Below are 53633 nucleotides of genomic sequence, written 5' to 3'. Positions count from 1 at the left end.
AAGCGACAAGACAAGACAAGCGACAAGCCACACGACAAGCAACGCGACAAGCCACCACGCGGGCAGCACCCAGTCGCAGGGTGCTGCCCGCCTCGCTTTCCGGGAGGCCGCTCGTGATCGTTTCCCTGTCCGCCGTCGCACTCTTCGGGGTGCTGGCCTTCGTCCTGCTACGCGGCCGCTACCTCGGACCGTTCAGCGCACTCGTGCTCTTCCTCTTCGGGTTCTTCACCGCCGGCACCGGCGCCGCCGGACCCGTCCGCGCCATGTGCCTCGCGCTCGCCGACGCAGCCCGCCACCTCACCTGACCCCCGCCAGGAGCCACCGCCATGCCCGAGTACGACCACAGCGCGGCCTGGCAGCCGCGGATGACCGACGACGAAGCCACCGCCGAAGCCCGCCGCATCATCGCCGACGCCTACCAACCCGCCCACCAGATGCCGACCGCCTACCGCGACACCAGCCCGCTGCCCGCCTACGGCACCACCCCACCCGTCCCACAACCGGACCACCGGATCGTCCCGGCATGGGCCGCGGGCACCGCCGTGGCCGGCATCGGCGTCGGCGCCACCTGCGTCGGACTCGGCTGCGGAATCTGGCTCGCCTGCCAGGGCTTCGCCGCCGTCACCCTCACCAGCGTCCTGTTCGTCACCCTTCCCATTGCCGCCGTGGCCGCGGTCGCCACCGCCATCGGATCCGCCCTGCGCGCCCTCAAGGGCGTCCACACCGAAACCCACCACCACTACACCGGACCCGTCCGGCAGGAGACCAACCAGATCACCGCACCCGCGTACGGGCTGATCGCCTGCAACCGCAACGAACTCAACACCTGACCAGAAGCGTGGACCGCCGGCCGCACGGCGTCGTGCGGGCCCCGGGCCGTCAGACGCCCTGAGTCTCCGCACCGAGGGCTCTGTCATCCTCGCCGCACGTGCGAGGGGACTGCCAGGGCCCCCCGGATCGCTGACGGCGCGGTAGCGGTGGCTGTCGCCGGGTCTGTGGGGTGTTCCCGTGGGCCCGGCGCCGTCTCAAGGGCCGGGGTCAGATCTCCAGGCCGAACTCGCGCCGCCGGTCCGAGATGGTGGTGAGGAAGCTCTGTGACGCGGCCAGGGAGTCCGCCCGAAGGGCCTCCTCTAGCGTCGTCCACCGGACCTCGTGGATCTCTTCCTCCTGTACGTCGGGACGCGCGGGAAAGTCTCCGACGCAGACCCATGCGTGGATCTTCCCGGGCCCTTCGTCCCTGGGGAGGCACCCGAGCGAGATCATCTCCCTCGCGTCCAGGTCGATGCCCAGCTCTTCCTGCACCTCGCGGCGGGCGGTGTCCAAGGGCGTGTCGTCGCACGACTCCATCTGGCCCCCGACGGGATGCCAGTACGCGGGATAGCGGCGAGTCCGAGCGAGCAGGATCCTTCCCGAGTCGATCAGGAAGACGAAGGACGTCCACCGATTGGATCCATTGGCCCGCTGCTCGTACGCGTGGTCGACGGCGGAGAGCGGAACACCGGGATCCGTGATCGCGGCTCGTTCGTTGACCACGGCACTGCCTTTCGAGGGGCCGAGCACCCTTGAGTCGTTGCCGCCCACGTGCTCGGTGGCGACCAGGGTCACGGACCAGGAATCCCATACGGCTTCAGGCGGGCTTGTCGTGGTGTGGAACCTCCCGGCAGGAATGTGGAGCGGGCTCTCCTGCGGTGTGGCGTCCCATTCCGAGACTATGCGGACACCCGTGGACCTTCCTTCCGGCGAGAGAACGCTGACTCCGGCGCTGGGCGAGCTCTCGACGGTGAACGAGTCGTACCACACAGCCGTCGCGCCGTCGTCCACGTCGTACATCGCGTGCCGGACACAGCCCACGACGGAACGTGTCAGCAGGTCCCAGCCGTGGCTGTGCACGATGAAGGGGTCGGAGTCCGTTCTCCGTTTTCCGGCGGGCGGCCACAAATGCACGCGGATGCCCCACTCCGGGAACGTGTCCAAGGGCAGGCGGAACACGAGGAATCCGTAGGGGTGCAGGTAGGAGGGCGAGTCGTCCATGAACGTCCTCAGGTCCGGCCACCCTTGACGGGTCATCCACGAGCCGATCGCCTCACGCGTTGGCATAGGGGTTCACCGGCCTCCGGTACGCGTCCAGCGTCATGCTCAGGAGTTCGTCGTCCGCCCCTTGGAGTATGTCCAGCAGGGAGAGGACTTCTCTGACGTCCGCGACGGAACCAGGATCCAGCTCGGTGGCGGACCGGTGGAGAGGCAGCTCCGTACTCTGGCGGTTGCTCAGCCGCATGTCCTCTTTGGTCGAGTCGTAGAAGGACGAACCGACCGGGTATTTCAACGCGGCCGTGCCGGCCTTCTCGCGGGTCACGATCACACAGGTGTCGGACAGGTCGATCGTGAACGGTGAAACTGTGGACGCCAGGTACACCCGGCAGTTGAGCCGGGAGAACTGGTAACTCAGGAGCTGGAGCCTGATGATGGTCGCGGCGATCTCCGCCTGCGCGCGCCGCCGGGTCCAGTAGTCCCGCCGGTCGGGGTTCGCGATCCTCCGGTACTCGGCGAAGAAGTCCATGAGTTCGACGTTGTCCGGATCGAGCACCTGCACGTTCACCGAGAGATAGTGCCCCTGTCTCTCGGCGCGCTGGAGAAGGGTCGGCAGGACCGCCGATCTGAAATACCGAGCCGTATGACCCCGGTAGTCCCAGGAGTTGGTGGCGCCTGCTGCCTTGTCCAGCTCTGCGGAGATTGATCCGGGGTCGGTGACCTGAACCTCCGTCGGTCCCTGCCGCTTCAGGCCGTAGAAGAACACCACGAGTAGGGAGACGCACAAGGAGGCCACCGCGGCCCCGGTGAGCGAGTCGACGATCGAGATGATCGTGTCGCTGAGACTCACCTTCGTCGCCCCGCCCAGGTGCGGCAACGCGAACAGCCTAATGACGATCAGCAGCGCGGCGGCCAGACCGAGCGAGGAGAGATACAGCTTCGTGTTCACGCCCGCCGGGCCGTCACTTCTCCCGGTGTCGTCCATGGGCCATCCCCCGATCGTTCGACCGCCAACCCGGTCCGCTCCACCCGCGTGGATCCAGTGGATTCAACAGGAGCCGCGGGTGGTCCATCAAGAGACCGTGAACGCCGGTGACACCGCCGAGACGCTGATGCGGCGCGGCTTACCCGTGCCGTCCGAGCCGGGAGCCGTTCCCCAGCCGGACCACCGAATCGTCCCGGCATGGGCCGCGGGCACCGTCGTGGCCGGCATCGGCGTTGGGGCCACCTGCGTCGGACTCGGCTGCGGAATCTGGCTCGCCTGCCAGGGCTTCGCCGCCGTCACGTTGACCAGCGTCCCGTTCGTCACCCTCCCGATCGCTGGCGTGGCCGGGACCGTCGCTGCAGTCGGATCCGCGCTGCGCGCCCTCAAGAACGTCCACACCGAAACCCACCACCACTACGCCGGGCTCGTCCGGCAGGAGACCAACCAGATCACCGCGCCCGCGTACGAGCTGATCGCCCGCAACCGCAACGAACTCAACACCTGACCAGGAGCCCTGTGTTCGAGATCCGCGTCATCTGCGAGTCGACTGAGGCCGACCGCATCGCCCAGACCCTGACCGACGTGTTCGACGCCGGCCCGGCGCGCCAGTACCCCGCCCGCGACCACCAGCGGGTGCGCCTGTACTTCACCGCCGACCACAAGCCCGCCAGCCCTGAGAGCGAGTGACCATGTCGTTCGGAGAGACCCCGATCACCCTCGTCGGCAACCTGACCGACGACCCCGAGCTGAAGTTCACCGAAGGCGGCGCCGCACTGGCGAAGTTCACCATCGCCGTCACCCCGCGCAGCTTCGACCGCACCGCCAACCAGTGGAAGGACGGCACCACCGCCTTCTACCGCTGCGCCGCCTGGCGCACCCTCGCCGAACACGTCGCCGACAGCATCAAAAAGGGCTCGCGGGTCGTGGCCACCGGCCGGATGCGGCAGCACGACTGGACCACCGACCAGGGCGAGAAGCGCTCCATGCTCGCCGTGGAAGTCGACGACATCGGCGCGTCCGTCCGCTTCACCACTGTCCAGATCAACGCCAAGCGCGCCGGTCAGTCCGGCCCGGCCGGCGACGACCCGTGGGCCTCCACCGGTACGACCGCGGGTGACGCGGACGCCGAACCGCCGTTCTAGCCGTGCCCGGGGCGGCCGTCCGATCTCGCCAAAGACACACGGCCGCCCCGGCCAACCAGTCCACAACAGACCTGTTGGAGGAATCCAGCATGACCCCTCGGCAACTCCTGCGCGAGGCCGCGCTCAACGCGGCCGCACGCGGATGGCACGTCTTCCCCCTGCGTCCCTGCAGCAAGCACCCCGCCCTGCACGGCGCCGACCGGTGCCAGAGCACCGGGGACTGCGCCGGCGGACACCTCAAGTGGGAGCAGCGCGCCACCACCGACCCGCGGCGCATCGTGCAGTGCTGGGAGACCAGCACCGCCAACATCGCCATCGCGACCGGCCCTTCCCATCTGGTCGTCGTCGACCTGGACGTCCCGAAGGACAAGAGCAGTGCGGACACGCCTGACGGCGCGACCTTCTTTCTGGCGCTCTGCGAGCGCGCCGGACAGTCCTGGCCCACCACCTTCACGGTGCGGACGCCGAGCGGCGGCATGCACCTGTACTTCACCGCCCCGCCCGGCATGCGGCTGACCAACACCGCGGGCAAGCTCGCGCCGCTGGTCGACACCCGCGCCTGGGGCGGCTACGTCGTCGCCGCCGGCAGCACCGTCAACGGCGCCGTCTACGAGGTCACCGCTCCGTGGCGCGTCGCGGAACTCCCCGCATGGCTGCGTGAGGCGCTCACGGAGACACCGAAGACCGGCGTGCCGTCGTCGATCGCCCCGCCCCGCGACGCCTCCCGCCGCGCGCAGGTGGCGCTGGAGCGCGAGCGGGCTGCCATCGCGGCGGCGCCGGAGGGGCAGCGGGAAGAGACCCTGTTCAGGGCCGCACGGTCCATGGGGCGCTTCGTGGCCTGGGGCGACATCGCCCGCCACGTGGTCGAGGAGGCTTTTCAGTTGGCGGGGGAGGCGGCCGGACTCAAAGGGTACGAGTGCCGCTCCACCCTGCGCAGCGCCCTGGACTGGTCGATCCGTAACGCCCGGCCCCGGGAGGCGCAGTGACCCGGACGGTCCGCCCCCCATCCCTCACTGAAAAGCCGCTCCCGCCCGCTGTACCGGCCCGTCCGTGCCCGATAGTGGCGGGCCCCGACGGGAGCTGTGGCACGAAGGACGACGGCCGCCAGGCCGTCCTTTCAGTCCTTCCTCCTGCCCAGAACTCCAGCGCGGCGCCTGCCGGTGACGGGCGGTTCCCGGTGGCCTGGCTCCAGATCCGCGCGCCCCGCGGTGCCATCCCGACGGCCACGTCGACGTGCCTGTGTGGCATGGACCGCAGCGCCGTCGGCCACCGCATGGTGCTCGCCCTGATCGCCGACCACGAAACCCACCGGCAGCTCTGCCAGCTCCGCACCACCCAGGAAGGGAGGAACGCCGCATGACCAGGCCGAATGCCCCCATCGACGGCGCCGCACTGCTGGATGAGGTGGAGGCCTTCCACCGCCGCTTCAACGTCTTCCCCACCGAGCACGCCTACGTCGCCGTCGCCCTGTGGGACGCACACGCGCACCTGATGGACGCCCTCGACGGCACCGCCCGCATCGCCTTCCTCAGCCCCGAACCGGGCTCGGGAAAGTCCCGGGCCTTGGAGATCATCGAAACCCTCACCCCGCGCTCCGCGACCACCGTCAACGCCTCCGCCAACGCCCTGTTCCGACTCGTCTCGGCAGACGAAGGCACCCCGACCCTGCTGTTCGACGAGATCGACACCGTCTTCGGGCCGAAAGCGGGCGGGAACGAGGAAGTCCGCGGGTTCCTCAACTCCGGCTACCGGCGCGGCGCCAAGTCCCTGCGCTGCATCGGGGACGGATCCGACCAGAAAGCCGCCTTCCTCCCGTCGTTCTGCGCGGTCGCCATGGCCGGACTCGGCTCACTGCCGGACACGATCCTGACCCGCTCCGTCATCATCCGCATGCGCAAGAAGGCGCCCAACGAGAAGTGCGAGCCCTACCGGCGCCGCGTCCACGAGAAGCAGGGCCACGCCCTGCGGGACCGGCTCGCCGACTGGGCAGCACCCCTGCACGACCAGATCGCGGGCGCCTGGCCGGACATGCCCGAAGGCGTCACCGACCGGCCGGCCGACGTGTGGGAACCCCTGCTTGCGGTCGCGGACGCGGCCGGCGGGCACTGGCCCGAACGGGCCCGCGCCGCCTGCGTCGCGCTCATCAAGGCCGCGAGGGAAGGCGACGAAGCCTCCCTCGGGGTGCGGCTGCTGACCGATCTGCGCGACCGCGTGTTCTGCGGAGTCGACAAGCTGCCCACCGCCGCCATCCTCGAAGTCCTCCTCGGCATCGATGACGCGCCCTGGGCCGACATGAGCGAGGACGGACAGCACATCAAGCCGCTCACCGCCCGCGCCCTGGCCAAGCTCCTGAGCCAGTACGTCCGCCCCGACAACACCCCGATCAAGCCCAAGGGAATCCGCGTCGGCAGCGCCACCCCGAAGGGCTACTACGCGGAGGACCTCAGCGACGCGTGGGCCCGCTACTGCCCCCCTCCCCCCGGAGAATCCGCAACAGCCGCAACAGCCGCAACACCGCAGGTCAACGCGGGTGAATCTGTGGCGGATACCCCTTCCGAGGCCCGCCACATGTTCGCGGAATCCGACACACGCACCCTCCGCAGCGTCGGCTGACCAGCCACACCCCCACGGTGCCGCCGCGCTCCCGCGTGGCGGCACCTATCCGCAACACAAACGGCATCCGCCACAGATTCAAGCCGCTGACCAGCAATGTTGCGGCGTGGCGGATGTTGCGGATCCCCAGAGACCCCCAGAGCACCCGAGGAGTACGCCCCGATGAGTACCCCCGCGCTGGTTCCTGCCCAGTTGCTCTACACCCCAGAGGAAGCCGCCAAGGTTCTCCGCTTCGGACGCTCCACCGTGTACGAGCTGATGGCCGCTGGCGAGCTGAAGTACGTCAAGCGCGGCCGGTCCCGCCGCATCCGCTGGGACGTGCTTGAGGCCTACGCGAACAGCCTCGAACTGCTCCCCAACTGAACCCCGTTCCCGCTCAACCGAAGCCGCCCCGGACACCCTCCGGGGCGGCTTCCTGCATGGAGGAGTGCATTGAGCCCGCGCAACGCGAACATGGAGTCGTCCATCTACGAGGGCAGCGACGGCTGGTGGCACGGCCGCGTGACCATGGGCGTCAAGGACGACGGCAGCCCCGACCGCCGCCACCGCCGCGCCCGGACGGAAGCCGAGGTCAAGCGCAAGGTCCGCGAACTGGAAGATCTGCGCGACAAGGGACGGGCGCCCAAGGCCGGCCGCAAGCCGACCGTCGAACAGTGGATGACCACCTACCTCACCGACATCGCGTCCCTGAAACTCAAACCGCGGTCCCTGGACGACTACTGGTCCAAGACCAGGAACGACATCGTCCCCGGCGTCGGAAAGCACCGAATCGACAAGCTCCAGCCCGAACACCTGGAGCAGATGTACCGCGTCATGCTCAACGAAGGGCACGCCCCCTCGCACGTGCTCAAGGTGCACCGCATCCTGTCGCGCGCCCTGAAAATCGCCCACCGCCGCCGTCTGATCGTGGAAAACGTGGCAACTCTCGTGGACCCTCCCACTGTCGATGAGACTGAGGCGAATCCCTTCACGAAGGAAGAGGCCAAGGCCTTCCTGGAGGCTGCAGCCAAGCGGCCCTCCTTCATGCGCTGGTGCGTCGGTGTGGGAATGGGTTTCCGGCAGGGCGAGACCCTGGGACTGCGCTGGCCGTACGTGGACTTCGAAAACGAGCTGTTCAATCCGAAGTGGCAGCTTCAGCGGCTCACCTGGCGCCATGGCTGCGCGGACCCGCACACGTGCGGCGACCGGCTGCACCGGTTCGACCCCTGCCCGGCAGACTGCACGACGCACAAGGACTACAAGCGCGGGTGCCCGAAGCCATGTCGAAAGGACTGCACGGGGCACGCCCGCACGTGCCCCGACCGGAAAGACGGCGGTCTGGTCTTTACCCGCCCCAAGACAAAGAAGAGCCAGAACCCCGTCCCCATCCCTCCCCCGTTCATCCCGTACCTGATCGAGCACAAAGCCCAGCAAGAGCAGATGCGCGCGGCGGCTGGAGAACTGTGGGAGGAGCATCGCGTCGTCTTTTCCCGCCCCGACGGACGCCCCATCGACCCGCATCAGGACTGGGAGGAGTTCAAGGAACTCCTGGAGGAAGCGGGAATCGATGACCGGCGTCTGTACGACGGCAGCCGGCACACCGCCGGCACGATTCTGAACGAACTCGGGGTCGACATGCCCACGATCATGGAGATCCTGCGACACACCCAGATCAGCCAGACCCGGCGTTACGTGAAGGGGCGGTCTCACCTGTCGAAGGACGCCATGCGTCGCATGGGAGACGCCTTCATGCCTGGCCCGGAACCTGTGACTGAGACCACAACTGAGACCGCTGACAGCCGCACGGCTCTTCGTCGGCGACGACGCCGAGTGCTCTAAATGAGGAAATCCCAGGTCAGACACAGCCTGACCTGGGAACTCAGGAGAGCCCCCTGTCGGATTCGAACCGACGACCTACGCATTACAAGTGCCAGGGTTTCCCGCTGGGAGACTCTGGCGCACTCTGGCTACTCCGAAAGTGCCTGGTGAATCGAGCCTCGCGCTCTGGCCGACTCCGGCATTTTCGGCCCCCGACGGGACCTCCGCTCACGCACCGCTCACGCAGGCGCCCTACCCGCAAGGCGCTCTGAGCTGGGCCTCTTCTATTGTCTCGCACTCCCCCGCGCACCACAACGAGCAGACACGAAGAGGCCCCGGCCGGACGTGCTCGGGCGGGGCTCTGGTTCAGGCTCGCGCGGAGACGATCAGCGTTCCGACGATGCGTCGGCCGGGTGGCGCGGCCAGCACTTCGGCGCGCACGTCGCCGAAGCCGTGCTCGGCGAGCAGCCGCTCCCACGCATCGCGCTCGTAATCCCAGCGCTTCACGACGAGCGGGTCCTCGTCGCTGCCGCGCGGGATGTACGAGGCCTGGCAGCCGTAGCAGCCCTCGACCGGGGGCCGCTGAGAGAACACCAGACGGCCGCCCGGCCGCAGCCGCGTGCGGATCGCGGGCAGCAGCCGGGCCGGATCGGTGAACCACAGGGCGCCGTACACCGAGTAGACGGCGTCGTAGTCCGGGGCCTGTTGCAGGAACTGGACGGCTTCCGCCTGGTGCAGCTCGAGGCCTGGCATGTCGCCCCAGCGGGCGCGCGCCGCGGCGAGCTGCTTGGGTGAGACGTCGACGCCGACGGCGTGCATGCCGAGGGCGGCGAGGTGTGCAGCGTTTCCGCCCTTGCCGCAGCCCAGGTCCAGGACGTAGTCCCCTGGGGTGACGTCGAGGAGTTCGACGCCCGGCCCGTGGTCTGGATATTGGGTCCAGTTGAACCAGGTGGTTTCGCCGCGCGAGTTCACCGGCCGGCGTTCGGGGCGCTGCCCGGAGTAGGTGTCCCAGGCGATCGCCGTGTCAGTCACGTGATGCTCCGCTCATAGGGCCAGCCGCCCGGCTGGAGATTCGGGCGGCTGGAGTCTTGCACAGGACGGGTCAGCGCTTGCCGCCGTTCGGACTGTCGGTGCACCCGGCGTGGCATTGGGTGCAGTCCGCCATGTCCGGCCACAGTTCCTCGTCGATGGCGTACCCGGCGGCCGTGATGGCTGCGAGGGTGCGGTCTCGGGCGGCCTGCGGCCCGCCGGGGATCAGCTCGTCCTCGGCGGTCGGGACGTGGTGGACGAAGCGGCCGACGACGCGCTGGCAGAACTCGGCGTAGTCGACGGTGTGCAGGATGAACGCGTGCCACCCGTAGTCGACCAGCATGCTCGGGGCGAGGGCATGGCCGGGCTGTCGGCCGGACGCGGCGATGAACGCGGCGGCCTGGCCGACGATGCGGCGCGCGGTGTCGGCGCCGATCTCCGGGTGGTCGGTGACGATCCGACGGGTGAGCCGGTCGGCCACCTCGGGGTTGACCAGGGTCAGCGGGTCAGCTGTACCCACAGGACGTTCTAACGCGATGGTCACGTCTTCCTCCTGTTGTGGATGGGCGCCCTCGGTCGGGGCGCCGAGCCTCCCGCACCGTGGTGCGGGAGGTGACTCAGGCCCGCCCCGACTGCTCGACCTGTCCAGGGGTGGGGAGCCGGGGCGGGAGCTTGTGGCGCCTACTGAGGCGGGGCAGCCTGCTGGCCGCCGAGGTTCTCGTAGTGATCGCACAGGGCCATCACAGAGCGGGCGAGTTTCATCGCCACCGTCATCTGGCCGGGGCTGTTGAAGCCGGGGCGCAGGCCGAGCCGCATCCGGGCTTCACCGACGCCGGCCAACGCGCAGCGGCTCGGGACGTCACCGGCCGGGAACCGGAGGGTCATCGCCTCGATGGTGGGGATGAGCTCCTCGAGCTGCCCGCGCATGGTGGCCCGCAGCATCACCAGGTCACCGGTGGGGATCGGACGGGCATCCGGAGCCAGGAATCGGACGGCTGTTCTCCGCATCGTCTCGATGTCCGGCGGCAACCGGTCGATGCCTGCCGCATCGGCAGGAGGGGCGGTACGTTGCACCATGTCGGCTCCAGGAAGTCGGCCACGCCCGGGGCCGTGCCTGCGGCCGCCGGGGTCTTCGACCACCTTTCGCTTCCGCACCGCCATCGCCATCCCGCCGATGGGGATACCCATGATGGGTAGGGCCCACAGCGGAGGCGTTCGCCAGGATTGGGGGACCACATGTCGGTGATCCAGCCGCCCACGGCGTTGCCGCCCGACGTCCTCGAACTACCTCAGATGGTCGAGGCGTTGGCCACGCACGACTTCGGGACGGTCTTCCAGATCGCCCGTAAGGAGGCTGGCATCAGCTACCAGAAGCTCGCCGCCGAGTGCGGCATCAAGCCGGAGCGAGTCGGTGCACTCGCCCGCGGCCGGGGCCGTGTCGAGAGCTACGACAAGATCGCCGCCATCGCGGACGCCCTCCGGGTCCCGGGGCACATGGTCGGGCTCGCGCCTCGCCCATGGGAGACGGTGCCCGTGGGACGTCGGAGCGTGCTCCAGGCGGTCGGCGTGGCCGGGCTCGCCGCGGCCCTGCCTGACGTCCTGCCGCCCTCTGTACCGCAGCGGGTCGGTGGCAGTGCGGTCGCCCGGTTACGGGAGCGCACGGCCCGGCTGCGACACCTTGACGACGTCCTCGGGGGCGGCGACACGTACCGGCTGTACACCGCGGAGTACCAGCGGACGAAGAGCATGCTGCGCGACAGCAGCTACAGCGACAGCGTCGGCCGCCAGCTCCTGGCGCTGGCTGCCGAGCAGGCGCAGCAGGCCGGTTGGGCGGCTTTCGACGGAGGCCGGGAGCGGGAGGCGGTCAGTCTGTACCGGGAAAGCCGGTCGGCCGCCGAGGAGGCCGGTGCTGAGGATCTCGCCCGGAACGCGTTGGCGTATCTCGCCTACCAGGCCGTGGCCGCTGACCCGCGTGCGGCGGCCGCCATAGCGGCTCATTCGTGTGAGGCGATCACCACCGCCACTCCGGCGACCGTGCGTGCTCTGCTGTGGGAGCGGTGTGCGTGGGCGCGGGCCGTTTCCGGTGACGCTGCCGGTACGGAGGAGGCCCTCGGCGAGGCGCGGGCTGCGCTCGGTGCGGACGACGCCAGCGATCCGCAGCCCGCATGGTCGGCGTGGGTGGACCTGGTGGAGCTCGACATCATGGCCGGCCGCTGCTGGACACAGCTCCGACGGCCGCTGCGTGCGGTGCCTCACCTGGTGCGCGGGCTCGGCGCCTTCGACGACACACACGCCCGGGACGCGTCCCTGTACTCGACGTGGCTTGCCGAGGCGTACACGACGGCCGGGGAGGTCGAGGAGGCTGCGCGGGTCGTAGGGCGCGCGTTGGAGCTGGCGGACGGGGTGGCGTCGGCCCGGCCACGCCAGCGCATCGAGCAGGTGGTGTCCGCGCTCGTTCTCGACCACGCTGCGGTGCCAGCGGTGGCCGAACTCGTCGAGCGGACGGCCTAGTCGGTGGTGGTGCGGTCGATCCACTCCAGGTACGGGGCGGCGCCCTGGACGATCGGCACAGCGACCACCTCGGGGTTCTTCCACGGGTGATGCTCGATTAGGTGAGCTTCCAGCTCTGGGTATCGGGCGGTGGTGGTCTTCAGGAGGAGTTGGTATTCCTCGCTGGTGCCGAACTCTCCGGCGTGCCAGAAGACGGACACCACCGGCCCGATGATCTGGGCGCCTGCGGCGAGGTGGTTGCGGACCGCGGACTGGGCGAGGGCGACGGCCTGCTCGCGGGTCTCGGTGGCGGTGGAGACGTTCAGGTAGTCAGCCATGGCGCGAGGCTACCGACCCCGGACATGACGAAAGCGGCCCCCCTCCCGGAGGAGGGGGGCCGCGTGTTGTCACAGCTTCCGGTAGGAGGCGGTCGTGGCGAGTGTGGCGAGGCCGAGCAGGCCGGTGGGGGTGGGGCTCGGATCCGGTGCGCCGTCCCGCCGGCAGACGAGGGCGTCCGGGTCCCAGCTGGGCGTCTGGAGGCTGTAGCCGTCCGGGCAGCTAGGTCCGGCTGGCCCCTGTTCGCCTCGCTCGCCCTGAGGTCCCTGGGGTCCTTGGGGTCCGGGGACAGTGGAGTCCGCGCCCGGTTCACCCTGCGGGCCCTGGGGTCCGGTCGCGCCGGCGGCGCCGCTGGCACCGGCCGCCCCGGATGCGCCGGGCGACGGGGTGATCGCGGGTGCGGCCCTGCCCGGGTCGCCCTTGTCGCCCTTCGGCCCGGGCGGGCCGGGAATCGGTACCGGCACCTCGGCCCGGTCGGGCAAATTTTTGACCGCCTTGGCCGGGTCGGGGGCGGCCGGGGTGCCGCCCCGCGCCCTGATCTGCGCGCGCAGCACGCGGACGTCTCCGGCGAGCGTGCTGACGGCGTTGCCGCGCAGATCGGCCTCGTCGGCGAGCTGGTTGGCGCGCGTGGCCTCGGTCTGGACGCGCACGTACACGAGGAGGACCGCGCCAGTGAGGGCCAGCAGAGCGGCCACGAGGGCGATGGGCTTCCACCGTCTGGCGAGCACGCGTTGGGTGCGCGTCATGGCGTGCCCCCCAGCTGCTGCACGAGCAGCCGGAGCCGCGCCGTCTCCGTCTTCTCAGCGGCCAGCTCCAGGCGCAGGGCGGCTACGTCGGAGCGCAGTTCCTTGCGTTCCTCCTGGAGCTGGTCCGTGAGGTTGTCGTAGCCGGTCAATGCGCTGCCCTCCCTCTGGGCCCGCCCGGCGACCTTGGAGCCGTACATGGCTGCCGCCCCGGCCACGATGGCGCTCACGATCACGCCGATAGCTGTGACGAGGGCGGCGTCCATGCCACCTCCAAGACGCTCGCACGGGGCAGGTCAGACGCCCTTGACCAGGGAGGCGCTGTTCTTCGTGCCGAAGGCTCTGGCGGCCATGCCCTTCAGGAGGGAGGCCGCGGCCGCGATGCCGGCCGCGCCCATGGTCTGCCAGAACGAGGCGTGGAACATGTCGGCGGGCCCGGCGGCGATGCCGACGCCGGCGGCCGCGACGACGGCGGTGGACAGGACGCGTTCGGCGAGGTCCTTGCCGTAGGTGGTGGCCGTCTTCAGGACGGTGTCGACGCCGCTGGGCAGGTTGATGTCGGTCATGGTGGATCGGTTCCTCTCGGGTCAGTCGGTGACGGTGAAGCCGTACTGGGAGGCGAGCAGCTTGAGGGAGGTCTTGCCGGGGATGCCGTCGGCGGCGGTACCGGTGAAGCCGCCGCCGGCTGCCGAGCGCTGCCAGCGGGCGTATGCGGTGAGGGTCTTGGTGCCCCAGCTGCCGTCGACGTGCTGGGCGGCGAGCAGCCCTTCGCCCTTCAGCGCCTTCTCGACGAGGAGGACTTCGGCCTTGTGGGTGGTGTGGCCCTGGGCGGCCTGCGGGTCGTGCTGGGCGGCGTACACCACGTGCGCGAGGGACACCGTGGGCTTCTGGCCGAGGCCCAGGATCGCCTCGGCCCGCGCGATGATCGCACCGCGCTGCGCCTTGATGGGGTCGCCGGGGCATCCGGTGTGGCCGCCCCACGCGGCCCCACCCATGCCGTGCCAGCCCAGGCCCTTCCCGTTCGGGTTGTCCGTCGACTCCAGGGGGACGCTGTAGGTCTTGTGGAGCCACGCGAGCAGCTGCGCGGCGTTCTCCAGCTGGGTGGCGGTCAGCTTGTCGCCGGCGTAGCCCTCGTTCTCGATGCTGACCCAGTGGGCATTCCCGTCGGCCTCGGCCCAGGCACGGTCCTTGGTGTCGACCATCTGCCTCAGGCCGCCCTGCCTGGGGTTGAGGAAGTGGCTGGAGGCCTGCGAGGCAGGGTTCTTGAACCAGGCCTCCGAGCCCTGCTCGGTGCCCTGCTGGATGTGGAGGACGAGGCCACGGACCTCGACCATGCCGTCCACGCGCTTGTTCGGGGTGGGGCCGATGTAGGTGGCCCCGGGCATGAGTGCCATGGTCAGGCTCCCGTCACGTCGTTGTCGGGCCGGAAGCTGATGTTGCGGGTCACGTGTGCTCCTTGAGGGCGTGAAAAACGCCCCGAGCCGGTCGGCTGGGGCGTCGTGAGGGCGGGGACGAAGAGGGCCGTCTACGGGTAGTCGGTCGTGGCGATGTCGTAGCGGGTGAGCGACGTGATGACGGGGCTGTCGTCGCCCTGCAGCGCGGTACGGAGGTTTTCGAGGACGCCCTCGCTGGTCTGGCCCTTGAGGGGGCCGCCGGCGCCGTCTTCGATGTGGACGAGCATCGCGAAGCCGGTCTCGTCGGGGCCCTCGGCCTGGAGGCGGTGGTACGGGTACGGGAGGTCGGGCACGGTGGCTCCTTCAGGAGATCAGGCGGACGCGCATGAACGAACCGGCCGCGATCTTGGATGCGGTGGCGTTTGAGGTGGCCTGCGCAGCCTGGATGGCGAGGGTGCCGCCGCTCGCGCCGGTGGTGACGGTGCCCTCCTCGATGGCGACGCACTGGCTGGAGGCGGAATCCCGGGTGCCGTAGGTGACCGCAGTCGTGAAGGTGTGGACGCCGAAACGGCCGGTGCCGCCCGACGAGGTGCTGGACAGAATCTGCCCCAGGTCGGGGCCGAGGGCCGAGCGGTTGCCGCTGGCGCTCGCGGGTACGAGCCACTGGGTTTTCAGCCGGGCCGCGTCCAGGGCGGCGTAGTGCAGGTAGAACTCGACGCGGTAGGTGCTGTTCGCAGCGAGCGTCATCTGGAGCTCGGGGTCGGACGCGAACGTCGTCGTCGAGGTCATCGTGAAGTCGTTCTGCTTGTAGATCTCGGTGGGCAGCTGCCCGTACAGGTAGGCGATGGGGTTGTAGACCTGGGCGAGCCACCAGGCGTCGGAGGCGGGGAACCCGGCGGTGGCCTGGGTGATGGCGGGGCGGGTGGTCACGGGCGTCTCCGAGGGTCAGAATCCGAAGCCGAACAGCGGGCTCGTGCCGCCGAACTGTGCGGCGCCGTCGTAGCAACTGGGGTAGGTGCCGCCCGGGGGCAGCGTCGCGCTGCCGGGCAGCGCCGAGCAGATGACGTCTGCGCTGGCGTGGCTCTTCGTGGTGTTCGCGGCGAGGGTGAGCTGCACGGTGCTGTAGCCGGCCGACACGGTCTGCACCGACTGCACGGTGACCGTTTCGGCGTTGGCGGTGCCGTAGCCGAGGACCATCTGGAAGCCGGACGGGATGACGTACTGCGCGGCGATCGCGTTGTTCCCGGAGATCGGCCCGACGGTGACGACGTTGACGCCGGCCGCGATGCCCGCGGACAGGGCGGCCCAGGCGGCGGAGATCATCCAGTAGCGGTACTGGGAGGCCGGGGAGACCTGCAGCTTGAGCTGCAGCTGCCCGCTGTCGTCGCCGGACCATTCCATCTGTTCGATGAAGCCGTCCAGCTGCTTGGCCGGGGCCAGGGCGGGCCGCTTCATGACGCGCACGAGGTCGGCGAAGTTCAGACCCATGACCTTCTTCTGCAGGGTGGGGCTGTGGCCGAGGTCGACGGTCAGGCCCTGCAGGCGGGTGTGCGGGTCCTTGTAGAGGCTGAGCAGGTAGTTGGCCATGCTCGTGCCCGTCAAGGTCTTCTGCGGGTTGATGGTGCGGGTGAGGGTCTGCGGGAAGTACGCGGTCTGGCTGGTGGCGTCCTCGACCTCCTGCAGCTGGTTGGTGTCGGTGACGTCGGCGGCGCCGTCGACGGTGATCTGGATGTCGTTGTAGAGGTGCGCGGGGTCCTGCTCGAACCGGATGTCGTCCATGACGGGCACCTCGCCGCCCGCGAGGTTCTCGCCGAAGGTGACGACCGGGGTGTTCTGGATCCACCGCCACAGGTGCCCGTACAGGGTGGGATTGCCGAAGTTGTCGACGGTGAACTGGCCGTTTTCGGTATCGGCACTCTCTTGGATCGCGTCGAGGGCGCTGCGCCCGTTCAGGCCCATCGAGCCGAGGAAGCCCTGGGTGCCCACGGTCTGGAAGTTGACCGCGCTGCCCGGGTGGAACGAGGCGAGCGAGAGGAGGCGGCTGATGCGGCTGGTGGGCGTGTCACCGGCCCAGCCACTGGCAAAGCCGCGGCACATGTCGCCGGTGGTCGTCGCATCAAGCTCGGTGTTCCACTGGGCGAAGTAGGCGATGTCACCGTTGAAGGGGGTGGTGTTCTCGCCGGCGCCGTTGGTCGTCAGCAGGGCGCCGATCGCGTCGATGGTGTACGTGGACGATCCCACGGACGCACCGAGGGTGGTCGTGGTGAAGGTGCCGTCCACGGTGAGGCGGGGAGTCTTGCCGTCCGCGGACAGACTGAGCGTGGCGCAGTGCCAGTTCCCGTCGCAGACATAGGTGCTGTTCAGCAGGTACGTTCCCGAGGTGTTGCCGGCGTTCTGCAGCTTCATCGTGAGCTGGCCGGTGCTGAAGATTTCTACGCTGACGACGGACTGGTTGCCGGAGCCTGCGAGGTATCCGGGGCCGGTTGCCGCCCACAAGGTGGCCGTGCTGAACCGGCCGCCGGTCCCGGGCTGGACGCTGGTGCGAAAGCAGATGATGCGCGTCCACCCGCCGTTGGGCAGCATGAGCCGGTCGGTGCCGTCCCACGGGGCCAGGTAGGTCGCTCCGGCCGTGAGCCCGAGCGCTGAGGACTGGTTGCTGGCCAGCGTCGTCACGGGGCCGGGTACGCCCCACAAAGTGCCCAGGTCGCGCGTCGAGGTGATGGACGTGCCGTAGGTGATGTTCGCGCCGACGACGTCCAGGCAGCCGGTCGACAGCTGCGCTCCGGCGTAGGGCACGAACGCGGTGGCCGCGCCGTCGCGGCTGCTGCTGGTCGAGGCGAGGTCGTAGGCGCACTGCAGGCTGGCCGACTGGGTCTGGGACAGCAGGCTCGGCATGACGTTCTGGTAGGTCAGCTGGGACAGCGGGGCGAGTGAGTCGACACAGGTGACGTCGACCAGGCCGTACTTGCCGTTCTGGTCGTAGGACTGGGGCCAGCGCTCGACGAAGCCCTGCCACAGCTGCTCCCAGTCGCCCGGGTACGCCCAGGCCGTGGGACTGCTGCTCTGCTCGAGCTGCCAGCCGGTGATGCGCACTGTGGTGTCCGCAGTGGCAGCAACGTTGGTGGAGATACTGGCGATGGCGAACGCGGCGCCGGCCGGGGCGGTCCGGGCCATCGATAGCCGCACCCAGCTGGTGGTGATCGTGGTCACGGTTCCCAGGCTGCGAGAGAGCAAATTCCCGTTGAGGTCATACCAGCCGAGCCGGATCTTCATGTCCAGGCCGGTCATGCCACCAGGAGCGAGCTGGAGATCGACGCCGACCGAGTAGGAGGCGCCGGGGGTCACGGTGGTGCCCTCGCAGTCGTGGCTCGTCCACGGCAGCATGTCGCCCCACAGTCCCATGGCCGCCCCGGAGCCGGTCCCGTTGGGAATGGCCCACGTCTGCGCGGTGGTCAGCCCCGACGGGGAGGCCGCCAGGCCGGTGACGGTGCCCAGGGTGCCCGACGAGGCACCCATGGACAGAGTCTTGGTGCCGTTGCCGACCCAGGGGTACAGCAGGTTCTGCGACGGTCCGGTCATGGCGATCAGACGCGCGCGCCGGTAGGGCAGCACGTAGGGGTAGTACGGGCTGGCCGTGTTGTCCGGGTCGAAGGCGCCGTCGAGGTTGTCCAGCTTGAAGGTCATCTCGCCACTGGTGACGGTGTCGAGCTCGTACTGGCGGCCCGCCAGGGTGGCCTTCCAGGCACCGCGCAGCCGCTTGCTGACGGTGTACCAGTGGTTCGGGGCGGTGCTGTTGCCGCCGGCGTTCCAGGCGATCTGGATGAGGATGCGCGGCCACGTGCCGATCAGGGGCCCGTCGGTGAGAGGAAATCCGGTCGGGACGGTCACGAAGGGCCCCCTGTTCAGCGGGTCTTGGCCGAAAGGCCGTTGGAGGTGTTGCGGCGTTCGTGCTGCAGGGCTCGGCGCTGCATCTTCTTGAAGAGCACGTCGCCGTCGATGTTGACGACGGTGGTGAGCTCCAGGACGCCGCCCGCTGCGCCGCCGCCCGCGAACGCCAGTTGCCGCGCGGCCGCCAGCTTCGGGACGGTGGGCATGCCCGCGGTAGAGACGGCGCCGGCCATCGCGAGTGCCGCCGCCTCGGCGGTACGGCTGGTGGCGTGGATGCCGTTGGCCAGGCCCTGGGTGATGAAGCCGCCGATCTCGTGGAACACCTGCGAGGGGCTGCGGATCTTCAGCTCGTGCCGGATCGCGGCGGCCATGGCCTTGGCGATCTTCGACATGGCCTTGGCGATCTGCTTCTGCTGCGACTGCAGGCCCCGGATCAGGCCCTTCGCCGAGTCGATGCCCGCCTTGTACATGCTGTCCGCGGTGGCCGATCCGACCTTGCCCGCTGCGGACTTGGCCTGCTTCTGCAGCTTGTTGATCTCGGCGACCTGCGCGGGGCTCCCGCTAGCCAGAGCTGCCGCGGTCGCGCCGCCCTGGTCGACACCCGAGTCGGCGATCTGCTTGATCATGTCGGCGGACAGGTGCATCTTGCGGAGCTTGGTCAGGTCCGCGGCGAACTTCTTGGCCTTGGCGACCTGGTCCCGCATGTTCGCCACCACGTCCTGGCTGGTGAGCTGGACGGAGCCCTCCGGCAGCGCGGTCACCACGGACACGTTCTGCATGACCGAGGCGGCGACGTCGTCGCGGGTCTTCTTCCATGCCTTTTGCAGGTCGGCCAGCTTCTTGTTCGCGGTCTTGAGCCGGGTCGAGACCCGGTCGCGCTGGTTGGCCAGCTGGACCAGCTGGGCGCCGTCCCGCCGTACCAGGGACTGCAGGTGCTTGTGCCCGGAGCTGCCGAACTCCCGGTACAGCATCTGCGCGATCCGGTTGGACGCCGCCTTGACCCGGGAGGTCGTCCCGGTCAGGCCCTGGATGAGGCCGGCGCCGATGTAGGCGCCGATCTCGGCGAACCTCCGGGAGGGCGAGTGGATGCCCAGGACGTTCTTGGCCGCGCTCAGGGCGCTGCCCGCGAGGCTTTTCAGCGATCCGAACAGGGCGGACGCCTGGCCCTCGACGCCGTGGACGATGCCCATAACGATGTTCCGGCCGACGGTCAGGAACTTGCTGCCCCAGTTCTTCGCCGTGTTCCACGCGCTGGTGAGCTTGGAGTTGATGGCCGTGCCGACCTGGGTCATGTAGCCCCAGATCGCTTTGGCCGCGGACGAGATCGGGTTGATCATCGCGGCCTTGATCAGGGCCCACGCGTGGGATGCGATGCTTCGGATCCCCGACCAGGCGCCAGCGAGCCAGCCCTTGACCGTGTTCCACAGGGCCTTCAGGTCGGCCCAGAGCGCTTGCATGGGGGTGATGACCGCGAACTGGATTGCGGACCAGACTGCGGAGGCGACGGCCTTGATCGCGTTCCAGATGCTGGCGAAGAACGAGGCGATGGAGTTCCAGACCGCGCGCGCCACCGAGGCCATGGCGGTGTGCGTGCGGTTCCAGACGCCGATCAGGATGGCGATCGGTGTGGCGAAGATGACCAGCAGCAGCGGCCACCACTTCCTGAAGAACGCCGAGATCGCGTTCCACACCGACGTCGTGGTGCGCTGGAGCCACTGCCAGCCGTGCACGACCGGGTCGGTGACGGTGTGCCACGCCGAGCTGAACCAGGACGACATGGTGCGCCAGGCGCCCTTCACCCAGTCCGTGATCGCATGCCAGATGCTGGCCGTACCGTTGGCCACCCAGTCCCAGGCGGCGACCACGGCGTGGGCGACGTCGCCCGCGATCTGCTTGATGGCGCCCCAGACGGTCTTCCAGTGCATCGCCAGCAGGACAATCGCGGCGATCAGCGCGATGACCGCGAGGACGATCCAGGTGACCGGGTTGACGGCGGCCGCGGCCGCCATCTCGTACAGGGCGGCCGTCAGCGCGGCGATCGCCAGGACCAGGACGACGCCGATGGTGATGGCCAGGGCCTTGGCGATGTTGCGGTGCTCGGTCAGGAACGTGGTGCCCCTGCCCACCACCGTCATGATCTTCTGGAAGGTGGGCAGCAGGAACTGCCCGACCTGGATGCCGAGGGCGTGTGCGCTGGCCTTGGCCTCGTCCATCTGCTGGTTGAAGTTCTTCTGGACGTCCCCCCAGCCCTCGATCGACTTGCCGCCCTTGCGGACGTGCTCGTCGATGCCCTGGGTGTTCTTGATGAAGTCCTTCATGTGCGGGCCGGTCAGCTGCAGTGCGGCCTGCATGCTCTTGGTGCCGCCGACCATGGTGGCGAGCGCGCCCACATAGGTCTGCTGCTGCGGCGGCAGGTTGGCGAGGGCCCGCTGAAACTCGGTGGTGTTCTTCGCAGCGCCCTGCAGATGCCGGATCATCACGGTGCCGGCCGGGCCCATCTTCTTCTGGATGGCGTCCGTGAGCATCGTCAGCGTCGAGGCGAGGCCGTGCTTGCCGAGGTTCTGCCCGACCTGAACCGCGTCCAGGCCGAGGTTCTTCATCTCGGTCGCAGCCTTCTGGCTGGGGTTGGACAGCTGGCCGATGGTCTGGCGCAGGTAGGTCGCGGCTACCGCGGCCGGGGTGCCCTGCGCGGTCATCGTCGCCATCGCCCCGAGCACCTCGTGCAGGCCGACGTGCGCGGCGGCCGCCACCGGCAGGATCGTCGACATGCTGCCCGCGAGGGCCTCGAGGTTGGTCTTCCCCTCCGCCTCCGTGGCGATCAGAGAGTTCATGACGTCGGTGACACTGCCCGCGCCGGTCTTGTACGCGTTCATCGCGGTCGTGGCCGCGTCCGTGGTCGTGTTCAGGTCCGCCGCGCCGACCTTGGCACCCATCGCCGCGGTCTTGAGGACCTTCAGGGCGTCCGCGCCGTGGTAACCGGCGGACTCCGTCATGTAGAGGCCCTTGGTCAGCTCGTCCGTGGACTGGCCGACCTGCCCGGCCATGGCGAGAACGCCCTGACCGACCATGTTCATGTTCTTCGCCGACTCGCCCGCGCCGGTGCGCACCCGGGTCATCTGCTGCTGGAAGTCACCGGCCATCTTGGCGGTCTTGATGGCGACGCCGGCGGCCGCGATGCCGATGCCGACAACGGCGGCCTTGGCCATCAGGCCGGTGCGCTTGAAGGCGCCCGCGCCTGCCTCGTCCGCGACCGCCATCTCGGCCTTGACGTCGGCGATCGCAGTCTTGACGCCCTTGGAGTGGCCCAGGAACTCGATGAAGACCGGAGGCAGAGCACCCATGAGGGAGTCACCTCCCTCTGGTCTCGCGCTGTCGAGTTGTCAGATGCTGGTCGCGCGCCGCCAGTGAGTGGTCCAGACGGCGGCCATCTTCGGTTCGGCCTTGCGGATCCCCGGGCGGACGTAGGGGTACTGGCCTTCGAGCCGCTTCTTGTAGAGGTTGCGGACGCCGCCGCCGACACCGACGCCCCCCTGGAAGCCGCCGCCGGGCAGCGGCTTGGGCCGGCGCACGCCGCCCACGCCGCGGCTGAGCTTGCCCGTCAGCCGCCCGGGGCCGCCGCCCTTGGTGACGTGGTGCGGCGTCAGGTTCAGGTTCACGGTTGGCCCAGTCCGCGCGGACTTCCCCCGGTGGTCCCACCGGGGGCGCCCCCGCAGGCCCGATCGGATGGACTTCTTGGCCAGGGCCTGCGTCGCCTTGAGTGCCCGGACCGTGGCGAGGTCGATCTCACGGTCCAGGCGTGTCAGGGCGCCGCGGGCTTCCTTGGTACCGCGCACGATCACGGTGATGCCGTCAGCCACGGGCCGCCTCCTCCTGGGCGTTGGCCTTGGCCTGCTCGACGGCGCCGTCGACGGCCAGGATCCAGTCGAGCCGGTCCGCCGGCAGGTCCATCCAGGTGTCGGGCGGCCCGACGATGCGGCACAGCTGCCAGTCCCGGTACGCGTCCAGCGGCAGCTCGTGCGCGGGGTAGTCGAACTTCCCCTCTAGCGCTACGCGGAGGCGGTAGAGGGCTCGGTAGGGCTGTCCGCCTCGGTGGACGGCGAGAAGTCGGGGCCGCCATCGAGGGCGCCCTCGGCGCACATCTCCTTGAGCTTGTCGTAGACGCTGCCGGGCAGATCCTGGAGGGCGTCCAGGGACACCTCGTCGCCGTAGGACCAGCCCGCGACGCGGGAGATGATGAGCCGGTCGTTGAGGTCGTCCATCAGGCCCAGAGCCTCGTCGCCCATGACGGATGCCATCTCGACGGCCTGCGCCTCGTCGATGTCGTTCAGGGCCTTGACGCCCTTGGCCTGGGCGTCCTTGACGACGTTCGCGAAGGCCGGGTTCTGCGCGAGCTTCATCTGGATGGTGCGCACCGGGCGGCGCAGCCGCTCGGGCACCTCTGCGGGCTCGCGCAGGTCGGCCCAGCCCTGGTCGGGCATCTGGTGTCGGGTGATGCTCATGAGGGTGTGGTCTTTCTACTTGTAGGTGCCGGTCGCGATGGCGTTCTGCAGCGTCGCCTTGATCGGGCTGTAGCCGCCCGAGGCGCCGATGTCGCTGGTGTTGCCGATCGCCTTGAAGCTCACCGGGAGCTCGATGTAGTCCTTGCCGTAGGACGGCGTGCCCTCGGTGTAGGCGACCTGGCTGCAGTGCAGGGCCAGGCCGTTCAGCGCGGCCGCGGCGCCCTGGGAGTAGGCGACGTCGAAGCTCTGCACGGTGGCGGCCTGGAACGCGGTGCGCTGCGTGGTGTTCTCCATGACGAGGGTGGCCTTGCCCTCAACGGAGACGTCCCCGGACCAGATGCGGTACGGGTTCTGGGTGCCGGCGCTGCCCCGGATCGCGGTGACCGCGCGCTTGATGGTCAGCTCCCCGTCCTGGACGAAGATCGGCGAGCCTGCGATCTGCGCGGTGATGTTCCAGTTCGCCACGGGCGGGACCGTGGTGAACGACGGCGTCGGCGATGTCGTGGTGGTGTAGCCCCACGTGGTGGCCTTCCCGGACCACTCCAGCAGGCCGTCGGCGTTCCACTTGAAGCCGACCTCGGAGAACTGGGCGCCGGCGTACTGCCAGGTGCCGAGCGGGTCGAAGATCGTCCACGTCTGCGACGTCGGCTGGGTGTCCCCAGTGCACAGCGTGCTGAAGACGCTCGAGTACGGGGCCGACGCGCCGGTGACGACCAGGTCGGGCAGGACCGAGGCGAGGGGCCAGCCGATGGTGTCGGCGAAGACGTCGCCGCCCAGGTCGAGCTCGGCGCCCTTCTGCCCGGCGTACTGGCCGAAGTTGTCGACCGGGGCGCCGCGCATCCCCGTGTCCTCGATGAGGTTGATGTCGTCCTTGGGCGTCAGCGTCTTGTACGGCATCCACTTCGTGGCTGCGGTGGCGGTGCCCGGGACGGTCTCCTTGGACACGCCGAGCACTGCGAGATGGGACGGCTTAGGCATCGCTGCCCTCCTGGTTCTGCTCGGCCGCGGCCGCCTGGTCGCGCGCCTCGGGCTCCGGTGTCGGTTCGGGGTCCGGCGGTGTCCAGTCGCCGTCGCCGGGGTTGCGTTCGAGGGGGTACCGCTTGCCGGGCTCGGGCGTGAGGCCGAGCGTCGGGTAGTAGCGGCCCTCTTCGCCGTTGTAGGTGTAGCGCCGCACAGCGGCCCCCTTTCACAGGGTCTTGAGACAGTCGATGCCGATCTCGACGACGGCCTGGCGGCCCTTGTGGTCCTCCGACCAGCCGCTGGTGTGCTGCACGGTTCCGGGCTTCCCGCGGTCGACGGCGCCGCCCAGCGACGGGTCGGAGCGGACGACGGCCACGACCAGGTCGGCGAGCTGGCGGGCGCGCGCGAACACGGCGGCCGGGTCGTCGCCGCCGCGGTAGACATCGACGGTCACGGTGATCGTGTAGTCCTCGCGCAGCCAGTACGCGCCGCCTGAGCCGACGACGTTCTCCGGGTTGTACTGCTGGTGCACGTCGCCGACGGAGACGATGTCGTCGGGCTGGTAGGGGCCTGGCTCGTCGAGGCAGACGAGGACGCCCTGGGCGTCGGCGAGTTGCGCCTGGAGGCCCTCGAAGATCCAGGTACGGGCCGCGGGGATGCTGGAGGCGGGGATGTCCCCGATCGGCGTGGTCATGCGATCCCCGGAGGCCGCTTGAAGGGCTGCCACAGCTCCAGTACGCGCTGCGGCAGAGCGAACCCGGTCGGTACGCCCATCGACTCACCGTCCAGGGCGGCGCCGCCGAAGCGCGGCCGGCCTCCCTGCTGGGTGAGCTGGAACAGGTGCCGGATCAGCTCGAGCGCGCCGAGCCGTACCGTCCATGGCACGGTGCCGGAGCGTCCGGCGGTGTAGACGACCTTGACGTTCTTGGTGCCGGCGGGGAAGCATACGGCGCCGCCGGTGGCGCGGCGGGTGATCTGCCCCCGGGCCAGGTCGACGGTGTAGCCGTAGGCGTCCGTCGATGTTCCCAGCGGCTGCTCGGTGAGCACCCACGTGGACGCCGACACGTACTCGGTGACCGACTGGACGGAGGCGACCGGCAGCCAGTCCAGAGTGATCGTGGGGTTGCCGCCGTTGTGCCACTCGGTGTGCTGCTCGGGCAGCAGCGGGCCGACGACGTCCCGGGCGAGGTCGCCCGCGGCGAGGATGAAGCCCTGCAGCTCGGCATCCTGGCTGGTGTCGGCGGCCGGAAGGTTCAGGTGCGCCTTGACCGAGGCCAGGTCGACCAGCTGCTCCACGCCGGGCGGCCGCACCTCGAACTGGCCCTCGGAGGCGTAGCCGACGCCGGTACCGGTCGCCGTCCACCGGTACAGCCACGTCCCGGTGACGGCGACCGAGGAGACGGCGGCGATGTACTGGCCGCCGCCGCCTCCGTTCGTGACGGCCGGGGTAGTGACCGTGCCGAGCGGGTTGGTAACCGTGACCGCGACGGTCAGGGTGCCGGTGGCGGGGGCGCCGGTGTCGTCCAGAACGGTCTCGGCCAGGCGCACGTCCTGCCCGGTGAAGTAGATCAGCGGCATGGCGCCCCTTCCGGTCAGCGGGTCTGCGGTGGCTTCGCCGCGGCCGCCGTCTTCTTTCCGGCGCGCTTGGGGCTGTCGGAGGCGCCGTCGGCGTCCAGGGCCTCGCGGATCGCTCGGGCGTTCTCGGTGCACTGCCCGGCGAGACCGTCGTGGCCGCTGGCCTGCCACTGTTCGGCCTGCTTCTCCTGCGCGGCCGCCATCTCCTCGAGCTCGCCGCGGACGCGGTCGATCTGCTCCTGGACCTCGCCGGTCTTCTCTCGCCGCGACTCGCGCGGCCCGTTCTCGCAGATGGCCAGCTCCGCACGGAGTCCGGCCAGTTCAGCGACGCGATCATGCATCGCGCACTCTCCTCACTGGGGAAGGCCCCGGGCCGCCGCACCCTCAGTCGGCGGCCCGGGGAGCTGGGGGTCAGAACCCGGACGGGGCGATGACGCCGGTACCGGAGATGACCGAGATGGCCTCCGGGCGCCGGTCGGGCATGAACGCGGCGTAGTTGTAGACCTGCAGGCGCACCTGCAGCGTCCCGGAGAGAACCTCCTGCAGGACGCGGGTCCGCATCGACCCTTCCCACAGGTACAGGTCGCTCGTGCGGGCCACGACGATGCGGTCCTCGTTGGTGCCCGCACCGAGGTTGGTCGGGATGTTGCCGTCGGCGAGCAGCGGGGTGCTGAGCACCCGACCGACCGGGCCCTCTACGTCGCCACCGGTCTGCAGGGCCAGCGGGTTGAACGGGTTGTTCGTCTCCGGGAGGATGAACGGCCGGTTCTGCGAGTCGAGCTGGCTCGCCATCCAGTACCAGCGCGACGGCGTGAGGAACGCGGCCGTCGCCATCATCTTGCGGTTCTTCGCGACCAGGGACAGGGCCTGCATGAACGGCAGGTAGGTCTCCGGGAGCGTCGGCGTGGCGTCGGTGTAGGTCACCGCGTTGATGCCGGAGACGTTCAGGACGCCCTTGAGCTGGCCTGCCGAGCCGGAGCCGTTGAGGCACTGCAGGTCGAGACGCTGGTTGTAGTCGGCGATCAGGTCGGCGAAGACGATCTCGTCGAACGCGGCCGGCGACTGGTCGAGGAGCTGGATCGCGATGTCCTGCTGGCCCGCGATCGTGCGCACGGGGGCGGTCACGAACGTGTCGGTCAGGTCCTGCGAGGTGACGGCCACGGCGTCCGCGGTCTGCACGCCCGTCGCCGTGCCGGTCGCGATCTTCGGCACGTTGATGCTGTCGGTGCCGGTCGGCAGCGTCAGGTTGCGGACCGAGTTCGCGAAGGTCCTGCCGAACCTGGGCAGGTCGATGTACTCGTCGATCAGCCACAGCGGCGGGACGAAGTTGCCGCCCTGGCCGTCCGTGCGGTTGGGGTTGACGCGCTTCTCGAAGACGCTGCCCCGGTCGATGCCGCGCAGCTCCTTCTCGGCGCGGGCAGCCCGTCGCGCGTCGCGCTTGGGCATCTCGACGTCGACCTCGCGGCTGTGCCGGGCCAGCCGCTCCCGGGCGGCCTGTACGCCGCCGTCGCCGTCGCCGCGGCCCATGTCGCTGCGGATCAGGTCCAGGAAGTAGCTGTGCTTGTCGCCGCGCTGGTAGGTCGCGGGCTCGGAACGCACGCCCTCGTCGGGACGGGACAGGTCGTAGCGCTTGGCGACCTCGGCGGCCTGCTCGTCGGCGCGGGCCTGCTCATCGAGCTCGGTGACCCGCTTGTCGATGTCGCGGATCTCCTGCTCGATGGCGTCGAAGCGCGCCTGCTCGTCCTCGTTGAGGTTGCGCTTCTCGGCGGTGGGGGTCTCCAGGATGCGGTCGAGCTCGGTCTTGCGCTCGGCACGCCGGGTCTGGAGGGCCTGGATGAAAGCCTTGGACATCGCTGCCCCTCTCTCGTGAATGGTGGTGGTGCATGGCGTGCCTGCGGGCTCGGGTGGTGGCTCGGGTGGCCGCCCAGGTGGTGCCCCTCGTGGGGTCCGGCGTGGGCGGCCGGCGCGGCTCCGGCGCGATGGGCAGGCGGTGGAACAGCTCAGAGGGCCAGCGCGCGGGCGCGGGCCTGCGCCAGGCCGAGACTCGCCACGGTGGCGGCCTCGTCGGCGGGCGCGGGGGTGAACTCGGTCGCGAGCCGGTCGAAGACCTCGCGCCGCTCGTCGGCGGACAGCCGCTGCAGATGAGCCTGCACGTCGCGGGAGTTGAGCTGTGCGCCGGCCGTGTTCGGGTTGGCGCCGTAATTCACAACGCTGACGTCTCCCTTGGACAGGGACACTTCGAGGATGTCCCGCTGGTCGAAGTCCGGGGACCACTGCTGCCGGACGATCCAGAACCCGAAGCTCATCTCGTCGACGTCGCCGCGGTCCATCGCCGAGCGCAGGGCCTGCACGTGCGGGCTGGCCGGGTCGAGTTCGGCCTCGGTGTGCAGGCCGGTGTCGTCCTCGGCGAGCCGCATCGTGCCCGACTTGGTCCGGGCGAGGGTCAGTCCGGCGTGGTTGACGAGGAACGGCACGTCCGCGTTCTCGGCGAGGGTCTTGGTGAAGGCGCCCTGGCGCACGACCTCGGTGAACGGGCCGAGCCAGTCCTCCATCTCGTAGCCGACCTCGGTGATGCATGCGTAGCCGGTGAAGGTGAGGGCGTCGCTGCCGGTGCCGTCGGGCTTGGCGCGCAGTTCGACGTCCCGGAACGGCACCGCGCGGTGCTGCAGGGTGGTGGGCCGCTCGGCCCGGACGGAGAGGTCCACGTCATGGCTCCTTGTCGGGGGCGGGAGGCCCGTCATCAGGCGGGGTGGGGTCCGGGCTGTCGCCCGAATGCGCGCTGTTCAGGGGGGCGTTGATGTCGTCGCCGCCCTCGACCGGAGGCAGGTTCTCCCGGGCGCGGATCTCGTTCTGCGTCATGCCGTTGATCGTTCGGGCCGTCGCGTACCAGGACCAGCGGCCGGCGGTGTCGGTGCGCTCCAGGCTGGCCGTGTCGAAAACGGCGGACTGGCCGCGCGGCAGCATCCCGGTCCAGGCGTCCTCGAAGATGCCCAGCCAGTCATCCAGCGTCCATACGCGGAAACCGATGGCCTGCTGCTCGATGCCGGTGCCCCAGCTGGTGGTGCGGTCGACCTGCCCGAGCATGTGCGGCGGCACCCCGTACAGCATCGCCATGTCCAGGTTCTGCGCGGCCCGGGTGCCCAGGAACTGGGCATCCTCCGGGGTGACGCTGATGTTCTTCCAGTCGGCGCCACCGGACAGGACACCGATGGCGTGCGCGTTGGACAGCCCGGAGTGCGAGCCCTCGAACGCGTCCTTCATCTGCCGGGCCCGGTCCTTGTCCAGGTCGCCGGGGACAGTGATGACGCCGGACAGATGGGCGCCCTGGCCGAAGAAGCCTGCCCCGAACCGTTCGGCGGCCAGGCCGAGGCCGATGGCCTGTCGGGCGTAGCTGATCGGCGACATGCCCTCCGCCGCGCCGGGCATGCACATCCCGGTCAGGTGCAGCATGTCGCTCGGATTGTCGACCTTCTGCCGGTTCACCTCGTAGTCCCGGCCGCCGTCGTCGTTCAGCCTGACCTTGACAACGTCCGGGTGAAGGACGGCGATCCGTGACGGGCGATAGAGGTAGTCGCGGGCGGTGACCATGCCGTAGCCGTTGCCGCGCAGCAGCAGGGAGACGGCCAGCTGCTTCAGCCCGGCGCGGCGGGTCGGGAAGCGGGTGTTGCCGGCGCCGCCGAAGGGGTCGGCCACGATCGTGGGCGCCATCGGGGTGGGCACCTGGATGCCGTCGCGGGCCACCATCGCGCTCAGCGGCAGGCGGGCGATCGCCGCGGAAAGGATGCGCACGCACGCGTAGACGGCGACCAGCTGCATGGCCGTCTGGTCGTTGACGGCGACCCCGGACGCCGTCGGCGCCATCAGCGACCCGTTCGTCGGGATGGAACTGTCGCCGAACTGCTGGAGGGTGCGGCGCTCGGTGGCGCGGCGGAACAGGCTCACCGGTCCACCGCCCATCCGATGCCGACCAGGGCCACGCCGAGGGCGACCAGGCCGACGATGGGCTGCCACCACCAGGCGGCGCCCACCAGGCAGCCGATACCGGCCACGTCCATCACGTCGGTGAGCGTCCGGCGCGGCCTCGTAAGGCGGGGGAGCTTCACGGCACCTCCTACAGGTCGGCCCAGCTCCAGAACTGCGGCGTCGGCTCGGGCTCGGGTTCCTGGCAGGCCCGTTCGTGGGCCATGACCGCGGCCACGGCGAGGTCGATCTTCCGGGGCGAGTGCTTCGCGTCCTTGGACAATCGCGATCCCCTGCTGTCCGTCTTGATGACGCAGTTGGACAGGTGCCGGGCCAGCCGCGGGTCGCCGGAGTGCGTGAGCGAGCGGTTCATGACCGCCTCGTAGAAGCGGGTCGTCGCCGGGATCATGCGGGCCGGTGACTGGGGGAACTCGACGACGGGCAGGCCCTCGTCCTCGAGGACCTGGTACGTGCGGCCCCACCGGTAGGGGTCACAGACGATCTCACGGACGCTCCAGCGGCGGCAGGCCTGCCGGATTGCCGCCTCGACGTCGAGGATGGGCACGTTCCAGTCGTGGCCGGCGTCCGACGGCTTCTCCCAGGCCTCGACGACGTCCACGTGCGGCACCTCGGCGCAGGAGACGACCACCAGCGCGGTCGAGTCGCCGTTGAACGAGCCGTCGAAGCCCAGACACACCTCGGCGCTGTCCTCAACGGGCCCCTGCTCGGCACAGGCCTCCCACGCGCCGGCAGGCAACCAGGCCTCGGCCGTGTTGACCCACTGGTTCAGCCGTTTCGTGCGGAACTCCGCCTCCGGGGTCCGCTTGACCGCGGCCTCGAAGTCCTCGGGGTCGATCAGGTCGCCGAAGGCCGGGTTCGCCATCGCCCAGGTCGCGGCCAGCCGGTGATCGGCATCGTCCGGGGCGCCCCACCACGCCAGGAAGAACGACGGGTCGACTTCCTCGCCTGCCGCGATCTTCTGCCCGTACTGGAACAGCCGGTAGCAGATGCTGTCCTTGCCGCTGGAGTCCGTCTTGACGCCGGCCGTCGTGATGCCGATCAGCATCGGGTCGACGCGGGCGCCGGCGGCGAGCGCCATCACGTTGAACAGCTCGTCGTTGGGCTGCACGTGCAGCTCGTCGAAGAGCACGCGGGTGGGCGAGAGGCCTTCCTTGGTGAAGGCCTCCGCCGACAGGCAGCGGTAGACGCTTCCGGTGCTCGGGACCTCGAGGGCGTCCTTGTAGACCTTGATGGCCTCGGACAGGTCCGGGCTGTTCTCGACCATTCGGCGGGCGTCGCCGAAGACAATCCGGGCCTGCTCCTTGTCGCCAGCGCAGGAGTAGACCTCGGCGCCGGTGCCCTCGAACAGACCGTCCAGGGCGATCCCCGCGCCGAGCCCCGACTTGCCGTTCTTGCGCGGCTCGCCGACCAGGGCCACGCGGTGACGTCGGCGCCCGTCCGCACGCCGGGCGAACAGGTGGCCCAACAGCTTGTGCTGCCACGGCCGCAGAAGCAGCGGCGAGCCGGACGGCCCGGCGAACGTGTCCTTCGTGACGACGCACAGCGTCTCGATGAAGTCGGCGACGTCCGGGCCATCCCCGCGCTTCACGTCCGCGGCTGGCACCGGGGTCAGGAACCTGGGGGGCCAGCTACTGGGCGCCCTGGATCCGCGCTTGGCGGCGGGCGACGAGCTCTTCGAGCTTCGAGGCACGCTTCACCTCCGCGTATCCGAGCCGGGCCCGGTCCGTCGGCGTGAAGCCGCACAGCGACTCCCACTTCGTCATCTGCGACTCCAGCGCCCGGATCTCGGAGAGCATCGGGTGCGCGCGTGCCTGGCCCATGGAGCCGGTGACCATGTAGCCGTCCTGGGCGACCTGGTCCCGCATCGCCTCCCGCTCGTCGTGCGCCTCACACAGCCGCGTCAGCAGGTCCAGGTCGGTCGCCGGGGACAGCCACGCCTGGCCAGCCGTCCACAACCGCTCCCACGTTCGCTGCCCGACCTCGCCGAGGGTGTCGGGCGCCGGCGGGATGTCGGCGACCGCGGCGAGGTGCACGACGGGCTCGGGGAGGTTCCTCTTGCCCGGGTTGCCAGTTCGGCGCTTACGTTCCGTGGGCGTTGGCGGTCGACCTGCGGGCATGATCGCCACCCCCGAAATGGATGTAGATCAAAAACCGGCTCAATTTCGCGTCGCCGTGTGGGGGATGGGGGGCCGGGTCCGAAGACGATCATGCGCTGAAGATCACCCCCGCCCCCCTTATGCGACGGCGCGAGCGGCGAACGTCACGGGGAGTGACCCCGACTGCCGTGCGTGGCCGTGGGTGGCAGCTGAGGGCGGCTATTGGTGCACGTCAGGGCGGCTGTACCGTGGCGTTCTTGCTGCCGTGGGAGCAGTCGAATGAGGGGGGACCTCATGGGGTTCATAAAGGATGCGAAGGCCAAGTCGATCGCAGAGCAGGCGGCCCGTGCCATCGCTGAGGGGCGACTGGTGTTCGCCTGCCGCGTGAACGAGGGCGGGTGGAACGACAACTGGGGTGGCTCACTGTCCGGTGTGGCCGAGCAGATCGAGGCGGTGGAGTCGACAGGGTGGCTGCTTGATCAGTCGACCTTCCTGCCGGGCAAGGGCCAGAACGTCAGTGCATTCCTCATCTTCCGCAGGACTGCTGCACCGCAGCCGTCCCAGTCGGTTGTACCGCAGGCGTACCAAGGGCAGCAGCCCGCAGCACCGCCGTACCAGGGGCGGCAGGGGCAGCCAGGTCCGGCGTGGGGTCTTCAGGGCTGATCACGCTTGCGGCTGTTGCAGGGGCGGCACAGCACTTGGATGTTGTCCGGGGAATCTGTGCCGCCTTTTGCTTTCGGGGTGATGTGGTCGGCGGTGAGGTCGGTGGCGGAGTGCGGGGCGATTCCCCAGCCGGGGCACCAGTCGCCGTGCTGGGCGCGGTGCTGGGTTACTGCTGCGGCTGCTGCCACGCGCCAGGCCTGGGTGTAGCCACGCTGGTGGGCGCTGCCTCGTGTCCGCTCTTGCTGCTGCTGCCACTGCTGTTGGTGGGTGTCGCAGCGTGAGGCGTTGCGGGTGAGGGTGCCGCATACCAGGCACGGGCGGCGTCGGCGTGGGGGCATGCCGCCTCCCTGTTGGCACGACGAAGCCCCGGCGGTGTGTGACCGGCCGGGGCTCGTGTGCGTGTGTGGTGCCGGGTGAGGGCACAGTTGTTCACCGAGATCGTTACACGCTGTTTGACCTGCGGTCAAGCGGCTGCTCGTTGGCGGCGTTTGGCGGCGAGCGCGTTGACCTCTGCGGCGGGGTACCAGGGCTGGCGGGGGGTGCCGCCGGAGCGGTGTAGCTGGCCGCGTCGGACCATCTGCCGGATGGTTCCGAGGCCGACTTCGAGGATCTGTGCGGCCTGGTGGGCGGTGTAGTGGCCGGGGCGGTAGGTCAGCGACTCCATGACCCCATGATGCCGCGCTGATCGCCGTTTCTGAGGGGTGATCGGTAACCCCTCTACGGGCTCTACTTTGCAGGTGGGGGCCCTCTACCAAGGTCACTACCGGGGTAGCGGGCCCCCTCTACATCAGGCGCCGTCGGTGGTCTCGCCGGACGGGGTGTCGGTAGCGGGGGTTGTAGAGGGGGCGGGGTCTACCCGGCGGGCGGCGAGGAGCAGTTCGGCGGGCACCGCGGCTTCCAGGTCGGACCGCCGCCACCCGGCGAGGTTCTTCCCGCCGACCTTCACCTGCTTCGTGGTCCGGTCGACGCCGGCGGTCTCCAGCTCGGCGGCGAGGCGCTCGGCGTCCCAGTCGCCGTACCGGTCCTCGTCGACGTTCACGAGCCGGTCGAGGAGGTCGACGGTGTGCATGCGGTCGGTGTGCCGCATGACGTCGAGGCAGTCGGACAGCACGGGGGCGATCGTCAGGCCGGCAGAGTCGGCGGCGGCCGTGATGTCGCCGACCGCGTCGCCGGTCAGCTGGCCGTGCTGGATGCGCAGGGCGCGGCCGCGCTGGCACAGCTCGGCGAACGCGGGCCCGTCGAGGAAGTCGGCGAGGACGGTCACGAACGATGCCGGGCCGGTGACCAGCACGCCGGTGCCTCGGTGCTCCTCGGACAGCACCGAGGCGTCGGCGCCCTGCGCGGCCTTGCCCTTGCCGAGGACCATGTCACTGGACGTCTGGTCGACGACCTGCGTGCAGTACCTGAGGGTGATGATCTCCCGGAGCTTCGTCGGTACCGATTCGGCGTCCGGGCGCTGGGAGGCGAAGTTGGAGACGAACCCGGCGGCCGGGCCGCGGCGGGCGATCCGGCACAGGTCGTTGATGACCTGGTCCCGGTCGTCCTTCTCCATCGCCGTGAAGTATTCCTGCAGCTCGTCGATCGTCACGAAGATGACGGGCAGGTTGTACTTCTCCACGATCGCCGGGGTCAGCTTGCCCTCTGGGCACACGGACGGCGGCAGGCCGCGGAGCAGCACGAACCGGCGCTCCATCTCCGCCAGCAACTCCTTGAGCATGCTCTTCAACGCCTCGACGGCGTCGTCCTCGGCGCCCATGACCAGCCGGTGTGCGACGGCCTTCATGGGCATCCAGTCGGCGCCGCCCTTGCCGTCGGCGATGTAGTGCCGCACGTAGGGGTCGAGCAGGCCGGCCGCGGTCATCAGGCGCTGGGTGAACGTCTTACCGCGGCGGGGCAGGCCGCCGAAGAACAGGGACTGCCACATGACGGGGACGGTGATGCGGTTGCCGCGGGCGTCCCGGCCGAACGGGATCGGCTCCCAGATCGAGAACCGGTCCGCCTTCAGCAGGGGCGTGTTGTTCTTCGGCTCCCCGTCCAGCAGGTACGGGTCGTCGTCGGCCACCCACATGGACACCCTTCCGGCGTTGCCGCCGGCCGCCGCCCGCACCCGGGAGGCGATGACCTGGATCTCGTCGACGCCGAGCTCGGCGGCGATGGTGGTGCGCTTGGCGAGGACGTCCGCGGCGGTCTTCCCGCCGCCCTTGGGCAGGTCGAACATGACCGACCAGCCGCGCCCGTCCCGCACGGGGCCCATGACGCAGGTGACGCGGGGTCCTTCGTCGTCGCCCTTCCCGGACTTGAGCAGGCCAGCGGCGCGGAGTGCGTCGTTGAGCTGCTGCGCGGACATGTCGACCCGCAGGGGCGGGGTCGGGTTGTCGAGTAGTTGCATGTCGTCACCCCGGCCGAGGTAGGCGAGCGGCACGGTGACGGCGGCGGCCATCGCGGCCTGGACGGGGACCGGCGCCAGGTACCAGCCGACGGCGGTGGCGGCGACCGCAGCGGCGGCGGCACCCCATCGGGCGCGGCGGGCGAGGGTGCGTTCGCGGTGCAGGAGGGCGTAGCGGACGGCGAGTTCGACGTCCTCGGGCTGCGCCTTCACCTGCGCCTTGAGGGCCCTGACGGCGGCGGTGCGGTCGTGGGCGGTGAGGGTGGGCCACAGGCCACGGACGGCCCGGAACAGGCCCTTGACGGCCAGCCACGCCATGCGGAACGCGTACTTGGGGACGCGGAGGGCGTGGTACTGGCAGTGCCAGACGCACAGCCGTCCCAGGGCGGTGACGTTCGCGGTGATGGACTGCCGGGACCGGGCCCACACGGGGAGGATCGGCACGTCCGGCGTGGTGAGCCAGTCCGCGAGCGGGTTGTCGGCGCGGTCGACGGCTTCGACCTCAACGGTCCCGTCGGGGGCCGGGGGTGCGGGTTCCGGCTCCCACTTGATCAGGGTCACCTTCGGCTGGGCGTGCCCGTTGACCTGGGGTTCGGCCTGGGTGTCCGTCATGATGGGGGTTCCTTCTCTCTGCGGAGGGTCGGGAGGCCCGGGGCGGCCGGCGATCCTTGGCCGGGTGGCGGCCGCCCCGGGTGGCGCTACTTCCTGGGCTTGGTCTTGCGCTTGAGCGCGCCGTTCTCGATCCGCTCGATGCGCCGCTTGAGGTCGTCGGTGTCGACGTTGCCGGTGCCGTCGTCGGCCAGTCCGCGCTTCGCGATCCGCAGGGTGAGGCCCGCGATGCGGGCCCGCTCGCCGATGGTGAAGTCGGAGAACTGCAGGTCGTCGGGCTTGGCCATCAGTCCGTCTCCTCGGTCTGCGGGAGCAGGTTGGCGATCCCGGCGTGCGCGCGGGCGACGTCGGCCCACGCGGATCCGGCGACGGCCAGGTCCCCGGGGCTGCCGGTCCTCTCGGCGGCGGCCTGGGCCGCACGGGCGAGGCTGGCCGCCCGGGTGGCCGCGGCGTCGGCCATGGTCAGGCGCTGCTTACGGTCCATCTCGGGTTCCCCCAGGTCAGTGGTTGTTGAGGTCGCGCCACATCGAGCGCAGCGTGAGCAGGCAGACGGTGGCGCAGACCCCGCCGACGGCGACGGCGACCGCGAGGACCGCGGCGGCCATGGCCAGGAAGGACAGGGCGACCGCGCCGCCGATGCCGGCCGTCACGTACAGGCCAACCGGGTGCCGCCGGGGCGCCGGGGCGGGCGCCGCCACGGCTGCGGGCTGGGCCTGCTGCGCGGCGAGGACGGCGGCGACGATCCGGACGACGTCGGTGTTGTCGGCGGCCTCCGTGACAGCGGCCTCGGCTTTCTTCAGGGCGTCGCTCATCGCGCCCACCTCCGGATCCGGGGCACGGTACGGACCACCAGGGCGAGGACCAGGGCGGCCGGGAACGCCTTCACCAGTGCGGCCAAGGCCACCGCGGCGGCGAGGGCGACGAGGGACGGGAAGAACAGGAGCAGGACCCCGAACAGGGCGCCCGCGAGGATGGCGCGCATCAGGCGTATCCGCCTTCCATGGGCGTGGCCGGGGGCTCCGGCTGGGGCTTCTTCGCGGCCCGCGAGAGGGCGGTGCGGATGTAGGGCTCGGTGACGACCAGGCGGCGGTGGCGGGCGATGTGCTCGGCGATGTCGCGGGCTGATGCGTCGCTCCCGAGGGCTGATGCGGCCTCGGCGACCGCGCCCGCCACGTCGACGGGCTCCAGCGCGCTGACCTGGAGCGCATCAGCCGCATCAGGTCGCTCGACGGTGTACTCCGGGGGCTGCTGACCGAGGACCAGGGCGACCGCGACGGGGTCGACGGCGAGCCCGTAGGTACCGAGGACGACGGCCAGTTCGACGGCGTCCGCATCAGGTCGCGCATCAGCTGCGAACCGGATCGCATCCGCCGGGTCCATGTCGGCGAAGTGGGCGCGCAAGGCCTCCGTCGCGGACACCTTCCGCGGCTGCTCGACGGGACTGAGGTCCTTCGGGGACCTCTGTCCGCCGTACATGGATGCGAGGGCCGCATCAGCTCCGTCACGGACCCGGTGACGCTGCACGTCGACCAGGCCGGCGCCGAGCTCCGTGTCACCGACACCCACGTGGCGAGCGAGCCGCCAGTAGCTGCGCACGGCGCGCTTCTGCTTCCGCTCGTCGGGGTGACCATCGGCCACCGCCCGGTAGAACGCCAGCTGCCGTGCAGCATCGGCGTTGCGGCGCTGCACCTCGGCGTCGACACCGGTCCGGTACACGACGATGCTGCGGGCGACCAGGCCGAGGCCCTCGGCGGCGCCGGACATGGCCAGCGGGGTGACCGCGTACACCGCGGCCTCGCGGGTGTCGGTGGCGATGGCCAGGCCGATGCAGCTGGCGGACAGCGGGGCGAGCCACATGCCGCCGCGGACCACGGCGGGCGAGGCCATGCCGAGCATGGTCCGCCCCAGCATGATCAAGGCCAGGATCAGGGTGAGGCCCTCGCCGGCCGCGACCACGCCGGCCGCGGTCGCCTGGCGGTGGAACGCGCTGACGGCGTTGCTGTAGGTACCCCAGGCGCCGAAGGCTCCGACGGCGACCATGGCGACGGCGGCCAGGGTGAGTACGGCGGTCTGCCCCTTGGTGAGTTCGCGGGTGGTCACTGGGCTTCACCGCCCCGCTCGATGATCCCGGCGAGCTGGCGGCCGAGGGCCCGCAGCTGGGCGGCGCCCTGGACCATGGCGTCGGCGAGTTCCTCGATGCCCTCCTGGTCGCAGCTGCCGGTGTAGTCACCGGCCTCGACGTACAGCTCCAGGGCGCTGCTGGAGCGCTCGGAGAACGGGGACCGGGCGAGCATGACCTTGAGCAGGGCGTCGCCGTCCGGGGCGGTGATGGTGTGCTCGGGCCCGTAGTGGGTGAGGTCGGGCTTGAACTGGGCACGGTCGTCGCGATGCCCGACGCACCAGTCGGGCTCGTCGATCTCCAGGGTGCGAGTGGTGAGGATGTTGACCTGGACGGTGCGCGGGTCGGCGCTCATCGGCCGGCCTCCCGGTCGTCGGCGAGGAACGCGGCGATCACCGGGAACTGTGCGTCGACGGAGGCGCGGACGGCCTTGGCTTCGGCGTCGGCCTGCTCGGCGGCGAGCCTGCCCCGCAGGAAGTCGGCGTTCCAGCCGATGTCGGCAGGGTCCTCGGCGAGGGCGGCCTTGATGGTGGTGGCGGCCCACCCGGCTCGGTCTTCCAGACGGCGGGGGTAGTCGGCGGCGTCGTAGGGCGGGGTGAGTGCGTCGAGGACGACGGTGAGGAGCTGCCGCAGGTCGTGGTTCTCGCTGGAGGCGGTGGGCTTGGTCATCGGGCACCCGCCTTGCGGATGCTGCCGGTGACGCCGGCCTCGGTGACTCGCACGGTGAGGGTGCGGCCGGGGGTGCGGCGGATGATGCCCGCGGCGATGAGCCGGCGGGTCTGGGTGGTGCCGCGCGGGAACGCGGGCATGGCAAGATCGGCCATAGCCGGATCTCCTCCTGTGTAGGCAGGTAGGCGGTGCGGTCAGGCCCTTGGCTGGGGCGGGAACCCCGGCCTTGGGCCGTCTTCAGTTGTGGGGTGCGGCGTTACGGCCGCTGCTGGCTCTTCTCCAGCGCCTTGATGGCTCGGTTCACGACGGCTCGGCTCACGCCGAGCTCGCGTGCGACGGCAGCTTGAGTACCGAGAACCTCGGTGCCGTCGAGCAGGGCTTGTGCTCGGTCAGCGGTCGCTTCCAGGTACGCCTTCCAGGCGATGTCCTGCTGCCGGACGGCTTCGTCATGGCGCTCTTTCCACGTGGTCACGTCCCTCCCTTTACCGGAAGCGGTGACTGCCCGACAACTGTAAGCGGCCCCGCTTACGCATGTCAACGGGGTTGCTGACATCATGCCGCTTCCTTCGGTTGGTAGTGCCGGAGCAGCGCCAGATCCTGCGCACTCCGGTACTCGGTCCGGCACCACCGGCAGCGCACCACCTGCCCCGGCTGCCGGGTCAGGACCGCGCCGCACACCGTGCCCTCGTCGTCCGTCACCGCGACGCACAACCCCACACGCGCCGGCGGAGGCTGGGCGCCCAGGGACCGCAGCTCCGCCTCCAACTCCTTCACCTCGCGCGCCAGGTCGCCGGCCGCCGGGTAGTTGGCGACGATCCACTCCAGCTCCATGCCAAGCCACCGGCAGTCGGCAGCCAGGGGCGCCGGAGGCGGCGCTGACCGGTCCGGCCAGCGCACACGCTGCACGTCCACCCGCCACGAGCGCACGACCTGGGCCGCACGGTTGGCCTGCATCAGGTCGAGGACGTCCAGGTTGATGGGCGGCCGGGAGGTGGCGCCGCCCCCACTGACGCGCTCACCGAACCGGGGCGCGGCGGGCACGAGGTAGTCGACGAGGTCACTGTCCAGGCCAGGGAGCAGCGCTAGCCGACGGGCCAGCGCCACGGTGTGGTGCTCGCACAGGTACCGGCCGCGCGAGTCCTCGCCGCACACCTCGCAGACGGTCACGCCTCGGCCCTCTCGCGTGCGGCGTCGAGCTGGGCCTGGGCGGCGCGTGCCACCTTGCGGTCGCGGCGGTCGTCGAGGATGCCGCCGACGACCTGGACGAAGAGCATGAGGTAGATGCCCAGAGTGGTGCCGATGGCGAGCAGCTGGATGTCGTGGTCGGTCATGGTGATCTCCTGGGTCTAGAACGGGGGCTGGTCGGAGTAGCCGGCGCCCTGGGCGGCGGGCTGCTGCTGGGCAGGCTGGGTGCCCCAGCCGCCGCCCTGCTGCTGACCGTTGGCGGGCTGCGCGCCGGCCCACGGGTCCTGCGTGGGGCTCTGCCCCGCGGGTGTCCGGCCGCCGCTCGGATTCTTGGCGACCTTGGCGGTGGCACGGGCGAGGGACGGGCCGACCTCGTCGACGTCGAGCTCGTACACCGTGCGCTTCACCTGCTCCTTGTCCTCGTAAGACCGCTGCTTCAGGCGGCCCTGGACGATGACCCGCATGCCGCGCTGGAGGGACTCGGCGACGTTCTCGGCGGCCTGTCGCCACACCGAGCAGGTGAGGAACAGGGCGTCGCCGTCCTTCCACTCGTTGGCCTGCTTGTCGTAGACGCGCGGGGTCGAGGCGATGCGGAACTTGGCGACGGCCGCGCCGGACGAGGTGAAGCGCAGCTCGGGTTCGTCGACCAGGTTGCCGACGACGGTGATTACGGTCTCTCCGGACATCAGTTGTTCTCCTTGATTCAGCTGGCTTCGGCCCAGTAGTCATCGGGCTCGTCGAGCGGCACGTCCCACAGCCCGGCGTCTTCGGGTGCCGGGGACGGCGTGGGCTGGGGCTTTGCTTGGCCCGAAGTGTGGGTTGCGCGCGTACCGGCACCCTCTGACGAGCCCTTTTCTTGATCGCCAACCCCTTTATTTGGGGGGGTTGGGGTTGGGTAACCAACACTTCGTGCCAAGGGCGAGTCCTCGGAATCGCTCGCCTGTTCGGTAGCGGTCTGGGCGGCCAGCACACGCATCACCAGAGCCCGCTCCTCGCCCAGATGCCACGGGTTCGACGACGGGAACCCGGAGTCCTCGGTGTCCTCGTCCTTCTCGTGACGCGGGCACGTCGTCAGCTCCAGCACCTCCATGTCCTCCAGCGCCCGCCGGGCCACATGCCGGTTCAGGCCGGTACGACGCCGGACCTCTGACACCGTCATGGGCTCACCGCCCGCCAACTGCCGGAGACAGGCGAGACGGGCCTGCGGCACCGTGTCGAGGGCGCACTTGCCAGCGAGCGCCAGGGCCTGGCGCCGGGCGACGCCGAGGGCGAGCAGCGACTTGGCGAGTGCGACGATCTGCCCGGTAACGCGGGCAGGCTCCTCGATGACGGGGATGCCGTCGATCTCTCGGCGGCCGTAGGCGTTGCGAGGGACGGCGGCGCGGCCGAGGCAGGTGAGCATGGCCGCGTCTTCCAGCTGGTCGTACATCTCGTCGTCCAGCTCGACGTCTCCGACGACGCGCCGGGCAACGCGCACGAGCTCGGACGCGCGGCGCCGGGCCTCGGCCTGCAGGTCGGCCAGCCCCTCGATCTTCCGACGCTTCCGGACGGTCGCCTTCTTGTGGGCGTTGTCCGTCTCTGGAAGCCGGCAGTACAGCCACCGGGGGCCGAGCGCATCGGTGTGCGAGGAGAAGTTGTCGATGGCCGGGGTGACGGCGGCCAGCAGTGTGAGGCGTCCCGTCCAGGTCAGCGGGCGCGGGGAGTTGCCGACCTCGCGGACGACGTGGCCGTCGTAGGCGCGACGGAGCAGAGCGAACAGGGTGTCGCGGCCGCCGCGGTCGGACGTGGCGAGGACGGTGGAGAAGTCGGAGATGGTGACGAACGCGCGGCTGGGGATGCGGGTGAGGATGCCTGCGGGCTTGGGATTCTTGCCGGGCATCCATGACAGGAGCGCAGGGCCGGTGATGTCGTCGACGTGCTCGTCGGCCGAGTCGTCGAGGGCCTTGACCGCCTCACTCTTGCCGCCGGAAGGCGGCCCGACGAGCATGCCCCAGAGCGGCTCGCCATCGAGGTCGGAAGACACGGCGACAGCGAGGGAGAAGACGATGTGCCCGTAGTCGTCGAGGTGGATGTAGGTCCGCATCTGGTCCAGGAAGTCGGCGAGGAGTGCGGCTGGGGAGCCGGCGGGCGGTGCCTCCGGCTCGTTCTCGGCGGTCCTCTCTGGCTCCGGCTGCTGCTCGACGGGCTCGTCGCCGCGGGCGGTGGCTTGGCGGACGTCGTCGAGGACGGTGACGGGCAGGGCGCGCGCGGCGGCGCTGGCTTCGTTGCGGCCGTGGGCGGCGCGGATGATGTCGCGGCAGGCCTCGGACTCGTCGCCGCCGTGGTGCAGGGCGGCGAACAGTTGGCCGGGGGAGAGGACGTGTCCGATCGCGGCCGCGGTGATGCCCGGGAAGTTGTCGGTGCGGATGGTGACAGCGGCGCCCTCTTTGTGGACGGCGATGCCGTCCCTCGAGCAGGTGTCATCCCAGCCGGGGCGGTTCCAGCGCTGGCATCCGGAGCCGCAGTACGAGCAGTTGCTGGGGAGCTGCTCGGCGTAGTTCGCGCCGACGTGCATGAGGATCTCGCCACAGCAGGCGTGGTCGCCGAGGATCTCCATGGGCCCTCGCCCGCCGGTTGGCGCCCCGGGGCGTGACGTTTTCTCACGGGTCTCGGTGGGCTTCGGGGGGGTGCGCTTTTTCGGCTTCGGCTTGAGGTCGGCGGCCAGTTTCCGGATGTCGTCGAGGCTGTACCGGTGGCCGGCGTCCTCGGTGACGTGGCAGAGAGCGGGCGTCCGGCCGGGCTTCCGGTTGACGGTGCCGGGCAGGCGCAGCACCCGAGCCAGGTCCCGGACACCGGTGCCGTAGCCGAGGCCCATGGTCTTCGCGCCGGCCGCGATGATGTTCTGAAAGTCTCCGGCGAGTTCGGCGATCTCGTCGAAGTCGATGTCCTGGCCGATGACGAGCGGCTGGTCGAACTCCCACCAGACGTAGAGGCCGCCGCCGGAGTGTTCGACGCGGGTGGGCTCCGGGAGCTTGGCGAAGCGTGGGATATCGCGGGCCTCGTCGGCGTTCGCGGGCAGGTCGGTTGCCTTGTGGAGGTCGTTGCCGAAGTCGATGTCTGACCACATGCCGAAGATGGCGCGGGAGTCGCGGGCGCTGCCGCGGGTCCCGGCGGGGAAGCGGCTGGTGACGGTGGTGACGCGGCAGTAGATGCCCTCGGCTCCAGCGCGGTCCTGCTCGAGGACCCATGTGACAGCGCGGTCCAGGTCGTCGGTCTGGATCCCGGTCCAGTTGCCCTTGGAGCAGATCGACACGAGCCCCGGCGCCTCGAAGCGGGGGGCGAGCCATGCCCGGATGATGTCCGGGTCTGCGGCCAGTGGCTCGGTGTTGGTGTTCACGAACGTGGTCTCTCGATTCACGTGGTGCCGATGGTGTTCGTGATGGCGCGGAGCTGCCCCTGACAGCGCCGCGCTCGCGTCACCGGGTGGGCTGCAACTTGGCCTTGTCGCGGGCTGCGTTGAGCTGCTGCATGCAGACGGTGTCTCCCCCGCGGTCGGGGTGGAGGACGGGAACGAGGGCCTTGTACGCCTTGTCGCCGAGGTCCTTGCCGAGGGCGCGGTACATCGAGTCGGCCCATGTGTCTGCGTTGCGCTCGGCGCGTGGCGGCGGGGCGCTGTGTGTCCGGCTGGATCCGCCTTGGTGGGTGGTGCGGACGGTGAAGCCGGCCAGGCGGAGCGTGGACTTCAGAAGGTCGACGGCGTGGAGTTCGACGATCCAGCACTTCTCTGCCTTGTCCCAGCGGCGCCAGCGGTGGGGCAGATCCTTGATGTAGTCCTTGGCCTCGAAGGGGCTGTGGACCTTGGCGTCGAACATGCCGACCTGAATGTGGACGGTGCCGCTCACCGGTGCCCTCCCTGCTGCCGAAGGCTCGCCGTGCAGCGAGCTGGGTGGTCGGTGCGGATGCTGTCGACGAAGGGCTTGACGTTGTCGCCGTGCACGGGGCCTTCGATCGGCTTGTCGCAGCCGGGGCGGAGGCACTCGTAGCGAGCGCGGACGCCTTCGAGGTCGACGAACAGAGCAGCTGTGACAGTGGGGTTCACGCCGCCTCCCGCAACACGGGCTGATGGAACGCGGTCCTGATCACGGCGTTACCTGCTTGCCGACGAGGTTCAGCAGGGCCATGTCGACGGCGACCTGCGGGGAGCCGGTCGCGATGACGAAGATGGTCACGTCGTCGGCGAACTTCTCCACGGCGGGCGTGGTCTGGCCGAGGCTCTGCATCGTGTCGCGGAACTCCTCGACGATCGCGATGGCCTGCTCGGTGGTGGTGCTCATACCGGCGTCACCTCCAGGTGGGCGAGCAGGGTGCAGAGCGCGTGGAGCCGCTCGGCGGGGTCCTGGCCGACGCGGACGACGAAGACTCGCTTGCCGTCCTTCTCCAGGTAGTGGGCGAGGAGCTCGTCGCGGAGGCTCTGGTCGAGGCCGCGGGCGTCCCACTCCTCGACCTGGATGCCGTACTCGCCGGCGAGGGCGGTGAAGGCGGCGGCCGGGTCGGTGATGGCGGCCATGATGCGGGCGGTGTCCTGCTCGACGCGCTCGCGCATCTGGGTGTCCTGGGTGGTGGTCACGCCGCGCCCCCCGTCTGGGCGGTGCGGACCAGGCCGCGGATCTGCTCGGCGAACTCGACGAGCCGGTCGGCGAACGCGAGGCCCTGGTCGAGGGTGACGGTGGTCTCCTCGCCGCCGCCGTCCTCGAACCGCAGGTGCGGGTCGCTCATGTAGTGGTCGCTGTTGTAGACGTCCTGGCCAAGGCGCACGTAGGCGAACAGGCCAACGTCGTTGTTCTTGCGCGCGTTGGGGATCATGAGGTTGACGTGCGCGCCGCTGTGGTCGATGTCGTCGAGGTGCTTGGTGGCGTCCTCACCCGTGTGGTCCTGCGTGCACCAGGTGGCCGGGCAGGCGACGGGGACCTGAACCCCATCGACTACGGCGGGCACGAGGGAGAGGTGGGCGAACGGGCTGGTCGACGGCGCCGTTGCCGCCGTGGGTACTCTGTTCATGGAGCGTCTCGTTTCTTACTTCGCGGTAGGACTGGATTGCTCGACTGGAGAGGCCGCCTCGCACGCGGCCTCTTCGTCGTTTCCGGCAGTCGATCCCGCCTCGCACGCGGGACCGGCGCCGGTCTCCTTCGGGGCGAGCCCGAGGAAGCGGTAGAGGTCCACGGTCCGGGCGACCCGTCGGCGCCCGAGGCGGATGACCTCGATGGGCAGCCTGTTCTCGGCTGCGAGCTGGTACGTGGTGGATTCAGCGAGGCCCAGGGCCCGGCCCACGGTCGGCCACAGGGGGACGACGGCGGGCTGGTCGAGCAGCTCGGCGATGGTCAGGGCCGGGGTAGTCACGCGGCACTGCCCAGCGAGTCGAGCCAGGCTTCGACCTGACTGCGGCGCGCCCGTAGATGGCGCCCGACACGGGTCCACTGGGGACCGATGCCCCTGGTCTTCCAGCCGTAGATCGTGGACTTGGGGATCTGAAGTTCTTCGGCCAAGTCCTCGACGGAGACCCAGGTGTGGACGCAGCCCGTCCTTCCGGTGCTGGTCGGAGCGATGTCCTGAGTTGCCATTGCTTGCCGTCCTGGAGAGTTTGATACCGGACGCTCCAGACTCTGCATCACCAGTCTCCGCAGTGTCAAGCGTTCAGATCCGAGCGCTGCAAGCTGTCCAGATCACGCCTGGGGCGTCTGGCGGCGAACGCTGCACACCGCCTACCGTGAAGCCATGGCAACTGATGACAACCCTCAGCAACTATCCGCTGTTATCGGCAGGAGACTGCGCGAATTCCGTGAGAGCCGCGGCCTCCGGCAGGAAGACATCGCCGAGGTGGCCCGTGCGCACGGGTTTACATGGGGGCGCAGTAGCGTTGCCGCGCTGGAAGCAGGGAACCGAGAGCTATCCTTTGGTGAAATCCTGCTGCTCCCCACCCTTTTTCGAAAGCTCGGGGGGTGGGACAAGCCAATCATCCCGGGGGAGACACAGGTGATGATCAGCGATTCCACCTGGATCCCGGCCCATCAAATTCCCGGTCATGCGCTGGCCCTAATGGCCCCCACTGCACTGCCAGAACGGCGTCAGCAAGAAGCGGCGCCGCTGGAAGATGAATCTTTCCTTCTCGGCGGCATCGAGAACGAAGACGTGAGCCTCCCGCGCAACAGGAGGAGGGTTGTCATGCTAGTCAGCGTGTATGAGTACATGTACTACACGCTTTGGCCTGAGAAGTTCGGCACGCGTTACACATCGTCTCCAGGATCCTTCGAGATCAATCGGCGTGTCGCCGAACGAATCACCACTCCAGACGGGGAGCGGCCGGCGAACGGTCTGGTGGAGGCATTCGCCCTTGGGATGTACGGGCGCACCCTCGGCGAGGAACGGGACGCACGCGCTGATGAACGAGGGACATACGAGACGAAACGAGCACTGCAAAGCGCGCGAGGGCACGTTACCCGGGAGCTGATCGACGAGTTGCAAGCCGAGATCACCAGACGCTGGCCAGAGATTCAGGAGGTCCTCACCAAAACGGAAGAAGCGGTTTCCACCGATATGGGCCTCTCTAAATGGGACCAGGAACTGTCTGATCTTTCCGATCGGTGGGATAGAGCGGCATTCGACGCAGAAAGGAAACAAGATCAGACACCAAGGCGCCGCCGGTTCCTGCGGAGCGGAAGATAGAATTCGTCAATCGCGAAAGGGAAATTGCATGAAGGGGTCCACATACCGCCGATGCTACTGTCGTGACGAAAGCGGCAAGGTGCTGGGCAAAACGTGCCCGCTGCTGTCCAGCCGCCGGCACGGAGTGTGGGCGGTACGGCAGGAGTTGCCGCCGCGTGAGGACGGGAGCCGACGCTCGTTCTCCCGCAGCGGCTACGACACCGCCAAGGACGCCCAGGGCGACCTCGACAAGGTGCGCGCCCTCCTCGACCTACCCGACACCGACGACGCCGAAGGGCAGGTCCGGATTGGCGACCTCCTCGAGGAGGTGTCGAAGAACAAGAAGGCGCCCCTGCCCGGCCTGGAGGAGACGCGCCGCCGGTTCCGCACCGGACTGAAGCTCACCGACGTGATGACCGTGGCCGACCTCCTCGACGAGTGGCTGGAGGCCAAGTCCAAGTCCCGGCGCGCGACCACCGTCAACGGGTACAAGTCACGGGTCAACTACCACCTGCGCGACGGCCTCGGCCACCACCGCCTCGACCGCCTCAACGTCGGCCACGTACAGGCCTTCTTCGACGCGATCGACGAGCGCAACGAGGTGATCCGCGCAGAGAACGAGGCGCGGCGCGAGCAGGCCGCACGGGCCACCTGGGGTAAGCGGTCCCGGCCGCCGGCCGCTGAGGCTCAGCGGCTGGCCGAGGAGAAGGCGAAGTTGGCGGAGATGCCGCCGTTCCGCCGGATCACCGGGCACTCGACGAAGCACGACATCCGCCGGGCCCTGCGGACCGCGCTGAACTTCGCGATCGGCCGGCAGTACATCACCTTCAACCCGGCGGCCCACGTCGACATCGGCTCGGCGAAGCGGCCGAAGGGCATGTTGTGGACGGCAGAGCGGGTGGCCCGCTGGCGCGAGACCGGGGTGAAGCCCGGCCCGGTCATGGTGTGGACGCCGGCCCAGCTGGGTGGGTTCCTGGACGCGGCCGAGGGGCACCGGCTGTACGCGTTCTTCCACCTGGTCGCGCACCACGGTCTGCGCCGCGGCGAGGGGGTGGGCCAGGACTGGACGAACGTCGACTGGGAGGCCCGCACGATCGCGGTGGCCAAGGAGATCGTGACGGACGGCTGGACGCCCATCGAGACGGACCCGAAGACCGACGGGTCCGCGGCCCCCGTGAAGCTGGATCGGGAGACCGTAGCGGTCCTCCTGGCGCACCGCAAGCGGCAGATAGCGGAGCGGGCCGCCCGGCTGGAGGCGCGGCTCCCCTGGGCGGATACCGGCAAGATCTTCGTCCAGGAGGGCGGTGAGTGGCTTCACCCGGAGATGGTGAGTGACGCGTTCCGCGAGATCGTCGCCGCCGCGGGTCTGCCCCCGATCAACCTGCGGGATCTGCGGCACGGCGCGGCTGCTCTGGTGAAGGCCGGCGGCGGTGACATTCATGACGCGAAGGCGAAGCTGCGGCACTCGACGATCGCCTTGACGTCGGACACCTACATGGAACTCTTCGAGGAGTACGAGGAGGATCTGGCCGAGCGGGCGGCGGCCGCGGTTCCTCGTGCCCGGAAGCCGGTCTCTGACACCGCCGCTCACGCATCGCTCACGCACGAGGAAGATGATGAAGGGCAGACCGGGGACAAAACCTCCCCTGACCTGCCCTCTAGTTGAGCCCCCTGTCGGATTCGAACCGACGACCTACGCATTACAAGTGCGTTGCTCTGGCCAGCTGAGCTAAGGAGGCCTGCGCGTGGGTGTTCCGCTCACGTGCCAGTGCAGTGTACCCAGCCCCCAGGTGGTGCCCGTCGAAAATTTCCGCGAAGTTCACAGGGCTCCAGGTACTGACATACGGGGTGAACGCCAGGTACCGTCCTGAGCCAGTTCACTCTCGTGGACTACACCACCACCTTCCTACAACGGATCGTCCGGCACGTTCCTGCCGGTAGAAGGGGGCCTCTGAGCCATGGCCACTGTCACGTTCGACAAGGCGACCCGGATCTACCCGGGTTCCACCAAGCCCGCCGTAGACGGACTCGAGATCGCGATCGAGGACGGAGAGTTCCTCGTCCTGGTCGGCCCGTCCGGTTGCGGCAAGTCCACCTCGCTCCGGATGCTCGCAGGGCTCGAGGACGTCAACGCCGGCGCCATCCGCATCGGCGACCGCGACGTCACGCACCTGCCGCCCAAGGACCGGGACATCGCCATGGTGTTCCAGAACTACGCCCTCTACCCGCACATGACGGTCGCCGACAACATGGGCTTCGCGCTCAAGATCGCCGGCGTCAACAAGGCGGAGATCCGGCAGAAGGTCGAGGAGGCCGCGAAGATCCTCGACCTCACCGAGTACCTGGACCGCAAGCCGAAGGCGCTCTCCGGTGGTCAGCGCCAGCGTGTCGCGATGGGCCGCGCCATCGTGCGTGAGCCCCAGGTCTTCCTCATGGACGAGCCGCTGTCCAACCTGGACGCCAAGCTCCGTGTCTCGACCCGTACGCAGATCGCGTCCCTCCAGCGCCGCCTCGGCATCACCACGGTCTACGTCACCCACGACCAGGTCGAGGCCATGACGATGGGCGACCGGGTCGCCGTGCTCAAGGACGGTCTGCTCCAGCAGGTCGACTCGCCGCGCAACATGTACGACCGCCCGGCCAACCTCTTCGTCGCCGGCTTCATCGGCTCCCCCGCCATGAACCTGGTCGAGGTCCCGATCACCGACGGCGGCGTGAAGTTCGGCAACAGCGTGGTCCCGGTCAACCGTGAGGCGCTCCAGGCCGCCGCCGACAAGGGCGACCGCACGGTCACCGTCGGCGTCCGCCCCGAGCACTTCGACATCGTCGAGCACAACGGCGAGGCCGCGGCCTCCCTCACCAAGGACACCGAGGACGCCCCGGCGGGTCTCGCGGTCTCCGTGAACGTCGTCGAGGAGCTCGGCGCCGACGGCTACGTCTACGGCAGCGCCAAGGTCGGGGACGACCTCAAGGACCTGGTCGTCCGCGTCAGCGGCCGCGCGGTCCCGGACAAGGGCGCCACGCTGCACGTCGTGCCGCGGCCGGGCGAGACCCACGTGTTCTCGACCTCCACGGGCGAGCGTCTCTCCGACTGACGGATCAAGCAGAGAAACCTCTGACCAGGGTGAACTTGCCCAGGTTGACGATGAGGGCCCCGCGACCTGCCGCGGGGCCCTTTTCGTTGTCCCGATTTACCCCGGCAAGCGGGTGGTTTTCGAGCCGTGTACGTCAACCCCGTACCCGAAACAGGTCACTTCTCCATCCCCCGAACCGGTGACTAAATGTCGCCAAATCATTACCGCACGCTACCCTCACACGCGTGAAGCACTCCACCACCCCTCAGACGCGACGCGGCCATCGGGGCGGCCCTGCCCGCCGGATCGGCCGCACTCTCGCCCTCGTCCTGCCCGTCGTCCTGGTGCTCTCCGGGACCCTCGCCGTCACCCGCGTCAACTGGACGGGAAGCCCGCGGAACTCGGTGCTCACCGCGACCGACGTGACCGACGCCGCCGTCTCCTCCAAGGCCGTCTCGCGGGCCCCCCAGGACGTCCTGCGCGACCAGCTGATGACCGAGCTCCAGGACAAGAACCCGGGCCAGGTCCTCACCCACCTCCAGCAGGCGGTCAACGGCCACCCGTCGCTGGCCCAGCACTGCTCGTCCATCGCGCGTGCGCTGGGCCGGGCCGCGGTACGCATCTACGGCGCCTCGCGCGCCCAGTCGTACGCCCGCCCGGTCTGTGACACGGCCTTCGCGTCCGGAGTGCTGGCGGCACACAGCTGAACACCGTTCGGTAAGCAGGTAACGGGTCCTTAAGGGCCGCCTCACGGCGGGAAGCCGACCCGGGGGCGCGTCGTACAGTTCGGGGCATGACCCATCCGAACGCCGCGTTGCGCCCCACTCAAGCCGTGGTCCTGGCCGGTGGCCAGGGCTCACGGCTTCGTCCGTACACCGACGACCGGCCCAAGCCGATGGTCGAGATCCCGGGCACGGGCACGCCGATCATCGGCCACCAGCTGACCTGGCTCGCCGAGGAGGGCGTCACGGACGTGGTGGTCTCCTGCGGCCACCTCGCGGACGTCCTGCAGAAGTGGCTGGACTCGGCCGACCTGCCCCTCTCCGTCACGACCGTGGTGGAGAGCGAGCCGCTGGGCCGGGGCGGCGGCCTGAGGTACGCCGCCGCGCACCTGCCGCACACCGACCGGCCCTGGTACGCCACGAACGGCGACATCTGGACGCGGTTCTCGCTGCGCGACATGGCCGACTTCCACACGGAGCGGGACGCGGTGGCGACGCTCGCGCTCGCCCGGCCGCGGATCCCCTGGGGTGCGGTGCAGACGGACGGCTTCGGGCACATCACGGACTTCATCGAGGCACCGCCGTCGACGTTCGAGATCAACGCGGGTGTGTACGTCTTCTCGCCGGAGTTCGCCGAGATGCTTCCGGAGCGCGGAGACCATGAGCGGACGACGTTCCCGCACCTTGCGCGGAGCCGGCGGCTGGCCGGGTTCCCGATTCCGCAGGGGGCGTACTGGCGGGCGATCGACACTGCGAAGGACCTGACGGAGGCGGCGAAGGAACTGGCGGCGCTGGGGCGGTGACGGCCGGTTCGGGGCGCGCTGAGGCCCCGTGCCCTCCTTACTTCCTTCTTTCTTCTTTCTTCACGGCCATGGGCCCCACGCCGCAAGGCGTGGGGCCCATGGCCGTGAAGTGGCCGTACTAGCCCAGCAGGCCGCCCACCAGACCCGGCTGGCCCGTGGACGTCGAGCCGCCGCCGGAGCTTCCGGTGCCGGTGCCCGTGCCGCCCGTCGGGGCCGAGCCGCCGGACGTGGTGCCGCCGGACGTGGGGCCCGCTGTCGTCGGTGCGGGCGCGGTGTGCTGCGGCGGGGCCTGGCCCGTCGTGCCCTGGGTCTGGCTGGGAGTCGTGTTGGTGGCGCCGCTCGTGGTGCGGCCGGGGCCCGGGGCCGTCGCCGCCCCGGAGGGGCTCGCGCCGGCCGTGGCGCCCCCGGAGGGGGACGTGGGGGCCGACGGGGTCTTCGCGTCGTGCTTGGCCGACTCGCCCGGCAGCGGGGAGCCCGGGAGGTTGTTGCGCGGGGCCTCACCGGGGCCGGGGACCACCACGCGGCTGGAGTCGCGGACCGCCCCGCCCAGCAGGGAGCCGACCAGGAGGGTGAGGCCGATGGTGACGGCCGTGATCAGGGCGCCGCGACGGAGCACGAAGGCACGCAGATCCCAGATGTCGGAGTGCGGGCCCAGGCGTCGCCAGGCGCTGCCCGCGAGGCGGCCGTCGACGGAGTAGACGGGGGCGCCGGCGATGATCAGCGGCGACCAGGCGGCGAGGTAGATGATGTCGGGGGCGTCGTACGCCGGGACGGTCTTCCAGCTGACGGTGACGATGAGCGCGGCGGAGAGCAGGGCGCCGACGACCGCTGCCACCCGCTGCCAGCAGCCGAGGACGGTCAGCACGCCGACGATCACCTGGAAGAAGGCGATGACCAGGCCGGAGCCGACCGGGTGCTGGAGGGCGAACTGGCGCAGCGGCTCGGCGACGTCCCAGGGATGCAGCGTGTTGAGCCAGGTGACCATGGAGCCGCGTTTGCCGCCGTCGAAGTAGACGGGGTCGCACAGCTTGCCCATGCCGGCGTAGATGGAGATGAAGCCGAGGAAGATCCGCAGCGGAAGCAGGACCACGCCCAGGTTCATCCGGCGACCGGGGTAGTAGGCGTGCCGGGACGGGTCGTCACCGTGCCGCCTGGTCGACGGCCGCTCCTCGAAGTCCTCGAACTCGTCGTCCGCGTAACCCCGTTCGCCGTAGGCCCGCTCGTCGTAGGCCTGCCCGTCGTAGGCCTGCCCGTCGTAGGCCTGCTCGCCGTAGGTCGGTCCGCCGTAAGCCGGTTCGTCGTAGGCGCTGCCCGCTGTCCGCATCGGCGGCAGCAGCCGGGACTCGCCCGAGACCGGGGAGCGCGGATGGCCGACCGTCGGGGTCTCGACGGTCTGGTCGAGGTCGGCGTAGCCGCCGTCGACGCGCGGGATGACCTGGGTCGCGCCGGCCGGTTCGGCGGGCTCCTCGGCATACCGGACGCTGCCGCCGCGGACGGCCTGGAGCAGCCGGTGGGCTCCGGTGTCGTCGGGCGCGGACTTGCCGCTCCACACCACCGGGCGGCGACGGCCGGACGCCGCCCCCGCTCTGCCCGCCGTGCCGGCGACCGGGATGCGCGCGGTGTCCTCGGTGGCGCTCAGGTGCCGTGCGACCCGGGGAGATTGGGCACGCCGTGTCGATACGCCCAACTGCACGCGGAAACTCGCGTGGTTGACGATGACCTGCGCCGGATCGCTCGGCACCTTCACCATGCTCAGCGCGGGAGCGTCGTCGGGCCCGGAAGTGAATCCGGAGCGGAATCCCGGCGAGCGGTCCCCCGTGGGTGTGCGGGGTGTTCTGGTGTCCACACTCATCTAACCGAGTGACGTGGAGTTAGGACACTGCTTTGACCGCCCCGAAGTGTCCGGACCCCGTCAAGGATGTGCAGGACACCGGAATTACCCCGCGCAGGTGAGGTTGCGGACGTTTGTTCAACCCGCCTGGCACGCCGTCACGTACCGCCGCCGGAACACCCCGTACCGCGCCGTCAGCCCCGCCGCCGGGCCGCCTCGTACAGGACGATCCCGGCCGCCACACCGGCGTTGAGCGACTCGGCGCCACCCGGCATCGGGATCCGCACCCGGTAGTCGCAGGTCTCGCCGACCAGCCGGGACAGGCCCTTGCCCTCGCTGCCCACGACGATGACGACGGGGCCGGAGAGCGCCTCCAGGTCGCCGATCACGTGCTCGCCGTCGGCCGCCAGGCCGACGATCACGATGCCGGCCTTCTTGTACGCCTCCAGGGCCCGGGTGAGGTTCGTGGCACGGGCCACCGGCGTGCGGGCCGCCGCACCGGCCGACGTCTTCCAGGCGCCCGCCGTCATACCGGCCGCGCGCCGCTCGGGCACGACCACGCCATGGCCGCCGAAGGCGGAGACGGAGCGGACGACCGCGCCGAGGTTGCGCGGGTCGGTGACCCCGTCCAGGGCGACGATCAGCGGGTCCTCGCCCCCGTCGTACGCGGCCTCCGCCAGGTCCTCGGGGTGCGCGTACTCGTACGGCGGGACCTGGAGGACCAGGCCCTGGTGGTTCAGGCCGTTCGTCATACGGTCCAGCTCGGGGCGCGGCGCCTCCATGAGGTTGATGCCACCGCGCTCGGCGGCGAGCTGGAGGGCCTCGCGGACGCGCTCGTCGTTGTCGATGAACTGCTGGACGTAGAGGGTGGACGCGGGAACGCCCTCGCGCAGCGCCTCGACGACCGGATTACGGCCGACGACCAGCTCGGAGGTGCCCTTGCCGCCCCGGCCGCGCGGCGCGGGACGGCGTACCGTCTGCTTCGTCTTGGCGTTGGCGATGCGGTTCTTCTTGTGTCCCTTGCGCATCTCGGCGGGCGGGGTCGGGCCCTTGCCCTCCAGGCCTCGGCGCCGCTGGCCGCCACTGCCGATCTGCGCGCCCTTCTTGCCGGACATGCGGCGGTTGTTGGCTGCCATGGGTTACCCGTCTCCGTAAGCTTCGTTTCGTACGTACGTCTCATGCGGCGTCGTACTGATGCGGTGTTGTACGTCTTATGCAGTGTGGGGGGCCCGGGGGCGGGGGGGCCCAGCGAATGGGTGTGGAAGGGGGGGGTGGGGGTTGGGTGGAAAGGGGGGGCGGGGGGGGGGGCCGCGACGCAGAGACGCACCGGGAGAGAAG

Annotated in this window: 68 protein-coding genes and 1 tRNA gene; 16 read left to right on the top strand and 53 right to left on the bottom strand. The window is 69.9% G+C overall.

All coding sequences use genetic code 11. The annotated features are described in order from the left end of the window. The first annotated feature begins 113 nt into the window (after window positions 1-113). Entirely contained in the window at window positions 114-305 is a 192-nt protein-coding gene (locus ACWGJB_RS31225) for a hypothetical protein (protein WP_352223863.1), read from the top strand. A gap of 21 nt (window positions 306-326) precedes the next feature. Next, the gene (locus ACWGJB_RS31220; protein WP_453383398.1) at window positions 327-830 is read left to right on the top strand and encodes a hypothetical protein; all 504 of its coding nucleotides are present in this window, start codon (window positions 327-329) and stop codon (window positions 828-830) included. A 208-nt stretch (window positions 831-1038) separates the two neighbouring features. Here ACWGJB_RS31220 and ACWGJB_RS31215 read toward each other — a convergent pair whose 3' ends face one another. After that, complete coding sequence (locus ACWGJB_RS31215) at window positions 1039-2031, bottom strand: NUDIX hydrolase (RefSeq protein WP_453383397.1); 993 nt, start codon at window positions 2029-2031, stop codon at window positions 1039-1041. Window positions 2032-2083: 52 nt separating this feature from the next. Further along, the gene (locus tag ACWGJB_RS31210; protein WP_453383396.1) at window positions 2084-3013 is read right to left on the bottom strand and encodes a hypothetical protein; all 930 of its coding nucleotides are present in this window, start codon (window positions 3011-3013) and stop codon (window positions 2084-2086) included. Between the two features lie 79 nt (window positions 3014-3092). Here ACWGJB_RS31210 and ACWGJB_RS31205 point away from each other — a divergent pair, with 79 nt between their 5' ends. The 7 genes from ACWGJB_RS31205 (at window position 3093) to ACWGJB_RS31175 (ending at window position 8586) form a co-directional block, all read left to right on the top strand. After that, entirely contained in the window at window positions 3093-3518 is a 426-nt protein-coding gene (locus ACWGJB_RS31205; protein WP_453383395.1) for a hypothetical protein, read from the top strand. 11 nt (window positions 3519-3529) lie between these two features. Next, a complete protein-coding gene (locus ACWGJB_RS31200; RefSeq protein ID WP_453383394.1) occupies window positions 3530-3700 on the top strand; it encodes a hypothetical protein in 171 nt (56 codons plus the stop codon). A 2-nt stretch (window positions 3701-3702) separates the two neighbouring features. Next, complete coding sequence (gene ssb, locus ACWGJB_RS31195; protein ID WP_453383393.1) at window positions 3703-4155, top strand: single-stranded DNA-binding protein; 453 nt, start codon at window positions 3703-3705, stop codon at window positions 4153-4155. An 89-nt stretch (window positions 4156-4244) separates the two neighbouring features. Then, entirely contained in the window at window positions 4245-5141 is an 897-nt protein-coding gene (locus ACWGJB_RS31190; RefSeq protein ID WP_453383392.1) for a bifunctional DNA primase/polymerase, read from the top strand. A 370-nt stretch (window positions 5142-5511) separates the two neighbouring features. Beyond that, complete coding sequence (locus ACWGJB_RS31185) at window positions 5512-6768, top strand: DUF3631 domain-containing protein (protein WP_453383391.1); 1257 nt, start codon at window positions 5512-5514, stop codon at window positions 6766-6768. Between the two features lie 162 nt (window positions 6769-6930). Next, complete coding sequence (locus ACWGJB_RS31180) at window positions 6931-7131, top strand: helix-turn-helix domain-containing protein (RefSeq protein ID WP_453383390.1); 201 nt, start codon at window positions 6931-6933, stop codon at window positions 7129-7131. Window positions 7132-7200: 69 nt separating this feature from the next. Further along, window positions 7201-8586, top strand: coding sequence for a tyrosine-type recombinase/integrase (locus ACWGJB_RS31175; RefSeq protein WP_453383389.1), 1386 nt, complete (start codon window positions 7201-7203; stop codon window positions 8584-8586). Between the two features lie 345 nt (window positions 8587-8931). Here ACWGJB_RS31175 and ACWGJB_RS31170 read toward each other — a convergent pair whose 3' ends face one another. From ACWGJB_RS31170 to ACWGJB_RS31160, 3 genes are all read right to left on the bottom strand, one after another. Then, a complete protein-coding gene (locus ACWGJB_RS31170) occupies window positions 8932-9597 on the bottom strand; it encodes a class I SAM-dependent methyltransferase (protein ID WP_453383388.1) in 666 nt (221 codons plus the stop codon). A 70-nt stretch (window positions 9598-9667) separates the two neighbouring features. Next, window positions 9668-10138: a glycine-rich domain-containing protein gene (locus ACWGJB_RS31165; RefSeq protein WP_453383387.1), complete on the bottom strand. Its 471-nt coding sequence runs from the start codon at window positions 10136-10138 to the stop codon at window positions 9668-9670. Window positions 10139-10275: 137 nt separating this feature from the next. Then, window positions 10276-10671, bottom strand: a complete 396-nt coding sequence (locus tag ACWGJB_RS31160; protein ID WP_453383386.1) for a DUF6415 family natural product biosynthesis protein — start codon at window positions 10669-10671, stop codon at window positions 10276-10278. A gap of 159 nt (window positions 10672-10830) precedes the next feature. Here ACWGJB_RS31160 and ACWGJB_RS31155 point away from each other — a divergent pair, with 159 nt between their 5' ends. Next, window positions 10831-12105: a helix-turn-helix domain-containing protein gene (locus ACWGJB_RS31155; protein WP_453383385.1), complete on the top strand. Its 1275-nt coding sequence runs from the start codon at window positions 10831-10833 to the stop codon at window positions 12103-12105. Here ACWGJB_RS31155 and cutA read toward each other — a convergent pair. From cutA to ACWGJB_RS31045, 22 genes are all read right to left on the bottom strand, one after another. Then, complete coding sequence (gene cutA / locus ACWGJB_RS31150; RefSeq protein ID WP_453383384.1) at window positions 12102-12422, bottom strand: divalent-cation tolerance protein CutA; 321 nt, start codon at window positions 12420-12422, stop codon at window positions 12102-12104. The genes ACWGJB_RS31155 and cutA overlap by 4 nt on opposite strands. 69 nt (window positions 12423-12491) lie before the next feature. Continuing rightward, on the bottom strand, window positions 12492-13166 hold the full coding sequence (locus ACWGJB_RS31145) for a collagen-like protein (RefSeq protein ID WP_453383383.1): 675 nt from the start codon (window positions 13164-13166) through the stop codon (window positions 12492-12494). Then, a complete protein-coding gene (locus tag ACWGJB_RS31140) occupies window positions 13163-13429 on the bottom strand; it encodes a hypothetical protein (protein WP_453383382.1) in 267 nt (88 codons plus the stop codon). Before ACWGJB_RS31140 ends, ACWGJB_RS31145 begins: the two co-directional genes overlap by 4 nt. A gap of 30 nt (window positions 13430-13459) precedes the next feature. Next, window positions 13460-13729 carry a hypothetical protein gene (locus tag ACWGJB_RS31135; RefSeq protein WP_453383381.1) on the bottom strand — a complete coding sequence of 90 codons (270 nt, stop codon included), beginning with the start codon at window positions 13727-13729 and terminating at the stop codon, window positions 13460-13462. A 21-nt stretch (window positions 13730-13750) separates the two neighbouring features. Then, a complete protein-coding gene (locus ACWGJB_RS31130; RefSeq protein WP_453383380.1) occupies window positions 13751-14557 on the bottom strand; it encodes an N-acetylmuramoyl-L-alanine amidase in 807 nt (268 codons plus the stop codon). A gap of 131 nt (window positions 14558-14688) precedes the next feature. Continuing rightward, on the bottom strand, window positions 14689-14910 hold the full coding sequence (locus ACWGJB_RS31125) for a hypothetical protein (protein ID WP_453383379.1): 222 nt from the start codon (window positions 14908-14910) through the stop codon (window positions 14689-14691). A 10-nt stretch (window positions 14911-14920) separates the two neighbouring features. Beyond that, entirely contained in the window at window positions 14921-15487 is a 567-nt protein-coding gene (locus ACWGJB_RS31120) for a hypothetical protein (RefSeq protein ID WP_453383378.1), read from the bottom strand. 15 nt (window positions 15488-15502) lie between these two features. Next, window positions 15503-18445 carry a hypothetical protein gene (locus tag ACWGJB_RS31115; RefSeq protein WP_453383377.1) on the bottom strand — a complete coding sequence of 981 codons (2943 nt, stop codon included), beginning with the start codon at window positions 18443-18445 and terminating at the stop codon, window positions 15503-15505. 14 nt (window positions 18446-18459) lie between these two features. Continuing rightward, a complete protein-coding gene (locus tag ACWGJB_RS31110; protein ID WP_453383376.1) occupies window positions 18460-21786 on the bottom strand; it encodes a phage tail tape measure protein in 3327 nt (1108 codons plus the stop codon). Window positions 21787-21825: 39 nt separating this feature from the next. Continuing rightward, a complete protein-coding gene (locus tag ACWGJB_RS31105) occupies window positions 21826-22302 on the bottom strand; it encodes a hypothetical protein (RefSeq protein WP_453383375.1) in 477 nt (158 codons plus the stop codon). A gap of 189 nt (window positions 22303-22491) precedes the next feature. Beyond that, the gene (locus tag ACWGJB_RS31100) at window positions 22492-22944 is read right to left on the bottom strand and encodes a hypothetical protein (RefSeq protein ID WP_453383374.1); all 453 of its coding nucleotides are present in this window, start codon (window positions 22942-22944) and stop codon (window positions 22492-22494) included. Between the two features lie 15 nt (window positions 22945-22959). Beyond that, entirely contained in the window at window positions 22960-23922 is a 963-nt protein-coding gene (locus tag ACWGJB_RS31095) for a phage tail tube protein (RefSeq protein ID WP_453383373.1), read from the bottom strand. After that, the gene (locus tag ACWGJB_RS31090) at window positions 23915-24118 is read right to left on the bottom strand and encodes a hypothetical protein (RefSeq protein WP_453383372.1); all 204 of its coding nucleotides are present in this window, start codon (window positions 24116-24118) and stop codon (window positions 23915-23917) included. Before ACWGJB_RS31090 ends, ACWGJB_RS31095 begins: the two co-directional genes overlap by 8 nt. A gap of 12 nt (window positions 24119-24130) precedes the next feature. Continuing rightward, window positions 24131-24598, bottom strand: coding sequence for a hypothetical protein (locus ACWGJB_RS31085; protein WP_453383371.1), 468 nt, complete (start codon window positions 24596-24598; stop codon window positions 24131-24133). Then, on the bottom strand, window positions 24595-25482 hold the full coding sequence (locus ACWGJB_RS31080; protein ID WP_453383370.1) for a hypothetical protein: 888 nt from the start codon (window positions 25480-25482) through the stop codon (window positions 24595-24597). The genes ACWGJB_RS31085 and ACWGJB_RS31080 overlap by 4 nt, the downstream gene beginning before the upstream one ends. A 14-nt stretch (window positions 25483-25496) precedes the next feature. Beyond that, window positions 25497-25820, bottom strand: coding sequence for a hypothetical protein (locus ACWGJB_RS31075; RefSeq protein ID WP_453383369.1), 324 nt, complete (start codon window positions 25818-25820; stop codon window positions 25497-25499). 70 nt (window positions 25821-25890) lie between these two features. After that, a complete protein-coding gene (locus tag ACWGJB_RS31070; protein WP_453383368.1) occupies window positions 25891-27330 on the bottom strand; it encodes a phage major capsid protein in 1440 nt (479 codons plus the stop codon). Between the two features lie 149 nt (window positions 27331-27479). Further along, on the bottom strand, window positions 27480-28184 hold the full coding sequence (locus ACWGJB_RS31065; RefSeq protein ID WP_453383367.1) for an HK97 family phage prohead protease: 705 nt from the start codon (window positions 28182-28184) through the stop codon (window positions 27480-27482). A 1-nt stretch (window position 28185) separates the two neighbouring features. Next, a complete protein-coding gene (locus tag ACWGJB_RS31060) occupies window positions 28186-29421 on the bottom strand; it encodes a phage portal protein (RefSeq protein ID WP_453383366.1) in 1236 nt (411 codons plus the stop codon). Next, complete coding sequence (locus tag ACWGJB_RS31055) at window positions 29418-29582, bottom strand: hypothetical protein (protein ID WP_453383365.1); 165 nt, start codon at window positions 29580-29582, stop codon at window positions 29418-29420. The genes ACWGJB_RS31060 and ACWGJB_RS31055 overlap by 4 nt, the downstream gene beginning before the upstream one ends. Window positions 29583-29590: 8 nt before the next feature. Then, on the bottom strand, window positions 29591-31063 hold the full coding sequence (locus ACWGJB_RS31050; protein WP_453383364.1) for a terminase large subunit domain-containing protein: 1473 nt from the start codon (window positions 31061-31063) through the stop codon (window positions 29591-29593). Between the two features lie 25 nt (window positions 31064-31088). Continuing rightward, window positions 31089-31577 (bottom strand): phage terminase small subunit P27 family, encoded by a 489-nt coding sequence (locus tag ACWGJB_RS31045; protein ID WP_453383363.1) that lies wholly within the window; start codon window positions 31575-31577, stop codon window positions 31089-31091. A gap of 273 nt (window positions 31578-31850) precedes the next feature. On the opposite strand from ACWGJB_RS31045, the gene ACWGJB_RS31040 reads away from it, so the two are divergent. Next, window positions 31851-32219 carry a hypothetical protein gene (locus ACWGJB_RS31040; RefSeq protein WP_453383362.1) on the top strand — a complete coding sequence of 123 codons (369 nt, stop codon included), beginning with the start codon at window positions 31851-31853 and terminating at the stop codon, window positions 32217-32219. Here the strand turns inward: ACWGJB_RS31040 and ACWGJB_RS31035 are convergent. From ACWGJB_RS31035 to ACWGJB_RS30925, 23 genes are all read right to left on the bottom strand, one after another. Further along, window positions 32210-32557, bottom strand: coding sequence for an HNH endonuclease (locus ACWGJB_RS31035; RefSeq protein ID WP_453383361.1), 348 nt, complete (start codon window positions 32555-32557; stop codon window positions 32210-32212). The genes ACWGJB_RS31040 and ACWGJB_RS31035 overlap by 10 nt on opposite strands. Before the next feature lie 125 nt (window positions 32558-32682). Beyond that, window positions 32683-32883: a hypothetical protein gene (locus ACWGJB_RS31030; protein WP_453383360.1), complete on the bottom strand. Its 201-nt coding sequence runs from the start codon at window positions 32881-32883 to the stop codon at window positions 32683-32685. A 123-nt stretch (window positions 32884-33006) separates the two neighbouring features. Next, window positions 33007-35217: an FtsK/SpoIIIE domain-containing protein gene (locus ACWGJB_RS31025; protein WP_453383359.1), complete on the bottom strand. Its 2211-nt coding sequence runs from the start codon at window positions 35215-35217 to the stop codon at window positions 33007-33009. A gap of 86 nt (window positions 35218-35303) precedes the next feature. Then, window positions 35304-35501 carry a DUF6257 family protein gene (locus ACWGJB_RS31020; protein WP_453383358.1) on the bottom strand — a complete coding sequence of 66 codons (198 nt, stop codon included), beginning with the start codon at window positions 35499-35501 and terminating at the stop codon, window positions 35304-35306. Next, a complete protein-coding gene (locus ACWGJB_RS31015; RefSeq protein WP_453383357.1) occupies window positions 35501-35698 on the bottom strand; it encodes a hypothetical protein in 198 nt (65 codons plus the stop codon). Before ACWGJB_RS31015 ends, ACWGJB_RS31020 begins: the two co-directional genes overlap by 1 nt. A 16-nt stretch (window positions 35699-35714) precedes the next feature. Continuing rightward, complete coding sequence (locus ACWGJB_RS31010; protein ID WP_453383356.1) at window positions 35715-36026, bottom strand: hypothetical protein; 312 nt, start codon at window positions 36024-36026, stop codon at window positions 35715-35717. Then, window positions 36023-36196, bottom strand: a complete 174-nt coding sequence (locus ACWGJB_RS31005; protein WP_453383355.1) for a hypothetical protein — start codon at window positions 36194-36196, stop codon at window positions 36023-36025. Before ACWGJB_RS31005 ends, ACWGJB_RS31010 begins: the two co-directional genes overlap by 4 nt. Beyond that, on the bottom strand, window positions 36196-37314 hold the full coding sequence (locus ACWGJB_RS31000) for a conjugal transfer protein (protein ID WP_453383354.1): 1119 nt from the start codon (window positions 37312-37314) through the stop codon (window positions 36196-36198). Before ACWGJB_RS31000 ends, ACWGJB_RS31005 begins: the two co-directional genes overlap by 1 nt. Next, a complete protein-coding gene (locus ACWGJB_RS30995) occupies window positions 37311-37688 on the bottom strand; it encodes a DUF6907 domain-containing protein (RefSeq protein WP_453383353.1) in 378 nt (125 codons plus the stop codon). Before ACWGJB_RS30995 ends, ACWGJB_RS31000 begins: the two co-directional genes overlap by 4 nt. After that, on the bottom strand, window positions 37685-38002 hold the full coding sequence (locus tag ACWGJB_RS30990; protein WP_453383352.1) for a hypothetical protein: 318 nt from the start codon (window positions 38000-38002) through the stop codon (window positions 37685-37687). The genes ACWGJB_RS30995 and ACWGJB_RS30990 overlap by 4 nt, the downstream gene beginning before the upstream one ends. Beyond that, window positions 37999-38157: a hypothetical protein gene (locus ACWGJB_RS30985; RefSeq protein WP_453383351.1), complete on the bottom strand. Its 159-nt coding sequence runs from the start codon at window positions 38155-38157 to the stop codon at window positions 37999-38001. Before ACWGJB_RS30985 ends, ACWGJB_RS30990 begins: the two co-directional genes overlap by 4 nt. A 101-nt stretch (window positions 38158-38258) precedes the next feature. Then, window positions 38259-38474: a winged helix-turn-helix domain-containing protein gene (locus ACWGJB_RS30980; RefSeq protein ID WP_453383350.1), complete on the bottom strand. Its 216-nt coding sequence runs from the start codon at window positions 38472-38474 to the stop codon at window positions 38259-38261. A gap of 80 nt (window positions 38475-38554) precedes the next feature. Continuing rightward, window positions 38555-39169 (bottom strand): hypothetical protein, encoded by a 615-nt coding sequence (locus ACWGJB_RS30975; RefSeq protein WP_453383349.1) that lies wholly within the window; start codon window positions 39167-39169, stop codon window positions 38555-38557. Beyond that, window positions 39166-39333, bottom strand: a complete 168-nt coding sequence (locus ACWGJB_RS30970; RefSeq protein WP_453383348.1) for a hypothetical protein — start codon at window positions 39331-39333, stop codon at window positions 39166-39168. The genes ACWGJB_RS30975 and ACWGJB_RS30970 overlap by 4 nt, the downstream gene beginning before the upstream one ends. A 15-nt stretch (window positions 39334-39348) precedes the next feature. Then, window positions 39349-39873 carry a single-stranded DNA-binding protein gene (locus ACWGJB_RS30965; protein WP_453383347.1) on the bottom strand — a complete coding sequence of 175 codons (525 nt, stop codon included), beginning with the start codon at window positions 39871-39873 and terminating at the stop codon, window positions 39349-39351. 17 nt (window positions 39874-39890) lie between these two features. Further along, window positions 39891-42584: a hypothetical protein gene (locus tag ACWGJB_RS30960; RefSeq protein ID WP_453383346.1), complete on the bottom strand. Its 2694-nt coding sequence runs from the start codon at window positions 42582-42584 to the stop codon at window positions 39891-39893. Window positions 42585-42642: 58 nt separating this feature from the next. Continuing rightward, window positions 42643-43068, bottom strand: coding sequence for a hypothetical protein (locus tag ACWGJB_RS30955; RefSeq protein WP_453383345.1), 426 nt, complete (start codon window positions 43066-43068; stop codon window positions 42643-42645). Further along, window positions 43065-43265, bottom strand: coding sequence for a hypothetical protein (locus ACWGJB_RS30950; protein WP_453383344.1), 201 nt, complete (start codon window positions 43263-43265; stop codon window positions 43065-43067). The genes ACWGJB_RS30955 and ACWGJB_RS30950 overlap by 4 nt, the downstream gene beginning before the upstream one ends. Before the next feature lie 40 nt (window positions 43266-43305). Beyond that, the gene (locus tag ACWGJB_RS30945) at window positions 43306-43500 is read right to left on the bottom strand and encodes a hypothetical protein (protein WP_453383343.1); all 195 of its coding nucleotides are present in this window, start codon (window positions 43498-43500) and stop codon (window positions 43306-43308) included. Further along, window positions 43497-43793 (bottom strand): hypothetical protein, encoded by a 297-nt coding sequence (locus tag ACWGJB_RS30940; RefSeq protein ID WP_453383342.1) that lies wholly within the window; start codon window positions 43791-43793, stop codon window positions 43497-43499. Before ACWGJB_RS30940 ends, ACWGJB_RS30945 begins: the two co-directional genes overlap by 4 nt. Further along, on the bottom strand, window positions 43790-44224 hold the full coding sequence (locus ACWGJB_RS30935) for a DUF6907 domain-containing protein (RefSeq protein WP_453383341.1): 435 nt from the start codon (window positions 44222-44224) through the stop codon (window positions 43790-43792). The genes ACWGJB_RS30940 and ACWGJB_RS30935 overlap by 4 nt, the downstream gene beginning before the upstream one ends. 15 nt (window positions 44225-44239) lie before the next feature. Continuing rightward, a complete protein-coding gene (locus ACWGJB_RS30930; protein ID WP_453383340.1) occupies window positions 44240-44563 on the bottom strand; it encodes a helix-turn-helix domain-containing protein in 324 nt (107 codons plus the stop codon). Beyond that, the gene (locus ACWGJB_RS30925; protein WP_453383339.1) at window positions 44560-44784 is read right to left on the bottom strand and encodes a helix-turn-helix transcriptional regulator; all 225 of its coding nucleotides are present in this window, start codon (window positions 44782-44784) and stop codon (window positions 44560-44562) included. The genes ACWGJB_RS30930 and ACWGJB_RS30925 overlap by 4 nt, the downstream gene beginning before the upstream one ends. Window positions 44785-44938: 154 nt before the next feature. Here ACWGJB_RS30925 and ACWGJB_RS30920 point away from each other — a divergent pair, with 154 nt between their 5' ends. Together ACWGJB_RS30920 and ACWGJB_RS30915 are read left to right on the top strand one after the other, a co-directional pair. Continuing rightward, window positions 44939-45886, top strand: coding sequence for a helix-turn-helix domain-containing protein (locus ACWGJB_RS30920; protein WP_453383338.1), 948 nt, complete (start codon window positions 44939-44941; stop codon window positions 45884-45886). A 28-nt stretch (window positions 45887-45914) separates the two neighbouring features. Further along, window positions 45915-47531, top strand: a complete 1617-nt coding sequence (locus tag ACWGJB_RS30915; RefSeq protein WP_453383337.1) for a site-specific integrase — start codon at window positions 45915-45917, stop codon at window positions 47529-47531. Here the strand turns inward: ACWGJB_RS30915 and ACWGJB_RS30910 are convergent. Then, window positions 47531-47604 (bottom strand) — tRNA-Thr (locus ACWGJB_RS30910). The genes ACWGJB_RS30915 and ACWGJB_RS30910 overlap by 1 nt on opposite strands. 219 nt (window positions 47605-47823) lie before the next feature. Here ACWGJB_RS30910 and ACWGJB_RS30905 point away from each other — a divergent pair. The 3 genes from ACWGJB_RS30905 (at window position 47824) to ACWGJB_RS30895 (ending at window position 50464) form a co-directional block, all read left to right on the top strand. Then, complete coding sequence (locus tag ACWGJB_RS30905; protein WP_362714263.1) at window positions 47824-48960, top strand: ABC transporter ATP-binding protein; 1137 nt, start codon at window positions 47824-47826, stop codon at window positions 48958-48960. A gap of 224 nt (window positions 48961-49184) precedes the next feature. Next, window positions 49185-49646, top strand: coding sequence for a hypothetical protein (locus ACWGJB_RS30900; protein ID WP_453383336.1), 462 nt, complete (start codon window positions 49185-49187; stop codon window positions 49644-49646). 86 nt (window positions 49647-49732) lie between these two features. After that, window positions 49733-50464 (top strand): nucleotidyltransferase family protein, encoded by a 732-nt coding sequence (locus ACWGJB_RS30895; RefSeq protein WP_362561466.1) that lies wholly within the window; start codon window positions 49733-49735, stop codon window positions 50462-50464. 118 nt (window positions 50465-50582) lie between these two features. On the opposite strand, the gene ACWGJB_RS30890 is transcribed toward ACWGJB_RS30895, so the two are convergent. Continuing rightward, on the bottom strand, window positions 50583-52316 hold the full coding sequence (locus ACWGJB_RS30890; protein ID WP_453383335.1) for a DoxX family membrane protein: 1734 nt from the start codon (window positions 52314-52316) through the stop codon (window positions 50583-50585). Window positions 52317-52489: 173 nt separating this feature from the next. Then, on the bottom strand, window positions 52490-53431 hold the full coding sequence (gene rlmB / locus ACWGJB_RS30885; protein ID WP_453383334.1) for a 23S rRNA (guanosine(2251)-2'-O)-methyltransferase RlmB: 942 nt from the start codon (window positions 53429-53431) through the stop codon (window positions 52490-52492). Window positions 53432-53633: the final 202 nt, after the last annotated feature.

This window comes from Streptomyces sp. NPDC054813, assembly GCF_053611365.1.
This window is presented reverse-complemented; position numbering and strand designations above follow the sequence as displayed.

Excerpts from the sequence above, each read along its gene's own strand:
- ACWGJB_RS30935 (WP_453383341.1), bottom strand. The coding sequence starts at position 44,224 with ATGAACAGAGTACCCACGGCGGCAACGGCGCCGTCGACCAGCCCGTTC.
- ACWGJB_RS30905 (WP_362714263.1), top strand. The coding sequence starts at position 47,824 with ATGGCCACTGTCACGTTCGACAAGGCGACCCGGATCTACCCGGGTTCC.
- ACWGJB_RS31145 (WP_453383383.1), bottom strand. The coding sequence starts at position 13,166 with ATGACGCGCACCCAACGCGTGCTCGCCAGACGGTGGAAGCCCATCGCC.
- ACWGJB_RS31040 (WP_453383362.1), top strand. The coding sequence starts at position 31,851 with ATGGGGTTCATAAAGGATGCGAAGGCCAAGTCGATCGCAGAGCAGGCG.
- ACWGJB_RS31045 (WP_453383363.1), bottom strand. The coding sequence starts at position 31,577 with ATGCCCGCAGGTCGACCGCCAACGCCCACGGAACGTAAGCGCCGAACT.
- ACWGJB_RS30990 (WP_453383352.1), bottom strand. The coding sequence starts at position 38,002 with ATGACCAAGCCCACCGCCTCCAGCGAGAACCACGACCTGCGGCAGCTC.
- ACWGJB_RS31215 (WP_453383397.1), bottom strand. The coding sequence starts at position 2,031 with ATGGACGACTCGCCCTCCTACCTGCACCCCTACGGATTCCTCGTGTTC.
- ACWGJB_RS31220 (WP_453383398.1), top strand. The coding sequence starts at position 327 with ATGCCCGAGTACGACCACAGCGCGGCCTGGCAGCCGCGGATGACCGAC.
- ACWGJB_RS30945 (WP_453383343.1), bottom strand. The coding sequence starts at position 43,500 with ATGAGCACCACCACCGAGCAGGCCATCGCGATCGTCGAGGAGTTCCGC.
- ACWGJB_RS31160 (WP_453383386.1), bottom strand. The coding sequence starts at position 10,671 with ATGGTGCAACGTACCGCCCCTCCTGCCGATGCGGCAGGCATCGACCGG.
- ACWGJB_RS31185 (WP_453383391.1), top strand. The coding sequence starts at position 5,512 with ATGACCAGGCCGAATGCCCCCATCGACGGCGCCGCACTGCTGGATGAG.
- ACWGJB_RS30970 (WP_453383348.1), bottom strand. The coding sequence starts at position 39,333 with ATGACCGACCACGACATCCAGCTGCTCGCCATCGGCACCACTCTGGGC.
- ACWGJB_RS31130 (WP_453383380.1), bottom strand. The coding sequence starts at position 14,557 with ATGGCACTCATGCCCGGGGCCACCTACATCGGCCCCACCCCGAACAAG.
- cutA (WP_453383384.1), bottom strand. The coding sequence starts at position 12,422 with ATGGCTGACTACCTGAACGTCTCCACCGCCACCGAGACCCGCGAGCAG.
- ACWGJB_RS30890 (WP_453383335.1), bottom strand. The coding sequence starts at position 52,316 with ATGAGTGTGGACACCAGAACACCCCGCACACCCACGGGGGACCGCTCG.
- ACWGJB_RS31135 (WP_453383381.1), bottom strand. The coding sequence starts at position 13,729 with ATGACCGACATCAACCTGCCCAGCGGCGTCGACACCGTCCTGAAGACG.
- ACWGJB_RS31080 (WP_453383370.1), bottom strand. The coding sequence starts at position 25,482 with ATGCCGCTGATCTACTTCACCGGGCAGGACGTGCGCCTGGCCGAGACC.
- ACWGJB_RS31020 (WP_453383358.1), bottom strand. The coding sequence starts at position 35,501 with ATGGCCAAGCCCGACGACCTGCAGTTCTCCGACTTCACCATCGGCGAG.
- rlmB (WP_453383334.1), bottom strand. The coding sequence starts at position 53,431 with ATGGCAGCCAACAACCGCCGCATGTCCGGCAAGAAGGGCGCGCAGATC.
- ACWGJB_RS31030 (WP_453383360.1), bottom strand. The coding sequence starts at position 32,883 with ATGGAGTCGCTGACCTACCGCCCCGGCCACTACACCGCCCACCAGGCC.
- ACWGJB_RS31010 (WP_453383356.1), bottom strand. The coding sequence starts at position 36,026 with ATGAGCGACGCCCTGAAGAAAGCCGAGGCCGCTGTCACGGAGGCCGCC.
- ACWGJB_RS31180 (WP_453383390.1), top strand. The coding sequence starts at position 6,931 with ATGAGTACCCCCGCGCTGGTTCCTGCCCAGTTGCTCTACACCCCAGAG.
- ACWGJB_RS31100 (WP_453383374.1), bottom strand. The coding sequence starts at position 22,944 with ATGAGCATCACCCGACACCAGATGCCCGACCAGGGCTGGGCCGACCTG.
- ACWGJB_RS30915 (WP_453383337.1), top strand. The coding sequence starts at position 45,915 with ATGAAGGGGTCCACATACCGCCGATGCTACTGTCGTGACGAAAGCGGC.
- ssb (WP_453383393.1), top strand. The coding sequence starts at position 3,703 with ATGTCGTTCGGAGAGACCCCGATCACCCTCGTCGGCAACCTGACCGAC.
- ACWGJB_RS30965 (WP_453383347.1), bottom strand. The coding sequence starts at position 39,873 with ATGTCCGGAGAGACCGTAATCACCGTCGTCGGCAACCTGGTCGACGAA.
- ACWGJB_RS31110 (WP_453383376.1), bottom strand. The coding sequence starts at position 21,786 with ATGGGTGCTCTGCCTCCGGTCTTCATCGAGTTCCTGGGCCACTCCAAG.
- ACWGJB_RS31025 (WP_453383359.1), bottom strand. The coding sequence starts at position 35,217 with ATGACGGACACCCAGGCCGAACCCCAGGTCAACGGGCACGCCCAGCCG.
- ACWGJB_RS31015 (WP_453383357.1), bottom strand. The coding sequence starts at position 35,698 with ATGGACCGTAAGCAGCGCCTGACCATGGCCGACGCCGCGGCCACCCGG.
- ACWGJB_RS30920 (WP_453383338.1), top strand. The coding sequence starts at position 44,939 with ATGGCAACTGATGACAACCCTCAGCAACTATCCGCTGTTATCGGCAGG.
- ACWGJB_RS30995 (WP_453383353.1), bottom strand. The coding sequence starts at position 37,688 with ATGAGCGCCGACCCGCGCACCGTCCAGGTCAACATCCTCACCACTCGC.
- ACWGJB_RS31035 (WP_453383361.1), bottom strand. The coding sequence starts at position 32,557 with ATGCCCCCACGCCGACGCCGCCCGTGCCTGGTATGCGGCACCCTCACC.
- ACWGJB_RS30895 (WP_362561466.1), top strand. The coding sequence starts at position 49,733 with ATGACCCATCCGAACGCCGCGTTGCGCCCCACTCAAGCCGTGGTCCTG.
- ACWGJB_RS31140 (WP_453383382.1), bottom strand. The coding sequence starts at position 13,429 with ATGGACGCCGCCCTCGTCACAGCTATCGGCGTGATCGTGAGCGCCATC.
- ACWGJB_RS31190 (WP_453383392.1), top strand. The coding sequence starts at position 4,245 with ATGACCCCTCGGCAACTCCTGCGCGAGGCCGCGCTCAACGCGGCCGCA.
- ACWGJB_RS31075 (WP_453383369.1), bottom strand. The coding sequence starts at position 25,820 with ATGCATGATCGCGTCGCTGAACTGGCCGGACTCCGTGCGGAGCTGGCC.
- ACWGJB_RS31210 (WP_453383396.1), bottom strand. The coding sequence starts at position 3,013 with ATGGACGACACCGGGAGAAGTGACGGCCCGGCGGGCGTGAACACGAAG.
- ACWGJB_RS31070 (WP_453383368.1), bottom strand. The coding sequence starts at position 27,330 with ATGTCCAAGGCTTTCATCCAGGCCCTCCAGACCCGGCGTGCCGAGCGC.
- ACWGJB_RS31095 (WP_453383373.1), bottom strand. The coding sequence starts at position 23,922 with ATGCCTAAGCCGTCCCATCTCGCAGTGCTCGGCGTGTCCAAGGAGACC.
- ACWGJB_RS31085 (WP_453383371.1), bottom strand. The coding sequence starts at position 24,598 with ATGACCACGCCGATCGGGGACATCCCCGCCTCCAGCATCCCCGCGGCC.
- ACWGJB_RS30985 (WP_453383351.1), bottom strand. The coding sequence starts at position 38,157 with ATGGCCGATCTTGCCATGCCCGCGTTCCCGCGCGGCACCACCCAGACC.
- ACWGJB_RS30925 (WP_453383339.1), bottom strand. The coding sequence starts at position 44,784 with ATGGCAACTCAGGACATCGCTCCGACCAGCACCGGAAGGACGGGCTGC.
- ACWGJB_RS31155 (WP_453383385.1), top strand. The coding sequence starts at position 10,831 with ATGTCGGTGATCCAGCCGCCCACGGCGTTGCCGCCCGACGTCCTCGAA.
- ACWGJB_RS31005 (WP_453383355.1), bottom strand. The coding sequence starts at position 36,196 with ATGCGCGCCATCCTCGCGGGCGCCCTGTTCGGGGTCCTGCTCCTGTTC.